Annotated in this window: 49 protein-coding genes (2 of these 49 cut by a window edge); 35 read left to right on the top strand and 14 right to left on the bottom strand. The window is 63.8% G+C overall.

Annotated elements, in window-relative coordinates; all coding sequences use genetic code 11:
- The 9 genes from WBR68_RS02720 to WBR68_RS02760 all read left to right on the top strand — a co-directional run.
- Positions 1-2,383: the 3' portion of a MexW/MexI family multidrug efflux RND transporter permease subunit gene (locus WBR68_RS02720; RefSeq protein ID WP_050448533.1), read on the top strand. Its footprint begins 719 nt before the window's first position; the window shows 2,383 of its 3,102 coding nt (coding positions 720-3,102); its start codon lies beyond the left edge, outside the window; the stop codon is at positions 2,381-2,383.
- Between the two features lie 10 nt (positions 2,384-2,393).
- Positions 2,394-3,845 carry an efflux transporter outer membrane subunit gene (locus WBR68_RS02725; RefSeq protein WP_230693466.1) on the top strand — a complete coding sequence of 484 codons (1,452 nt, stop codon included), beginning with the start codon at positions 2,394-2,396 and terminating at the stop codon, positions 3,843-3,845.
- A 29-nt stretch (positions 3,846-3,874) separates the two neighbouring features.
- Positions 3,875-4,531, top strand: a complete 657-nt coding sequence (locus WBR68_RS02730) for a helix-turn-helix transcriptional regulator (protein WP_230693467.1) — start codon at positions 3,875-3,877, stop codon at positions 4,529-4,531.
- A 198-nt stretch (positions 4,532-4,729) separates the two neighbouring features.
- The gene (locus WBR68_RS02735; RefSeq protein ID WP_050448534.1) at positions 4,730-5,626 is read left to right on the top strand and encodes a LysR family transcriptional regulator; all 897 of its coding nucleotides are present in this window, start codon (positions 4,730-4,732) and stop codon (positions 5,624-5,626) included.
- A 139-nt stretch (positions 5,627-5,765) separates the two neighbouring features.
- A complete protein-coding gene (locus tag WBR68_RS02740; RefSeq protein ID WP_230693468.1) occupies positions 5,766-7,268 on the top strand; it encodes an ABC transporter substrate-binding protein in 1,503 nt (500 codons plus the stop codon).
- An 84-nt stretch (positions 7,269-7,352) separates the two neighbouring features.
- Complete coding sequence (locus WBR68_RS02745) at positions 7,353-9,182, top strand: gamma-glutamyltransferase family protein (RefSeq protein WP_230693469.1); 1,830 nt, start codon at positions 7,353-7,355, stop codon at positions 9,180-9,182.
- A gap of 111 nt (positions 9,183-9,293) precedes the next feature.
- Positions 9,294-10,268: a diacylglycerol/lipid kinase family protein gene (locus WBR68_RS02750; protein WP_050448568.1), complete on the top strand. Its 975-nt coding sequence runs from the start codon at positions 9,294-9,296 to the stop codon at positions 10,266-10,268.
- Positions 10,265-11,059 carry a metallophosphoesterase family protein gene (locus WBR68_RS02755; protein WP_050448537.1) on the top strand — a complete coding sequence of 265 codons (795 nt, stop codon included), beginning with the start codon at positions 10,265-10,267 and terminating at the stop codon, positions 11,057-11,059. Before WBR68_RS02750 ends, WBR68_RS02755 begins: the two co-directional genes overlap by 4 nt.
- Complete coding sequence (locus tag WBR68_RS02760) at positions 11,056-11,820, top strand: phosphatase PAP2 family protein (protein WP_050448538.1); 765 nt, start codon at positions 11,056-11,058, stop codon at positions 11,818-11,820. Before WBR68_RS02755 ends, WBR68_RS02760 begins: the two co-directional genes overlap by 4 nt.
- Here the strand turns inward: WBR68_RS02760 and WBR68_RS02765 are convergent.
- From WBR68_RS02765 to WBR68_RS02775, 3 genes are read right to left on the bottom strand one after another with little or no spacing between them, the layout of a single operon-like run.
- Complete coding sequence (locus tag WBR68_RS02765; RefSeq protein ID WP_050448539.1) at positions 11,794-12,237, bottom strand: NAD(P)-binding domain-containing protein; 444 nt, start codon at positions 12,235-12,237, stop codon at positions 11,794-11,796. The two genes, WBR68_RS02760 and WBR68_RS02765, sit on opposite strands and share 27 nt — an antisense overlap.
- Positions 12,234-12,677, bottom strand: coding sequence for a PaaI family thioesterase (locus tag WBR68_RS02770; RefSeq protein ID WP_050448540.1), 444 nt, complete (start codon positions 12,675-12,677; stop codon positions 12,234-12,236). Before WBR68_RS02770 ends, WBR68_RS02765 begins: the two co-directional genes overlap by 4 nt.
- Entirely contained in the window at positions 12,674-13,291 is a 618-nt protein-coding gene (locus WBR68_RS02775; RefSeq protein WP_230693470.1) for a TetR/AcrR family transcriptional regulator, read from the bottom strand. The genes WBR68_RS02770 and WBR68_RS02775 overlap by 4 nt, the downstream gene beginning before the upstream one ends.
- Before the next feature lie 463 nt (positions 13,292-13,754).
- Between WBR68_RS02775 and WBR68_RS02780 the strand changes: the two genes are divergently transcribed.
- The 17 genes from WBR68_RS02780 (at position 13,755) to WBR68_RS02860 (ending at position 32,767) form a co-directional block, all read left to right on the top strand.
- Positions 13,755-14,864: a porin gene (locus WBR68_RS02780; protein ID WP_050448542.1), complete on the top strand. Its 1,110-nt coding sequence runs from the start codon at positions 13,755-13,757 to the stop codon at positions 14,862-14,864.
- A gap of 297 nt (positions 14,865-15,161) precedes the next feature.
- Positions 15,162-15,521 carry an NADH-quinone oxidoreductase subunit A gene (locus WBR68_RS02785; protein ID WP_006217959.1) on the top strand — a complete coding sequence of 120 codons (360 nt, stop codon included), beginning with the start codon at positions 15,162-15,164 and terminating at the stop codon, positions 15,519-15,521.
- Positions 15,522-15,563: 42 nt separating this feature from the next.
- Positions 15,564-16,040, top strand: coding sequence for a NuoB/complex I 20 kDa subunit family protein (locus WBR68_RS02790; protein ID WP_006217960.1), 477 nt, complete (start codon positions 15,564-15,566; stop codon positions 16,038-16,040).
- 75 nt (positions 16,041-16,115) lie between these two features.
- Positions 16,116-16,742 carry an NADH-quinone oxidoreductase subunit C gene (locus tag WBR68_RS02795; protein ID WP_050448543.1) on the top strand — a complete coding sequence of 209 codons (627 nt, stop codon included), beginning with the start codon at positions 16,116-16,118 and terminating at the stop codon, positions 16,740-16,742.
- Positions 16,743-16,745: 3 nt separating this feature from the next.
- Positions 16,746-18,002 carry an NADH-quinone oxidoreductase subunit D gene (locus WBR68_RS02800; protein WP_006217962.1) on the top strand — a complete coding sequence of 419 codons (1,257 nt, stop codon included), beginning with the start codon at positions 16,746-16,748 and terminating at the stop codon, positions 18,000-18,002.
- Positions 18,003-18,049: 47 nt separating this feature from the next.
- The gene (gene nuoE / locus WBR68_RS02805) at positions 18,050-18,544 is read left to right on the top strand and encodes an NADH-quinone oxidoreductase subunit NuoE (RefSeq protein ID WP_006217963.1); all 495 of its coding nucleotides are present in this window, start codon (positions 18,050-18,052) and stop codon (positions 18,542-18,544) included.
- A complete protein-coding gene (nuoF, locus tag WBR68_RS02810; RefSeq protein WP_050448544.1) occupies positions 18,541-19,908 on the top strand; it encodes an NADH-quinone oxidoreductase subunit NuoF in 1,368 nt (455 codons plus the stop codon). Before nuoE ends, nuoF begins: the two co-directional genes overlap by 4 nt.
- Before the next feature lie 15 nt (positions 19,909-19,923).
- The gene (gene nuoG / locus WBR68_RS02815; protein ID WP_230693471.1) at positions 19,924-22,251 is read left to right on the top strand and encodes an NADH-quinone oxidoreductase subunit NuoG; all 2,328 of its coding nucleotides are present in this window, start codon (positions 19,924-19,926) and stop codon (positions 22,249-22,251) included.
- Entirely contained in the window at positions 22,251-23,324 is a 1,074-nt protein-coding gene (gene nuoH, locus WBR68_RS02820) for an NADH-quinone oxidoreductase subunit NuoH (RefSeq protein ID WP_050448546.1), read from the top strand. The genes nuoG and nuoH overlap by 1 nt, the downstream gene beginning before the upstream one ends.
- 21 nt (positions 23,325-23,345) lie before the next feature.
- The gene (gene nuoI, locus WBR68_RS02825; RefSeq protein ID WP_006217967.1) at positions 23,346-23,834 is read left to right on the top strand and encodes an NADH-quinone oxidoreductase subunit NuoI; all 489 of its coding nucleotides are present in this window, start codon (positions 23,346-23,348) and stop codon (positions 23,832-23,834) included.
- A gap of 17 nt (positions 23,835-23,851) precedes the next feature.
- Positions 23,852-24,508, top strand: coding sequence for an NADH-quinone oxidoreductase subunit J (locus WBR68_RS02830; protein ID WP_050448547.1), 657 nt, complete (start codon positions 23,852-23,854; stop codon positions 24,506-24,508).
- Complete coding sequence (nuoK, locus tag WBR68_RS02835) at positions 24,505-24,813, top strand: NADH-quinone oxidoreductase subunit NuoK (protein ID WP_006217969.1); 309 nt, start codon at positions 24,505-24,507, stop codon at positions 24,811-24,813. Before WBR68_RS02830 ends, nuoK begins: the two co-directional genes overlap by 4 nt.
- A gap of 17 nt (positions 24,814-24,830) precedes the next feature.
- Positions 24,831-26,858: an NADH-quinone oxidoreductase subunit L gene (gene nuoL / locus WBR68_RS02840; RefSeq protein ID WP_050448549.1), complete on the top strand. Its 2,028-nt coding sequence runs from the start codon at positions 24,831-24,833 to the stop codon at positions 26,856-26,858.
- Positions 26,855-28,357 carry an NADH-quinone oxidoreductase subunit M gene (locus tag WBR68_RS02845; RefSeq protein WP_050448550.1) on the top strand — a complete coding sequence of 501 codons (1,503 nt, stop codon included), beginning with the start codon at positions 26,855-26,857 and terminating at the stop codon, positions 28,355-28,357. Before nuoL ends, WBR68_RS02845 begins: the two co-directional genes overlap by 4 nt.
- Positions 28,358-28,366: 9 nt before the next feature.
- Complete coding sequence (nuoN, locus tag WBR68_RS02850) at positions 28,367-29,851, top strand: NADH-quinone oxidoreductase subunit NuoN (protein ID WP_230693472.1); 1,485 nt, start codon at positions 28,367-28,369, stop codon at positions 29,849-29,851.
- A gap of 13 nt (positions 29,852-29,864) precedes the next feature.
- Positions 29,865-30,194, top strand: a complete 330-nt coding sequence (locus WBR68_RS02855; protein WP_050448552.1) for a DUF2818 family protein — start codon at positions 29,865-29,867, stop codon at positions 30,192-30,194.
- Between the two features lie 293 nt (positions 30,195-30,487).
- Positions 30,488-32,767 (top strand): TonB-dependent receptor, encoded by a 2,280-nt coding sequence (locus WBR68_RS02860; RefSeq protein WP_230693473.1) that lies wholly within the window; start codon positions 30,488-30,490, stop codon positions 32,765-32,767.
- A 71-nt stretch (positions 32,768-32,838) separates the two neighbouring features.
- Here the strand turns inward: WBR68_RS02860 and serB are convergent, their stop codons facing one another.
- Both serB and mfd read right to left on the bottom strand, forming a co-directional pair.
- Positions 32,839-33,696 carry a phosphoserine phosphatase SerB gene (gene serB / locus WBR68_RS02865; RefSeq protein ID WP_050448554.1) on the bottom strand — a complete coding sequence of 286 codons (858 nt, stop codon included), beginning with the start codon at positions 33,694-33,696 and terminating at the stop codon, positions 32,839-32,841.
- Positions 33,697-33,720: 24 nt separating this feature from the next.
- On the bottom strand, positions 33,721-37,185 hold the full coding sequence (gene mfd, locus WBR68_RS02870; RefSeq protein WP_230693496.1) for a transcription-repair coupling factor: 3,465 nt from the start codon (positions 37,183-37,185) through the stop codon (positions 33,721-33,723).
- A gap of 47 nt (positions 37,186-37,232) precedes the next feature.
- Here mfd and ispD point away from each other — a divergent pair, with 47 nt between their 5' ends.
- The 3 genes from ispD (at position 37,233) to WBR68_RS02885 (ending at position 40,634) form a co-directional block, all read left to right on the top strand.
- Positions 37,233-37,916, top strand: a complete 684-nt coding sequence (gene ispD / locus WBR68_RS02875) for a 2-C-methyl-D-erythritol 4-phosphate cytidylyltransferase (protein WP_127183720.1) — start codon at positions 37,233-37,235, stop codon at positions 37,914-37,916.
- Entirely contained in the window at positions 37,913-38,404 is a 492-nt protein-coding gene (gene ispF, locus WBR68_RS02880; RefSeq protein WP_050448556.1) for a 2-C-methyl-D-erythritol 2,4-cyclodiphosphate synthase, read from the top strand. The genes ispD and ispF overlap by 4 nt, the downstream gene beginning before the upstream one ends.
- Before the next feature lie 118 nt (positions 38,405-38,522).
- Positions 38,523-40,634: a DUF4344 domain-containing metallopeptidase gene (locus WBR68_RS02885; RefSeq protein WP_230693474.1), complete on the top strand. Its 2,112-nt coding sequence runs from the start codon at positions 38,523-38,525 to the stop codon at positions 40,632-40,634.
- 109 nt (positions 40,635-40,743) lie between these two features.
- Here the strand turns inward: WBR68_RS02885 and WBR68_RS02890 are convergent, their stop codons facing one another.
- From WBR68_RS02890 to risA, 4 genes are all read right to left on the bottom strand, one after another.
- Positions 40,744-41,211 carry a carboxymuconolactone decarboxylase family protein gene (locus tag WBR68_RS02890; RefSeq protein WP_230693497.1) on the bottom strand — a complete coding sequence of 156 codons (468 nt, stop codon included), beginning with the start codon at positions 41,209-41,211 and terminating at the stop codon, positions 40,744-40,746.
- Between the two features lie 125 nt (positions 41,212-41,336).
- Positions 41,337-41,885, bottom strand: coding sequence for a peroxiredoxin (locus WBR68_RS02895; RefSeq protein WP_006217982.1), 549 nt, complete (start codon positions 41,883-41,885; stop codon positions 41,337-41,339).
- 59 nt (positions 41,886-41,944) lie between these two features.
- Positions 41,945-43,339, bottom strand: coding sequence for a sensor histidine kinase RisS (gene risS, locus WBR68_RS02900; protein ID WP_050448558.1), 1,395 nt, complete (start codon positions 43,337-43,339; stop codon positions 41,945-41,947).
- A gap of 34 nt (positions 43,340-43,373) precedes the next feature.
- The gene (gene risA, locus WBR68_RS02905) at positions 43,374-44,108 is read right to left on the bottom strand and encodes a response regulator transcription factor RisA (protein ID WP_003813882.1); all 735 of its coding nucleotides are present in this window, start codon (positions 44,106-44,108) and stop codon (positions 43,374-43,376) included.
- 131 nt (positions 44,109-44,239) lie between these two features.
- On the opposite strand from risA, the gene tsaB reads away from it, so the two are divergent.
- Both tsaB and WBR68_RS02915 read left to right on the top strand, forming a co-directional pair.
- The gene (tsaB, locus tag WBR68_RS02910) at positions 44,240-45,547 is read left to right on the top strand and encodes a tRNA (adenosine(37)-N6)-threonylcarbamoyltransferase complex dimerization subunit type 1 TsaB (protein WP_230693475.1); all 1,308 of its coding nucleotides are present in this window, start codon (positions 44,240-44,242) and stop codon (positions 45,545-45,547) included.
- On the top strand, positions 45,544-46,551 hold the full coding sequence (locus WBR68_RS02915; RefSeq protein WP_127183723.1) for a uracil-DNA glycosylase: 1,008 nt from the start codon (positions 45,544-45,546) through the stop codon (positions 46,549-46,551). The genes tsaB and WBR68_RS02915 overlap by 4 nt, the downstream gene beginning before the upstream one ends.
- A 75-nt stretch (positions 46,552-46,626) precedes the next feature.
- On the opposite strand, the gene lplT is transcribed toward WBR68_RS02915, so the two are convergent.
- Positions 46,627-47,940: a lysophospholipid transporter LplT gene (gene lplT / locus WBR68_RS02920; protein WP_050448561.1), complete on the bottom strand. Its 1,314-nt coding sequence runs from the start codon at positions 47,938-47,940 to the stop codon at positions 46,627-46,629.
- A 263-nt stretch (positions 47,941-48,203) separates the two neighbouring features.
- On the opposite strand from lplT, the gene smc reads away from it, so the two are divergent.
- From smc to ligA, 3 genes are read left to right on the top strand one after another with little or no spacing between them, the layout of a single operon-like run.
- On the top strand, positions 48,204-51,737 hold the full coding sequence (smc, locus tag WBR68_RS02925; RefSeq protein WP_230693476.1) for a chromosome segregation protein SMC: 3,534 nt from the start codon (positions 48,204-48,206) through the stop codon (positions 51,735-51,737).
- A 45-nt stretch (positions 51,738-51,782) separates the two neighbouring features.
- On the top strand, positions 51,783-52,859 hold the full coding sequence (locus WBR68_RS02930; RefSeq protein ID WP_127183726.1) for a cell division protein ZipA C-terminal FtsZ-binding domain-containing protein: 1,077 nt from the start codon (positions 51,783-51,785) through the stop codon (positions 52,857-52,859).
- On the top strand, positions 52,860-54,962 hold the full coding sequence (ligA, locus tag WBR68_RS02935) for an NAD-dependent DNA ligase LigA (RefSeq protein WP_230693477.1): 2,103 nt from the start codon (positions 52,860-52,862) through the stop codon (positions 54,960-54,962). It begins immediately after the preceding gene.
- A gap of 161 nt (positions 54,963-55,123) precedes the next feature.
- Here ligA and WBR68_RS02940 read toward each other — a convergent pair whose 3' ends face one another.
- From WBR68_RS02940 to msrB, 4 genes are all read right to left on the bottom strand, one after another.
- Positions 55,124-55,900 carry a peptidylprolyl isomerase gene (locus WBR68_RS02940; RefSeq protein WP_050447596.1) on the bottom strand — a complete coding sequence of 259 codons (777 nt, stop codon included), beginning with the start codon at positions 55,898-55,900 and terminating at the stop codon, positions 55,124-55,126.
- Positions 55,901-55,917: 17 nt separating this feature from the next.
- Positions 55,918-56,187, bottom strand: a complete 270-nt coding sequence (locus tag WBR68_RS02945) for a BolA family protein (protein ID WP_083447412.1) — start codon at positions 56,185-56,187, stop codon at positions 55,918-55,920.
- A gap of 80 nt (positions 56,188-56,267) precedes the next feature.
- Positions 56,268-56,843 (bottom strand): septation protein A, encoded by a 576-nt coding sequence (locus tag WBR68_RS02950; RefSeq protein ID WP_050447598.1) that lies wholly within the window; start codon positions 56,841-56,843, stop codon positions 56,268-56,270.
- Positions 56,844-57,242 carry a peptide-methionine (R)-S-oxide reductase MsrB gene (gene msrB / locus WBR68_RS02955; RefSeq protein WP_050447599.1) on the bottom strand — a complete coding sequence of 133 codons (399 nt, stop codon included), beginning with the start codon at positions 57,240-57,242 and terminating at the stop codon, positions 56,844-56,846.
- A gap of 52 nt (positions 57,243-57,294) precedes the next feature.
- Here msrB and WBR68_RS02960 point away from each other — a divergent pair, with 52 nt between their 5' ends.
- Positions 57,295-57,671, top strand: partial view of an energy-coupling factor ABC transporter ATP-binding protein gene (locus tag WBR68_RS02960; RefSeq protein ID WP_127183728.1) — the 5' portion only. The gene runs 301 nt beyond the window's last position; only the first 377 of its 678 coding nucleotides appear in the window; the start codon lies at positions 57,295-57,297; its stop codon lies off the right edge, out of view.

Here is a 57,671-nt window from a genome sequence, read left to right on the forward strand (position 1 = left end):
CCGCGACCTGGTCGTCAAGCGCGACGGCGACGCATTGGTGCGGCTGGGCGATGTGGCCACGGTGGAACTGGGGGCGGCGTCCACCGATTCCAGCGGCCTGATGGACGGCGAACCGGCCGTCTACTTCGGCCTGAACGCCACGCCGGTCGGCAACCCGCTGGTTATCGTCAAGCGCTTGCAGGAGCTGCTGCCCAACATCAAACAGAACCTGCCGCCGGGCACCAGCGTGCAGGTGCCCTTCGAGCTGGCGCGCTTCATCAGCGCGTCCATCGACGGCGTGATGCAGACCCTGCTGGAAGCGATTGCCATCGTGGTGGTGGTGATCTTCCTGTGCCTGGGTTCGTTGCGCGCGGTGCTGATTCCTGTCGTCACCATTCCGCTGTCCATGTTGGGCGGGGCGGCCATCATGGCGCTGTTCGGTTTCAGCGTGAACCTGTTGACGTTGTTGGCGATGGTGCTGGCCATCGGCCTGGTGGTGGATGACGCCATCGTGGTCGTGGAGAACGTGCATCGGCATATCGAAGAGGGCAAATCGCCCGTGCGGGCGGCGTTGATCGGCGCGCGTGAAGTGGCGGGGCCCGTGATCGCCATGACCATCACGCTGGCCGCGGTGTATGCGCCCATCGGCCTGATGGGCGGGCTGACCGGGTCGCTCTTCAAGGAATTCGCCTTTACGCTAGCGGGCGCGGTGGTGGTGTCGGGCGTCATTGCGCTGACGCTGTCGCCCGTCATGAGTTCGTTTCTGCTGAACAGCCGTGTGTCCGATGGCTGGATGGCGCGCCGCGCCGAGCACTTCTTTGGCCGCCTGGGCAACGCCTATGGCAGTGTGCTGGACGTGTCGCTGCGGCACCGCTGGGTGACGGGGCTGATCGCGGTGGCGGTGCTGATCAGCCTGCCGTTCCTGTACAACGCCGCGCAGCGCGAGCTGGCGCCGGTGGAAGACCAGTCCACCGTGCTGACCGCGATCAAGTCGCCGCAGCAAGCCAATATCGATTACGTGGAGAAGTTCGGCAAGAAGTGGGACGACGTCATGAAGACCGTGCCCGAGCAGAAGGGGCGCTGGCTGATCAACGGATCGGATGGCGTGTCCAACAGCATCGGCGGGGTCGACTTCGTGGACTGGCAAGACCGCGAGCGCAGCGCCGACGAGATCCAGGCGCACATGCAGTCATTGGCCAATCAGGTGGAAGGCAGCAACATCTTTGCGTTCCAGTTGCCGTCGTTGCCGGGATCCACCGGCGGCCTGCCGGTGCAGATGGTGCTGATGAGCGCGGCCGACTACCCGGTGGTCTACGAGGCCATGGAAGGCTTGAAGAAAGCCGCGCGCGAAAGCGGCCTGTTCATGGTGGTGGATAGCGACCTGGACTACAACAACCCGGTGGTGCAGTTGAAGGTGGACCGCGCCAAGGCCAACAGCCTGGGCGTCACCATGAAAGCCATCGGCGACACGCTGGCGGTGCTGGTGGGCGAAAACTACGTCAACCGCTTCGGCATGGACGGGCGTTCGTATGACGTCATTCCGCAAAGCCAGCGCGAACACCGCGTGTCGCCTGAAGCCTTGGCGCAATTCCACGTCAAGAGCGCCAGCGGCGCGCAGGTGCCGCTGTCCAACCTGGTGTCGGTGTCCATGGGCGTGGAACCCAATTCGCTGACCCAGTTCAACCAGCTGAATGCCGCCACCTTCCAGGCCATACCGATGCCCGGCGTCACCATGGGCGACGCGGTGAAGTTCCTGTCGGCACAGGCGCAGCGCCTGCCCGCCGGCTTCAGTTATGACTGGCAGTCGGATGCGCGCCAGTTCAGCCAGGAAGGCTCGGCACTGATGATCACCTTCCTCTTCGCCATCATCGTCATCTATCTGGTGCTGGCCGCGCAGTACGAAAGCTTGCGCGACCCGTTCATCATTCTGGTCAGCGTGCCCATGTCGATTTGCGGTGCGTTGATTCCGCTGGCGCTGGGCATGGCCACCATCAACATCTATACGCAGATCGGCCTGGTGACGTTGATCGGCTTGATCAGCAAGCACGGCATCCTGATGGTGGAGTTCGCCAACGAGATGCAGCTCAGCCACGGGCTGGACCGGCGCGCGGCGATGGAGCAGGCCGCCCGCATCCGGCTGCGTCCCATCTTGATGACGACGGCCGCGATGGTGATGGGGCTGATCCCCCTGCTGTTCGCCACGGGGGCCGGCGCGCACAGCCGCTATAGCCTGGGCCTGGTGATCGTGGTGGGGCTGTTGGTGGGCACGCTGTTCACACTGTTTGTGCTGCCCACCGTATACACGGTGTTCGCGCGCGACCACCGGGCCGCCAACGACACGCCGCGCGCCCGCGAATTGTTGGCGGCGCAGGCGGAAGACGCCCGCCCGGCGACCACGCATTAAGGATGCAAGCATGACTCATATTCTTAGCCCCTATCGCCTGCGCCGCGTGGCGGCCGGTTTGCTGGCCACGTTGGCGCTGGCGGGCTGCGCTGTTGGCCCTGACTACCAGGCGCCACAAGCGGCGCCCGTGGTGCTGGCCAGCCCCGAACAAGCGCTGTTTTCGGCCGCGCAACTACAACGAGACTGGTGGAAGCAATTGCAAGACCCCCAGTTGGACCGGCTGGTGGATCTGGCGTTGAGCCGCAACCACGACATCCGCATCGCCCAGGCCCGTCTGGCGGAATCCCGCGCGGTGCTGGATGAAAAGGAACTGGACCGCTTGCCCGCCGTAACACTGAACGGTGGCTACGAACGCAGCCTGTCGCAAGCCAATGCCGGCACGGCCGGCCAGCGCAATCTGGCCCAAAGCTACCGGGCGGGCTTTGACGCCACCTGGGAGCTGGACCTGTTTGGCCGGCTGCAACACGCGGCGCAAGGCGCGGCGGCGCGCAGCGAAGGGCAAGCGGCGGACCTGGCCCAGACGCGCATCGTGGTGGCGGCGGAAGTCGCCCGCAATTATTTCGAACTGCGTGGCGCCGAGCAGCGCCTGGCCGTGGCGCAGGCAAATCTGGACAGCCAGCGCGACAGCCTCCGCGTGACGCAGGCTTTGGTTGCGGCGGGCCGTGGTGACGAAGGCGACCTGGCCAGCGCGCGCGCCGAACTGGAAACCGTGCAAGCCAGCGTACCGCTGCAGGTGACGGCCCAGCGGTTGGCGCGCTACCGGCTGGCGGTGCTGGCGGGGCTGCGGCCGGTGGAGCTGGCTGATCTGGACGCGGGCAAGCCGCTGGCGCCCTTGGCTACCCGCCTGCCGATTGGCGACGTGGCGGCATTGCTGTCGCGACGGCCAGACGTGGCCGCGGCCGAGCGCAACATGGCGGCCGCCAACGCGGACGTGGGCGTGGCCACCGCCGAGCTTTATCCGCGCATCGATCTGGGCGGCTTCCTGGGCTTTGTCGCGTTGCGCGGGGCCGACTTCGGGTCTGCCTCAAGCCGGGCGTTCAATGTGACGTCGGGTCTGAGCTGGCCTGCCCTGCATCTGCCTACCGCGCTGGCCCGCAAGCGCGCGGCGGTTGCGCGGTCGGAAGGCGTGGTGGCGCGCTACGAGCAGACGGTGCTGCGGGCGGTGGAAGAACTGGAGTCGGCACTGACTGAATTCGGCCAGACACAGCAGCGCCTGGGCAACCTGGCGCAGGCGGCGGCCTATAGCAGCCGCGCGGCCGAGCTTGCGCAACTGCGCTATCGCGAGGGCAGCGCGCCGTATTTGACGGTGCTGGACGCGCAGCGTACGCTTTTGCGCGCCCAGGACGCCGTGGCGGTGGCCGAAACCGAGTCCTATACCCGCCTGGTTGCGCTGTATAAGGCCGTGGGCGGAGGTTGGCAGGCGCCAGGCCAAGCGGAATCGGCTGAGATCATGGCACCATAGGAACCCTTGCCCGGAGTATCGATATCGTCATGTCTGACAGCCCGTCCCACCCCGTCACCTGGATGCCGCATCAGCCGGCGGATCGCGTGCTGATGATCTTGAAGACGCGCGGCCCGCAGTCCACCGCGGTCATCGCGAAGGCCATGGACGTGACCGGCGAGGCCGTGCGCCAGCAGATGACGCGCCTGCATGCCGACGGGTTGGTCGATTCCGAAAGCCACAGCGCCGGGCGCGGCCGGCCCACCCAGATCTGGTTTTTGACCGAGGCCGGTCATGGCCGCTTTCCCGACACGCATGCTGAAATGACCGTGCAGATGATCGGCGCGGTGCGTCAGGTGTTTGGCGACGAGGGGGTGGAAAAGCTGATCCAGGCGCGCGAGGGCGCCATGCTGGACGGCTATCGCAAGGCGATGGCGGGGGCAACGGATTTGCAGGCCCGCTTGGAACGCCTGGTGCAGGTGAGGTCAGCCGAAGGTTATATGGCGGAATTGCGTGCTGACGGTGACGGCTTTTTGTTTATCGAAAACCACTGTCCCATATGTTCGGCGGCCAAAGCCTGTATGGGGTTTTGCCGGAGCGAGCTGGAGCTGTTCCGCAAGGTGTTGGGGGCGGGGGTGAGGGTAGAGCGCGAAGAGCATATTCTTGGCGGGGCGCGGCGGTGTGCGTATCGGGTGGGGGCTGATTGATGGGTTGCGCGCGATGGGCAGTAGGGTATTTGTGTCGGGCGGGGCGCGCTTCACCCATCCTACGCGGGCTTAGGCGTTGCCCATGCCGCCGAACAAGCGTTACCCATGTGTCCGAACGGGCGTTACCCATGTCCCCGAACAGGTTTCGTGTCGGTTCCCGATCCATGCGGCGTCGTACATCCTATTTGACGTTTGCGTATGACTCTCAAGCAACTTGAAGCGTTTTACTGGGCGGCTACCTGTGCCAGCTTTGCTGTGGCGGCTGAGCGCCTGCACCTGTCGGTGTCGTCGCTGTCCAAGCGCATCACCGAACTTGAGGAGGCGCTGGGCCAGCCGCTGTTTGATCGCAGCGGGCACAAGGCCGTGCTGACCGACGCGGGGCAGCGACTGGTGCCGCAGGCGCGTGAGTTGTTGGCGGCGGCGGACCAGGTGCGCGCGTCCATGGCTGAAACGCCGGGCTTGCGTGGCCGCTGTCGCTTCGGCGTGGGCGAACTGACCGCGTTGACCTGGCTGCCACGGCTGATCGGTGTGGTGCGCGCGGCGTATCCCGACCTGGTTCTGGAGCCGTATGTGGACATCGGCCAGGTGCTGGAACAGCGGGTGGCCGACGGCGAACTGGATTTTGCTGTCATCGCGGGCAGATCCTCGCGTGCGAATATCTCTTCCACGCCGATTGGCGAGGCCCGCTTTGCGTGGGCCGCGGCGCCCGCCGTGCTGGACGGTGAAACCCGCATGACCCCGGCCTTGCTGGCCCGCTTGCCGTTGGTGATGCTGCCGGCGGGTGCGGGCACGACCCGCATCATTGACGATTGGCTGGCGGGGCGCGAGGCGGTGGGCGAACGCCTCTGCTGCAACAACTGGGGCGCCATCGTCGGCCTGCTGATCGAGGGCACGGGCGTTGGGTTGATACCGGAGCACTGGGCCCGCGCGCTGCAAGCCGAAGGCAGCCTGCGCCTGCTGCAAGGCGACCCCGAACCCGCCGCCTTGCCCTATGCGTTCCAGCAGCGTCGCGATGATGCCCGCCCACTGGTCGCCCGTCTGCGTGAATCGGTGGCGGCGGCCGTGGACTTTTCCGCGCCTTGCCGCTTGCCCTGACCCTGCCGCCCAGCTTGCGCGGCAGGCGTCCGCAAGGCGGCCGATCCCTGCCTGCGTGCCGGGGCCAGGCCCGCGCCCTCTATACAATCGCCGCGCGCCTGGCGCAGAATCCAACAAGATGCATCGACGGAGATCTTTCATGCGTAAACTTTGCCTCGCCATGGCCATGGCGGGAATGCTGGCTAGCGGCCTGGCGCAAGCCCAGTCCACCCTTCGTATCGGTTTGCAGGACGATCCGGACGTGCTGGACCCAGCGCGCGCGCGCACGTTCGTGGGCCGCATTGTGTTCGCCTCGCTGTGCGACAAGCTGGTTGATATCTCGCCCGATCTGAAGTTCGTGCCGCAGTTGGCGCAGTCCTGGACGATCGGCCCCGACAATAAAACCCTGACGTTCAAGCTGCGCACCGACGCGGTCTTCCATGACGGCACGCCGGTCAACGCCGCCGCCGTCAAGGCCAACCTGGATCGCGCCCGCACGCTGCCCGACAGCAACCGCAAGAGCGAGCTTGCCACCGTGGCCAGCGTCGATGCGCTCGACGAACACACCGTTGTGCTGAACCTGTCGCAACCCGACGCCTCGCTGCTGTCGCAGTTGTCCGACCGCGCCGGCATGATGATGTCGCCCGCCAGCTTCGACAAGGATCCCGGCGGCAAGCCGGTGTGCTCGGGCCCGTACCAATTCAAGGAGCGCGTGCAGAACGACCGCATCGTGCTCGAGAAATTTCCCAAGTATTGGGACGCCGCCAACTACCATTTCGATCGGCTTATCTTCACGCCGATTCCCGACACCACCGTGCGCCTGAACAACCTGCGCGCGGGTGATCTGGACATCATCGAGCGTGTGGCGCCCAGCGACGCCAAGGCGGTGAAGGATGACGGCAGCCTGCGCCTGGCGCCCGTGACCGGCCTGGGCTTCCAGTCGATCTCGATCAATCTGGGCAACGGCGCGCGCGCCGACAACCCGCTGGCCAAGGACAAGCGCGTGCGTCAGGCGCTGGACCTGGCGATTGACCGCGATGTGCTGAACCAGGTCATCGGTGAAGGCATGTTCCAGCCCGCCTACCAACCGTTCCCGCCCGCCAGCTTCGCTTACAACACCGCCTTCGAACACAAGGGCCGCGACCCGAAGAAGGCGCAGGCGTTGCTGAAGGAAGCCGGTTTTGACCGCGTGAAGTTCGAGATCACCTTCGGCAACAACACCACCATGCAGCAGGTGTTCGAGCTGGTGCAGGCGATGGGTTCCGAAGCCGGCTTTGACATCACGCTGCGTCCGGTGGAATTCGCATCGCTGCAATCGTCGCTGGCGCGCGGCGATTTCCAGGTGGGCCAGAGCGGCTGGTCGGGCCGGGTCGATCCCAGCGGCAATATCCATCAATACCTCAGTTGCAAGGGCAATTTGAACGACGGCAAGTTCTGCGACGCCGGCGTGGACAAGCTGCTGAACGACGCGCGCGCCGAAGCCGACACGGCCAAGCGCCGCGCGCTGTACGACCAGGTGCTGACCAGCATGCAGGACCAGCGCCCCATCATCTATTTGTTCTACCTGCCGTGGACCTTCGGCGTGCAGAAGAAGGTGGAGGGCTTCGTGCCTTACCCTGACGGCCTGATCCGCCTGAAGGGTGTGACCATCGCCAAGAAGTAAGTTGGGCGACCAACGACGGGATCCGGATTCGGATCCCGTTTTTCTTATTCGCGGACGGTAGAAGCCTCCGCTACAGGACGCATCATGTTTACGACTCGCCCGGAAATCCTAGGCACCTTCGGTGTGGTGACCTCTACCCATTGGCTGGCCAGCGCGGCAGGCATGTCGCTGCTGGAACGCGGCGGCAACGCCTTCGACGCCTGCGCGGCGTCGGCTTTCGTGTTGCAAGTGGTGGAGCCCCATCTGGTCGGCCCGGCCGGTGAAGTGCCGGCAATTTTTTATTCGGCGCGCACCGGCAGGCTGGAAGTGCTGTGCGGCCAGGGCACCACGCCCGCCGCCGCCACACTTGAACGCTACCGCGCCGAAGGGCTGAAGCTGATCCCCGGCAATGGCCTGTTGGCCACGGTGATACCCGGCGCCTTCGACGCCTGGATGCTGCTGCTGCGCGACCACGGCACGATGCGTGTGCGCGATGTGCTGGAACCCGCCATCTATTACGCCGAGCACGGCCATGCGCTGATGCCGCGCATTTCCAACACCATTGCGGGCCTGAAGGATTTCTTCCAGACCCACTGGCCCACCACCGCCCAGGTCTATGTGCCGGGCGGCAAGGTGCCCGAAGCGCGCAAGCTGTTCCGCAACCCGGCGCTGGCGCGCACCTGGACCCGCGTGCTGAAAGAGGCCGAGAGCGTGGGCGCGGACCGCGAACGCCAGATCGAGGCCGCCCGCGACGCCTTCTACCGTGGCTTCATTGCTGAAGAGATCGATCGGTTCGCCCGCAACACGGACGTGATGGACGAAAGCGGCGCGACGCACCGTGGCGTCATCACGGCCGATGACCTAGCCGGCTGGTCAGCCAGCTACGACACGCCGCTGACCTACGACTACCATGGCTACACCGTGGCCAAGGCCGGGGCCTGGAGCCAAGGCCCGGTGTTTCTGCAGACGCTGGCGCTGTTAAAGGACATGGACCTGGCGGGCGTGGGGCCGAACAGCGTGGAATTCATCCACCGCGTCACCGAGGCCATGAAGCTGGCGTTTGCCGACCGCGAAGCCTATTACGGCGACCCGGCTTTCATCGACGTGCCGCTGGCGCACCTGCTGTCGGACGCGTATAGCGCCGAGCGCCGCGCGCTGATCGGTGAAATGGCGTCGCACGATTTGCTGCCCGGCAGGGTGCCCGGGTTCGAGGCGCAGGTTGCCCGCGTGATGGACACGCTGGAACGCCTGTCTCCGGTGTCCGCGCCTGGCAGCGCCACCAACGAGCCCACGCTGGCCGATATGCGTGCTTCCGACACGCGTGCTTCCAACATGCATGCCTCGGCCAAGCGCGGCGACACCACGCATGTGGACGTGATCGACCGCTGGGGCAACATGATTTCGGCCACGCCCTCGGGCGGCTGGTTCCAGTCTTCCCCTGTGATTCCCGAACTGGGTTTTGGCCTGAATACGCGTGCTCAGATGTTCTGGCTGGAAGAAGGCTTGCCCGGCACGCTGGCGCCGGGCAAGCGTCCGCGCACCACGCTGACGCCGTCGCTGGCGCTGCGCAATGGCAAGCCCTATCTGGCTTTCGGCACGCCAGGCGGCGACCAACAGGAACAATGGCAGTTGCTGTTCTTCCTGCGTCATGTGCACCATGGCCTCAACCTGCAGGAAGCGATTGACCTGCCGATGTCGCACACCATGCATTTCCCCACGTCGTTTTACCCGCGCGACCGCAAGCCGGGCCACCTGGCGGTGGAAGCCAGCTTTGGCGCCGATGTGATCGATGGCCTGCGCCAGCGTGGGCATCAGATCGAAGAGGTGCCAGCGTGGTCGGTGGGGCGTTTGACGGCCGCTTCGCGGGATGAAGACGGCCTCTTGCATGCGGCGGCCACGCCGCGGCTGATGCAGGCCTACGCCATCGGCCGCTGACCGTTCTGGAATCGGGCGCCGCGCCTGTGGCGCCCGGGTTCTTCGGTCTGTCCGGGCTGCGGGAATCATGCCGCCTTGCGGCGTTTTGCCGGCATGGGCTATCTTTCTTCCATGACCTCATCCGACCAGCGCCCACGCACCGGAGCGCGCTCCCTGACGGGACAAGAGCCCCTATTCATCGTCCTCAACACCGGATCGGGGCGCGGCGACGCGCAGGTCCTGCAGGACACCATCCGCGGCATTCTCGACGAGGCGGGCAGGCGCTATACGCTGATGGCCGTAGACGACCCCAAACGCCTGACCGAGACGGCGCAGGCCGCCGTCAAGCGCGCCCAGGACGAGCAGGGCGTCGTCATCGCAGCGGGCGGCGACGGCACGCTCAACGCGGTCGCCGCCACCGTGCTGGGTAAGGGCGTGCCGTTCGGCATCCTGCCGCAGGGCACCTTCAATTATTTCGGACGCACCTACGGAATTTCACAAGACACGGATGTCGCGCTGCGTGGCTTTCTTCAGGGGCACATCGAACCCGTGCGTGTCGGTCAGTTGAACGGCCACCTGTTCCTGGTCAACGCCAGCCTGGGGCTTTACCCCACGTTGCTGGAAGACCGCGAGGCCTACAAGCAGCGCTTCGGCCGCAGCCGGATGGTGGCGCTGTGGTCGGGGCTGGTCACCTTGCTGCGCGCGCCGCGCCAACTGCGGCTGCAACTGGAAGAGGAGGGACAGCTGCGCGACCTGCGCACGCCGACGCTGGTAGTGGGCAACAACAAACTGCAACTGGAACATATCGGCATCGAGTCCAGTGAACTGGAACGCAACCGCCTCGTGGCGATGACGGTCAAGCCCGTCGGTACGCTTGCGCTGTATGGGCTGCTGGTGCGCGGCCTGTTCAGTCGCCTGGGCGAAGCTGAACACGTCATCAGCTTCGGCTTTGACCGCATGCGGGTGCGGATACGCGGGCGCAACCGCGTCAAGGTGGCGATGGATGGCGAGATTTCCTGGATGAGCACGCCGCTCGAATTCAAGGTGGCCGATGAGCAACTGCCGCTGGTGGTGCCCGCTGACTCGCAATACCTGGACCGCTCATGACGCGGATACTGCAATTGTCCGACACGCATTTCGGTACGGAACGCAAACCCGTGGTGGAGGCGGCGCTGGATCTGGCGCGCGCGTTGAAACCTGATCTGGTGGTGCTCAGTGGCGACATCACCCAGCGTGCCCGACGCGCGCAATTCGCCGCGGCACGCCGGTTCATCGAGCGCCTGTCGCTGCCCGTGCTGGCCGTGCCGGGCAACCACGACATTCCGCTGTTCAACCTTTTCGCCCGCGCGCTCAACCCTTACGGTAACTACCGCCGGGCACTGGGGGCGGTGCTGGAACCCGTCTTTGAAAGCCCCGGGCTGCTGGCCATCGGCGTGAATACCACGCGGCCGCGCCGCCATAAGGACGGCGAGATCTCCGACGCGCAGATTGCACGCGTCGCGCAACGCCTGCGCCAGGCTCGGCCAGGCCAATTGCGTATCGTCGTGGCGCATCACCCCGTCCGGGCCAAGGTGGAATCCGACCTGTCCAACCTGCTCAACGGGCGCGAACGGGCGCTGGCGGCGTGGGCGCAGGCGGGAATCGACCTGGTCTTGGGCGGACATATCCATCTGCCCTACGTGCTGCCGCTATCGGCGGCGGGGCAGCCGGCCGGCTGGATCGTGCAGGCCGGTACGGCATGCTCGCGCCGGGTTCGCGGCAGCGTGCCGAATTCGGTGAACGTGATTACCCATGAAGGCCAGGACGGCCAGCAGCTTTGCCATGTCGAACGCTGGGACTATGCCGAGGGTACGCACGTGTTCGCGCCCGTCGACAAGACGCTGGTGACCACCTTATGAGCGAGGTGTATGCGCAATGGGCCGCGTCCCACGCGATGGAATTGTTTATCGCGCTGCCGGTGTTGGCCGGCGCGGCGGCGTTGTTGGTCGTCCGGGCGTTTGTCGGAGGCTCCGCCTTGACGCGCCGCGCCATGGTCGGCGCGGGCGTGTCGGCCGGCGTGGCGATCTTCCTGGTGTTGGCGGCGGCGGTACATAGCCGGGGGCGCGTCGTGGCGTTCGACGGCGCCTTGGCTGACGCGTTGAGCATGTCGATGGATGCGTCCTTGCTGTGGCTGCTGTCCTGGGTCACGTATTTGGGCGATCGCAACTTCCTTACCGTGCTCAGCGTGGCGATGACGCTGTATCTGCTTTGGACGGGACGGTGGCGGCTTGCGGCGTTTTGCGCCATCACCACGGGTTTGGGCGGGCTGCTTAACCGGGTGCTCAAAGTGACGTTCGAGCGCGTTCGCCCTGAGCACGACCATGGGTTTGCCGCCGCCATGGGCTGGAGCTTTCCCAGCGGCCACGCCTCGGCGGCCATGGCCGTGTACGGCACGGCCTGCTATCTGCTGTGGCGTCTGGCGCCTGCGTCGTGGCGCTGGCCTGGCGTGGCGGCTGCCGCGGCGCTGATCATGGCAATCGGCCTCAGCCGCATCTTGCTGCAGGTGCATTTCGCCAGCGATGTGACGGCGGGGTTTGCCGTCACCCTGGCATGGCTGGCGGTCTGCGTGGTGGTGGCCGAACGCTATTGCGGTTCACGCCGGGCAGAACAACAGCCGTAACAGCCTTGAGAGCCGCTGCGGCATGCTGCTTGCCTCGGCGGTTGCTCCGCCAAGGTTCGTGTAGCGGCCGCCCGCGCCGGCAATGGCTCGCTCCAGCCGCTGGGCGCGTTCCGGCGGCGGCGGGGCCAAGTCCACGATCCGCTTGCCCTGGATCGACGCCGTCACCTCGCCATCGCTGAACCGTTCCAGCGTGCGATCAACCTCGCGTTCGTGCGGCAAGGCCAGCACGATAGTGTCCGATTCCATCAACGCTTCACGCGCCGAGGTCGCCAAGGTGGCCGATCCGCGAAATTGCTCGCAGCGTTCCGGGTCGATGTCATACAGGGTCAACGCGATGTCCGGTTCGGCTTCCAGCAAGCTCCGGGCAGCCTGCGTACCGGTGTCGCCCATGCCCACAATGCTGATGCGCGGGCTCATGGCTTGGGCACGGACCATGTGCTTACGATATGGGCAAGCGGCTCGTCCGAGCCTGCGCCGGTCAGGATGACTTCGCCTGCCGACAGCCGGCCCACTTTCAGCAACCGGGCGTCGGCATGGATGGCCCCCGCCGGGCTTTTCCGCAGGAAGTTGATGGTCAGGCTGGCCGTGACGGCGTGGCTTTGACCCGTGGCGCCGACGACGGCGGCGTACATGGCCAGGTCCGCCAGGCCCATCAACATGGGGCCGGCGACGATGCCGCCCAGTCGCTGGTGCGCGTCGCGGGCAGGTAGCACCGCGCGGGCAGTGCCGCGGCCGATATGCAGTACGTCGATGCCCAGCAAAAGAGAGAAGGGGTGCTGGTCGGCCAGCAGAATGTGGAAATCGGCCAGGCTGATCAGGGGCGCGTCGGGGGCGGCGGCCAGTGGGGTAGCGATCATCGTTGCTCCAGAGCGTGGCAATACTGGTCCAGCAGCGTGTCGGCCTGCTGACCCAGGGATTTCAGGCGATGGGTATGCAGCAACAGCAATAGCCCCATCAGGTAGGTGAACACATTCATCTGTTCGACCGCCACGGTGGTCGCGTCCCAGCCTTTGGTGCGCGCCAGTGCGCCACCCAGCAGGTCCACGCATTGCCGCAGGCGTGCGTTCAGCTTTTCGTCCATGTCCCGGCCCAGCCCTCGGGGTCCCAGCCCCTGGAACAGGTACATGCCCAAGGAAAAATCGGTCGGGCGCCGGGCGTAATAATCGAAGAAAGCCTGGATCGCCTTGCGCGCGGCGTCCATCGCCGGAGCCGTGCTTGCCGCCTCGTCCAGGTACTCGTGCAACCGCCCCAGCGATTCATCCAGCAATGCGCCGTAAAGCGTTTCCTTGCCCGCGAACCATGGGTAAATGGCGCCCGTGGTGCAGCCGGCTTCCTTGGCAATGGCCCGTATCGTCGTGTTCTCCAGCCCGTCGCGCTCGAAGACTCGCTGCGCGGCGTCCAGAATCATCTGGCGTCGCAGCGCGTTGAGCCTTTCGTTTCTTTCGGTGCGGGCGGTTGGGGTGGTGGGCATGGAAGTGGCCGGAAATAGGTCGACGATGTGCGCTGATAATATCCACGATTTTTCTAAATAACAATGTTATTGAGCGCGTTGAGGACAAGCCGGAAACGGCACGCGCCCCACAGGCATTCGCAGGGATACCGGGGGGTAAATCCGGCTGAGGTCGCGGTGAAAGGGGGGTGAAAGAACCCCGTGCAAATGGACCCGATAATTAGGGGCAGGGCTGAAAGTCGCATGGATACGGGCTTGCCTCTTCAAGTGCGGGTAAGCCCTAACACCTGTGGTGCGCCGATCGCGCGATGTTGCAAGATCCCAACAGGGGTGTCGCAAACGAGCACTTTTCTGATGCCGACCATAGCCAGTCCCCCCGATTTTTGATGCAATAGCGTCAACTTCCCTTCGCGGAGTTAGGGGGGCGGCAGGCTGGTTTGCTGGATTGCTGCTCTTGTCACTCAAATCAACGGAGATTTCTTAAATGAAAAAGACTCTGCTCGCTGCCGCCCTGCTCGCCGGTTTTGCCGGTGTCGCCCAGGCAGAAACGTCTGTCACCCTGTACGGCATCATCGACACGGGCCTCGGCTACAACAAGATCAGCGGTGCTGGCGATGCCAATGGCAGCCGTTTCGGCATGATCAACGGCGTCCAAAACGGTTCGCGCTGGGGTCTGCGTGGTTCGGAAGATCTGGGTGACGGCCTGCGCGCTGTTTTCCAACTGGAATCCGGCTTTGATTCGGGTAACGGCCGCTCGGCTCAAGGTGGCCGTCTGTTCGGTCGTCAAGCCACCGTCGGTCTGGCCAGCGACAGCTGGGGCCAACTGGACTTCGGTCGTCAAACCAACATCGCGTCGAAGTACTTCGGCTCGATCGATCCGTTCGGCGCCGGCTTCGGCCAAGCCAACATCGGCGTTGGCCTGAGCGCTGCCAACACGCAACGCTACGACAACATGGTCATGTATCAGACCCCGTCGTTCAGCGGCTTCCAGTTCGGCGTTGGCTACTCGTTCAATGCTGACGACACCGACACCGCCGAAACCGGCTGGCGCACTGCCGACAACACCCGCGCGATCACCACCGGTCTGCGCTATGTCAACGGCCCGCTGAACGTGGCCCTGACGTACGACCAGTTGAACGCTTCCAACAAGCTGCCGACCGCTCAAACCGACGCGACCCCGCGTATGTACGCCCTCGGCGCTTCGTACGACTTTGAAGTTGTGAAGCTCGCCCTGGCCTATGGCCGCACGACCGACGGCTGGTTCGCTGGTCAAGGCGTGAACAGCGACGCTGGCAACATCGGCTTCGGTGGCAACCTGTTCGCAGACGGCTTCAAGTCGAACTCGTACATGGTTGGCCTGTCGGCTCCGATCGGCGGCGCAAGCAAGCTGTTCGGTTCGTGGCAAATGGTTGACCCGTCGAACGACAAGTTGACGGGCGGCGACGAAACGATGAACGTGTTCTCGCTGGGTTACACCTACGACCTGTCCAAGCGCACCAACCTGTACGCTTACGGTTCGTACGCCAAAGACTACGCCTTCATCGATGGCGTCAAGTCGACCGCTGTCGGCGTCGGTGTCCGTCACCGCTTCTAATCCACTGCAGGGCGCAAGCCCTGTCTGGATTTGAAACGCAAGCGAACGAACGGGCTGCGGCTCGTTCGTATGAAGCCACCCTTCGGGGTGGCTTTTTTTTGTGTTTTGGTCTGATTTTTGATGACGCGCAGGAGCTTGTCAGTTGAGTCCTGTATGCTTGCGCTTCTGCCTTGAAAACTGCGATTGTTCCATTTGAGGAATGCAGTCTTTCACCTCTTGTTCAAGCTACAGAGTTCAGCCGGAAGTAACCACGCGAATGCTACAATCCTAAGGTTTGCGCATTTGACGGACGCCTGAATGAACCTGCAACAGTATTTTCCCGTCCTGCTGTTTATCGTAGTGGCCACCCTGATCGGGTTCGCGCTTCTAACGGCCGGCTCCCTCCTTGGCCCGCGGCGTCCCTACGCTGAGAAGCTGTCGCCCTATGAGTGCGGCTTCGAAGCGTTCGAAGACGCCCGCATGAAGTTTGACGTGCGCTACTACCTGGTGGCGATTTTGTTCATTCTTTTCGACCTGGAAATCGCGTTCCTGTTCCCGTGGGCCATCGCCCAAGGCACAGTTGGACTCGTCGGTTTCTGGACGGTCATGGTTTTCCTAGCCGTGTTGACCGTCGGCTTCATCTACGAATGGAAAAAGGGCGCGCTGGACTGGGAATAAACCCCCCGGGGTTTTCTTCACCGCACGCTATCAGAGACGAATATGGCTATAGACGGCATTCTCAAGCAAGGGTTCATCACAACCAGCGCCGACAAGTTCCTTAATTGGGCGAAGACCGGCTCCATGTGGCCCATGACCTTCGGTCTGGCCTGTTGCGCGGTTGAGATGATGCACGCGGGCGCGGCCCGCTACGACCTGGACCAGTTCGGCATCATCTTCCGACCCAGTCCGCGTCAGTCCGATCTGATGATCGTTGCTGGCACGCTGTGCAACAAGATGGCGCCGGCGCTGCGCAAGGTCTACGACCAGATGCCCGAGCCGCGTTGGGTCGTGTCCATGGGCTCCTGTGCCAATGGCGGCGGTTACTACCACTACTCGTATTCAGTGGTTCGTGGCTGCGACCGCATCGTACCGGTAGACGTCTACGTGCCAGGCTGCCCGCCCACGGCCGAGGCGCTGGTCTACGGCTTGCTGCAAATGCAGAACAAGATCCGCCTGACCAACACGATTGCGCGCTGATCCTTCGCCCCGTCGGCGGCAGCCCTTGCCGCCGACCTTGCGAAACCAGCGTATCGGTTCACCTAAGCGTACAAGATGATGACCAGGCTCGAAACCCTGAAAAACAATTTGCAGACCACCCTCGGCGCCGATATCGCGCTGACCGAGGCGTTGGGCGAGCTGACGCTCGAAGTGCCCGCGCAGCAGTGGTTCTCGGTCTGCAACAAGCTGCGCACCGAAGCCGGCCTGCGCTTTGAAACCTGTATCGACCTCTGTGGCGTCGACTACCTGACCTGGGGCAACGGCACGCGCCAACTGCCCGAGGAACCCACCGCCAAGGTGCACCGCGCGCGCTTCGCCGTGGTGATCCACCTGCTTTCCATCGAACACAACTGGCGCCTGCGTGTCCGCACCTGGGCCGCCGACGATGAATTCCCGATCGTGGCGTCGCTGATGGAATGCTGGCCAGCCGTGGGCTGGTTCGAGCGCGAAGCGTTCGACCTGTACGGCATCGTCTTCGAAGGCCACCCCGACTTGCGCCGCATCCTGACCGACTACGGCTTCATCGGTCACCCGTTCCGCAAGGACTTCCCGCTGTCGGGTACCGTCGAAATGCGTTACGACCCCGAACAGCGGCGCGTCATTTACCAGCCGGTCACGATCGATCCGCGCGAGATCACCCCGCGCGTGGTCCGCGAAGACTCCTACGGCTTGGGGCGTTAAATCATGGCAGAAATCAAGAACTACACGCTTAACTTCGGTCCTCAGCATCCGGCCGCGCACGGTGTGTTGCGTCTGGTGCTGGAACTGGACGGCGAAGTCATCCAGCGCGCCGACCCGCACATCGGCCTGCTGCATCGCGCCACTGAAAAGCTGGCCGAGCACAAGACCTACATCCAGGCGCTGCCCTACATGGACCGCCTGGACTACGTGTCCATGATGTGCAACGAGCACGCCTACGTCATGGCCATCGAAAAGCTGCTGGGCGTTGAAGCCCCGCTGCGCGCCCAGTACATCCGCGTGATGTTCGACGAGATCACGCGTCTGCTGAACCACCTGATGTCCCTGGGTTCGCACGCACTCGACGTGGGCGCCATGGCCGTGTTCCTGTACGCCTTCCGTGAACGCGAAGACCTGATGGACTGCTACGAAGCGGTCTCGGGCGCGCGCATGCACGCGGCTTACTATCGTCCGGGTGGCGTCTACCGTGATTTGCCGGACACGATGCCGCAGTACGGCGACACCAGCAAATACCGCGGCGACAAAGAAATGCGCATCATGAATGACGCGCGTTCGGGCTCGCTGCTGGACTTCATCGAAGACTTCACCAACCGCTTCCCGGCCTGCGTCGACGAGTACGAAACGCTGCTGACCGACAACCGCATCTGGAAGCAGCGTCTGGTGGGCATCGGCGTGGTTGACCCCGACCGCGCCAAGGCGCTGGGTTTCACCGGCCCGATGCTGCGCGGCTCCGGCGTCGCCTGGGACTTGCGCAAGACGCAGCCCTACGAAGTCTATGACCTGCTTGATTTCGACATCCCCGTGGGTGTCAACGGCGACTGCTACGACCGCTACCTGGTCCGCATCGCTGAAATGCGTGAAAGTAACCGCATCATCCGCCAGTGCGTGGAATGGCTGCGCAACAACCCGGGTCCGGTCATGATCGAGAATCACAAGATCGCCCCGCCCAAGCGCACCGCCATGAAGACCAACATGGAAGAGCTGATTCATCACTTCAAGCTCTTCACCGAAGGTTTCCACGTGCCCCCGGGCGAGGCTTATGCCTCGGTGGAGCACCCCAAGGGCGAGTTCGGCATCTATCTGGTGTCGGACGGCGCCAACAAGCCTTACCGCCTGAAGATTCGGGCCCCCGGCTTTGTCCACCTGCAATCGCTGGATGAAATGTCGCGCGGTCACATGATCGCCGACGCCGTCACCATCATTGGTACGCAGGACATCGTTTTCGGCGAGATCGATCGCTGATCCGCCCAGACAGTCACGAGCACGCCCGCATAACCCGGATTCAAACTATGCTGCTTTCCGAACAGGCCTACCAGAAAATCGACCGAGAACTCGCGAAGTTCCCGGCCGACCAGCGGCAGTCCGCCATCATGGCCTCGCTTGCCATCGCGCAAGAAGAGAAGGGCTGGTTGGCTACCGAAACCATTGAAGATGTGGCCAATTACATTGGCGTCCCGCCCATTGCGGTGCAGGAAGTCGCCACGTTCTACAACATGTTCGACGTCAAGCCCGTCGGCAAGAACAAGATCGCCGTCTGCACGAACCTGCCCTGTGCCTTGCGCGATGGCGACCGTGCCGGCGAATACCTCAAGCGCAAGCTGGGTGTCGACTACCGCCAAACCACCGCCGACGGCCAGTTCACGCTGGTTGAAGGCGAATGCATGGGCGCTTGCGGCGATTCCCCCGTGCTGATCGTGAACAACAAGCATATGTGCGTGCGCATGACCGACGAGAAGCTGGACGCGCTGGTCGCGGCCCTCAAGGTGCAAGGAGAGTCGGCATGAACGCGCCCGACCTGTACAAGCAGTTCGCGCAGGGGCTGGACCCCAACCCGCTGAACGACGTGTCCAATTCGATGTGCTTGCACGGCCGCCACATCAAGCCGCAGATCATGGCTGATGTCGACGGCGCCAACTGGCGCCTCGAAGACTACGTCAAGCGCGGTGGCTACGAAGCCCTGAAGAAGATCCTGACCACCGGCATGAAGCCGGAAGACGTGATCGCCGAAGTCAAGGCGTCGGGTCTGCGCGGTCGTGGCGGCGCGGGCTTCCCGACCGGCCTGAAGTGGAGCTTCATGCCGCGCGCGTTCCCGGGCCAGAAGTACCTCGTCTGCAACTCGGACGAAGGCGAGCCGGGCACGTTCAAGGATCGCGACATCCTGCGCTTCAATCCGCACATCGTGATTGAAGGCATGGCGATCGCGGCCTACGCCATGGGCATCAGCGTCGGCTACAACTACATCCACGGCGAAATCTTCGAAGTGTATGAACGCTTCGAAGAAGCGTTGGAAGAAGCGCGCGCCGCCGGCTTCCTGGGCGACAAGATCCTGGGCTCGGACTACAGCTTCCAGCTGCATGCATTCCACGGCTACGGCGCCTACATCTGCGGCGAAGAAACCGCGCTGCTGGAATCGCTGGAAGGCAAGAAGGGCCAACCGCGCTTCAAGCCGCCGTTCCCGGCCAGCTTCGGCCTGTACGGCAAGCCCACCACGATCAACAACACCGAAACGTTCGCGGCCGTGCCGTGGATCATCCGCAACAGCGGCCAGGCCTACCTGGAAGTTGGCAAGCCGAACAACGGCGGCACCAAGCTGTTCTCGATCACCGGCGACGTCGAACGCCCCGGCAACTACGAGATTCCGCTGGGCACCCCGTTCTCGACGCTGCTGGAATTGGCGGGCGGCATGCGCGGCGGCAAGAAACTGAAGGCGGTGATCCCTGGCGGATCCAGCGCCCCGGTGCTGCCGGCCGACATCATCATGGAATGCACGATGGACTATGACTCCATCGCCAAGGCCGGCTCGATGCTCGGTTCTGGCGCGGTGATCGTCATGGACGAAACGCGCTGCATGGTGAAGTCGCTCTTGCGCCTGTCGTACTTCTATTTCGAGGAAAGCTGCGGCCAGTGCACGCCGTGCCGCGAAGGCACCGGCTGGCTCTACCGCATGGTGCATCGCATCGAAAACGGTCACGGCCGTCCGGAAGATCTGGACTTGCTGGACAACGTGGCAGGCAACATCATGGGCCGCACCATCTGCGCCCTGGGTGACGCCGCCGCCATGCCCGTCCGTGGCTTCCTCAAGCATTTTCGCGACGAATTCGCGCACCACATCGAGCATAAGTCTTGTGTGGTCCCGCAATATCTGTAGGTCTCAGGAACAGCAATGGTTGAACTAACCGTCGACGGCAATCAGGTCGAAGTGCCCGAAGGCAGCATGGTCATGCATGCCGCTCAGAAAGTCGGGCTTTACGTGCCGCATTTCTGCTACCACAAGAAACTGTCCATCGCGGCCAACTGCCGGATGTGCCTGGTTGAAGTGGAAAAAGCGCCCAAGGCGCTGCCCGCCTGCGCCACGCCCGTGACCAACGGCATGGTCGTCCACACCTGCTCTGAAAAGGCTCGCGCCGCTCAGAAGTCGGTGATGGAATTCTTGCTCATCAATCACCCCCTCGACTGCCCGATCTGCGATCAGGGCGGCGAATGCCAGTTGCAGGATCTGGCCGTGGGTTACGGTGGCTCTTCCTCGCGTTACCAAGAGGAAAAGCGCGTCGTCTTCCACAAGGACCTGGGTCCGCTGGTTTCCGCCGAGGAAATGAGCCGCTGCATCCACTGCACCCGCTGCGTGCGCTTCGGCCAGGAAATCGCAGGCGTCATGGAACTGGGCATGTTGGGCCGTGGCGAACACTCCGAGATCACGACGTTTGTCGGCCGCTCGATCGAGTCCGAGCTGTCGGGCAACATGATCGACATCTGTCCGGTGGGCGCGCTGACCTCCAAGCCTTTCCGCTACAGCGCCCGCACCTGGGAACTGGCTCGCCGCCGTTCGGTCAGCCCGCACGACAGCCTGGGCGCCAACCTGGTGGTTCAGGTCAAGGGCGACCGCGTCATGCGCGTGGTCCCGTTCGAAGACGAAGCCGTCAACGAATGCTGGATCAGCGACCGCGATCGCTTCTCGTACGAAGGCCTGAACAGCGACGACCGCCTGACTGCCCCGATGATCAAGGGCACCGACGGCAAGTGGCAGGAAGCATCTTGGGCTGACGCGCTGCAAGCCGTGGCCCAAGGCCTGTCGCGCGTTCGCGACAGCTTCGGCGCCGGCCAGATCGGCGCGTTGGCGTCGGAATACGCCACCACCGAAGAATATGCCTTGCTGGGCCGCCTGGTCCGCGCGCTGGGTTCCGAGAACATCGACTTCCGCCTGCGCCAGACCGACCCGGCCTTCGACGCCGCGTTGACCGGTGCTCCGTGGCTGGGCATGCCCATCGCTGAACTCGACAACCTGGACCGCGTCCTGGTCGTCGGCTCGTTCCTGCGCAAGGATCACCCGTTGATGGCGCAACGCCTGCGTCAAGCCGCCAAGCGCGGCACGCAGATCCTGATGGTCGACAGCGCCGCTGACGATCCTCTGATGCCCATCGCCGCCCGCATCACCGTGGCTCCGTCCGAGCTGCCGCGCGCGCTGGCCGAAGTGGCCGTCGCTCTGGCGCAAGCCAAGGAACAGGCCGTGCCGGCCGAATTCGCCTCGGTCACCCCGGGCGAAAACGCCAAGATCATCGCCACCAGCCTGGCTTCCGGCGCCAACACCGCCGTGCTGCTGGGCAACCTGGCCGTGGCCAGCGCCCAAGCCTCGACGCTGGCCGCCAACGGCCGCGCCGTGGCGAACCTGGCCGGTGGCAAGTTCGGCTTCCTGACTTCCGGCGGCAACACCGTCGGCGGTTACCTGGCCGGCGCCGTGCCGGGCAAGGGTGGCAAGAACGCCGCCGCCATGCTGGCCGAGCCGCTCAAGGCCTACATCGTGCTGCACGCCGAGCCGCTGCTGGATGCCGACAACGGCCAGCAAGCCATCGCCGCGCTGCGTGGCGCGCAGTTCGCCGTGGCTCTGACGCCTTACCGTTCGGCCGCGGCCGAATGGGCCGACGTCATGCTGCCGGTGTCGCCGTTCACCGAAACCTCGGGCACCTTCGTCAACGCGCAAGGCCTGGCCCAGAGCTTCAAGGGCACGGTTACGCCGTTGGGCCAGACGCGTCCGGGCTGGAAGGTCCTGCGCGTGCTGGGCAACGTGCTGCATCTGGCCGGCTTTGACGATGAAACGTCGGAATCGGTGCGCGACGCCGCGCTGGCCGGTGGCATCGAAGGCCGCCTGTCCAACGACGTCAAGGCGCCGCTGGGCCTGGGTCAGGCGCTGACCGGCCTGGAACGCGTGGCCGATGTGCCGATCTACCGCACCGACGCCATGGTTCGCCGTTCGGAGCCGCTGCAAGCGTCCCCGGCCTCCAAGAAGCCGGCCGCCGCCATGAACGGCCGCACGCTTACCAGCCTGGGCCTGACGGCCGGGGTCAAGGTGCGCGTGGCGGGTGCGCAAGGCGCCGTCGAACTTGAAACCGTGCAGGATGATGCCGTGGCCGACCGCGCCGTGCGCATTTCCGCAGCCTTTGAAAACACCGCGGCCCTGGGTGGCGCATTCGGTCAACTCAGCGTGGAGCGTGCCTGATGGAATGGCTTAATGTTCTTGAGAGCCACGGGCAGGAGTTGCTGGGCCCGACGGTCTGGATGGTCCTCTGGACCCTCATCAAGATTGTGATCATCGCCGTGCCGATCATTCTGTGCGTTGCGTACCTGACGTACTGGGAACGCAAGATGATCGGCGCCATGCACGTGCGCATGGGTCCGAACCGCGTGGGTTTCAAGGGGCTGTTGCAGCCGTTTGCCGACGTGTTCAAGCTGCTGACCAAGGAAGTCGTGGTCCCCAGCCAGGCCAACAAGGTGCTGTTCATCGTGGCCCCCGTGGTCACGCTGATGCCTGCGCTGGCCGCCTGGGCGGTGGTGCCCTTCGGTCCCGACATCGTGCTGGCCAACGTCAACGCCGGCCTGCTGTACATCATGGCCATCACGTCCATCGGCGTGTATGGCGTGATCGTGGCGGGTTGGGCGTCGAACTCCAAGTACGCGTTCCTGGGCGCGCTGCGCGCTTCGGCACAGATGCTGTCCTACGAACTGGCCATCGGCTTCGTGCTCGTCACGGTGCTGCTGGTCTCGGGCAGCCTGAACATGTCCGAAATCGTCAACGTCCAGAACCGCGGCTGGTTTGCGGAGAAGGGCTTGACGTTCATGTCCTGGAACTGGCTGCCGCTGTTGCCGCTGTTCGTGATCTACGTGATTTCGGCCGTGGCCGAAACCAACCGTCACCCGTTCGACGTGGTCGAAGGCGAATCGGAAATCGTGGCCGGCCACATGGTCGAGTACTCGGGTATGGCCTTCGCCCTGTTCTTCCTGGGTGAATACGCCAACATGATCCTGCTGTCCTGCATGGCGTCGATCATGTTCCTGGGCGGCTGGGCGTCCCCGATCGACATCGCGCCGTTGACCTGGATTCCGGGTTGGATCTGGCTGGGTCTGAAGACGTTCTTCGTGGTCTCGTTGTTTGTGTGGTTCCGCGCATCGTTCCCGCGCTACCGCTATGACCAGATCATGCGTTTGGGTTGGAAAATCTTCATCCCGCTGACCGGCGTTTGGCTGGTCGTGGTGGCGATCTGGATGCAGACGCCCTGGAACATTTGGCGCTAAGCCGCCAGGCAGAGGCAGGATATGGAAGCGATCAAAGATTTCTTCGGCAGCCTGATGCTGACCGAGTTGCTCAAGGGCATGCGCCTGACGGGCAAGTACTTTTTCAAGCGCAAGGTCACCTTGCGTTATCCGCAGGAAAAGACGCCCACGTCGGCGCGATTCCGCGGCCTGCACGCATTGCGCCGCTACCCCAACGGGGAAGAGCGTTGCATTGCGTGCAAGCTGTGCGAAGCCGTGTGCCCGGCCTTGGCGATCACCATCGAATCGGACCAGCGCGAGGACGGCACCCGCCGCACCACGCGTTACGACATCGATCTGACCAAGTGCATTTTCTGCGGCTTCTGTGAGGAAAGCTGCCCCGTGGACTCGATCGTGGAAACCCATATCCACGAATACCACGGTGAAAAGCGCGGCGACCTGTATTTCACCAAAGACATGCTGCTCGCCGTGGGCGACCGCTACGAAGCCGACATCGCCCGCCGCCGGGCCGACGACGCTCCTTACCGTTGAAGCCCAGGGTCTGATCCATGACTTTTACCACTGTCCTTTTCTACATACTGGCCGCCGTGCTGGTGATCGCGGCGTTCCGCGTGATCACCGCGCGCAGTCCGGTCACCGCGGTCTTGCACCTGATCCTGGCATTCTCCAACGCAGCCATGCTGTGGATGCTGCTGGGCGCTGAATTCCTGGCCTTGCTGCTGGTGCTGGTGTACGTGGGCGCCGTGATGGTGCTCTTCCTTTTCGTCGTGATGATGCTGGACATCCGCATGGACGCCATGCGCCAGGGTCTGAAGACCTACCTGCCGCTGGGCCTGGTGATCGGTCTGGTGCTGGTGCTGGAAATGTCGTTCGTGCTGGGTTCCACCTGGTATGGCGCGGGCCCGCAAGCCCCGGTCGCCGGCGACTACAACAACGCCCGCGCGCTCGGCGAAGCCATGTACACGCAGTACATCTACGCCGTCGAAGTTGGCGCCGCGCTGCTGCTGGTGGGCATGGTCGCCGCGATTGCGCTCACGCTGCGCCGCCGCCGCGACGTGAAGTACAACGACCCGGTAGCCGCCGTGCGCGTCCGCTCGAAGGACCGCTTCCGCATGGTCAACATGCCCGCCCAGAGCGAGCGTGCCCAAGCCAAGCGTGATGCCTCGTCCGGCGCCGCCGCCGCGCCCCAAGGAGAAAAACAATGACGCTGACGCTGGCCCACTATCTGATCCTTGGGGCGATCCTGTTCGCCATCGGGATCTTCGGCATCTTCCTGAACCGCCGCAACCTGATCATTCTCTTGATGTCCATCGAGCTCGTGCTCCTGGCCGTCAACATGAACTTCGTGGCGTTCTCCAGCTGGTTCGGCGACACCGCCGGCCAGGTGTTCGTGTTCTTCATCCTGACCGTGGCCGCCGCTGAAGCGGCGATCGGCCTGGCCATCCTGGTGCTGCTGTTCCGCAACCTGAACACGATCAACGTTGACGAACTCGATCGCCTGAAGGGCTGACGGGGTATTGGAAGAAAATGTCTAGCTCACCCAATCTCTACTTGCTCATCGCGCTGGCACCGCTGGCCGGAGCAATTCTCGCGGGCCTTTTCGGCACCGGCTTCCTGGGCCGTCCCATCGGCCGCCGCGCGTCCCACGTCATCACCATTCTTGGCGTACTCATCTCGGCCATCGGTTCGGTGGTGGTGCTGGGCGACGTGCTCAACGGCCTGCGCTTTGACGGCGCGGTCTACACCTGGAGCCTGATCGGCCAGACCAAGCTGGAAATCGGCTTCCTGATCGATCCGCTGTCGGCCATGATGATGGTCGTGGTCACGTCGGTGTCGCTGATGGTGCACATCTACACCATCGGCTACATGGCTGACGACCCCGGCTATCAGCGCTTCTTCTCGTACATCTCGCTGTTCACGTTCTCCATGCTGATGCTGGTGATGTCGAACAACATGGTGCAGCTGTTCTTCGGCTGGGAAGCGGTGGGCCTGGTGTCGTACCTGCTGATCGGCTTCTGGTACACCCGCCCGACGGCCATCTTCGCCAACATGAAGGCATTCCTGATCAACCGCGTTGGTGACTTCGGCTTCGTGCTGGGTATCGGCCTGTTGTTCGCGTACGCCGGCACGATGCACTACGGCGAAGTCTTCGCCCAAGCCGACAAGCTGGCCGCGATGACCCTGCCGGGTTCTGACTGGATGCTGCTGACGGTGGCGTGTATCTGCCTGTTCATCGGCGCCATGGGCAAATCGGCCCAGGTTCCGCTGCACGCCTGGCTGCCTGACTCAATGGAAGGCCCGACCCCGATCTCCGCGCTGATCCACGCCGCCACCATGGTGACGGCCGGTATCTTCATGGTTGCGCGCTTCTCGCCGCTGTTCGAACTGTCGGACGTGGCGCTGTCGTTCATCATCGTGATCGGCGCCATCGGCGCGCTGTTCCTGGGCATCCTGGGCATCATCCAGACCGACATCAAGCGCGTTGTTGCGTACTCCACGCTGTCGCAGCTGGGCTACATGACGGTGGCGCTGGGCGCCTCGGCCTACTCGGTGGCCATTTTCCACCTGATGACCCACGCGTTCTTCAAGGCGCTGCTGTTCCTGGGCGCGGGCTCGGTCATCATCGGCATGCACCACGACCAGGACATCCGCAACATGGGTGGCCTGCGCAAGTACATGCCCATCACCTGGATCACGTTCCTGCTGGGCACGCTGGCACTGGTTGGCACGCCGTTCTTCTCGGGTTTCTACTCGAAGGAAAACATCATCGAAGCGGCCGGCCACGCCAACGTCTGGGGCGCAAGCTTCGCGTACTACGCCGTGCTGATCGGTGTGTTCGTGACCTCGCTGTACTCGTTCCGCGTGTATTTCCTGGTCTTCCACGGCAAGGAACGCTTCGACACCAGTGACCACGGTCATGGCCATGGCCACGACGATCACGGTCATGACGACCACGGCCACGGCCATCATGGCGGCAAGCCGCATGAGTCGCCCTGGGTGGTCACGCTGCCGCTGATCCTGCTGGCGATTCCGTCGGTGCTGGTTGGCGCCTGGGCGGTTGACCCGATGCTGTTCGGCAAGTTCTTCAACGGCGTGATCACGGTGCTGCCGCAGCATCCGGCCATGCACGAACTGCAAGAAGAGTGGCACGGCTGGGTCGCCTACGGCCTGCATGCCTTCCAGACCCTGCCGTTCTGGCTGGTCGTGGCTGGTTTCGTCATTGCCTGGTACTGCTACCTGATCAATCCCAAGGTTCCGGCCGCCATCAAGGCCAACCTGTCCGGCGTCAACAAGGTGCTTGAAAACAAGTACTACGTGGACTGGGTCAACGAGCAGATCATTGCTCGCGGCATGCGCGCCCTGGGCCGTGGCCTGTGGCAGACCGGCGACCGCGGCATCATCGATGGCCTGCTGGTCAACGGTAGCGCCCGCGTCGTGGGCTGGGTGGCAGCGGTCAGCCGCCACCTGCAATCCGGCTTCATCTATCACTACGCGTTCGCGATGATCATCGGCATCATGGCGCTGGTGACTTTCTTTGTGCTGATTCCCCAATGATGGCAAGCGAGATGGCATCCAACACTTTCCCCTGGCTCACGCTTGCGATCTTTGTCCCGATCGTATTCGGCCTGCTGGTGCTGGCGGTGGGCCGTGACGACCGTCCCGGTCTGACGCGCGGCCTGTCGCTGGCCGGCGCCGTTGCCGGTTTCCTCGTCACGATTCCGCTCTACACCGGTTTTGACAACACCACGGCCGCCATGCAGTTCGTGGAAAAGGCCTCGTGGATCGAAGCCTTCAACGTCAATTACCACTTGGGCATCGACGGCATTTCGCTGTGGTTCGTCCTCCTGACCGCGTTCATCACCGTCATCGTGGTGCTGGCCGGCTGGGAAGTCATCACCAGCCGCGTGGCGCAGTACATGGCCGCCTTCCTGATCCTGTCGGGTCTGATGGTGGGCGTGTTCGCCGCGCTGGACGGCATGCTGTTCTACGTGTTCTTCGAAGCTACGCTGATCCCGATGTACATCATCATCGGGGCGTGGGGCGGCGATAACCGTATCTACGCGGCATTCAAGTTCTTCCTCTACACGCTGATGGGTTCCCTGCTGACCCTGATCGCCTTCATCTACCTGTGGCATGCATCGGGTGGTTCGTTCGACATCCTGACCTGGCACCAGGTCAAGCTGGGCCAGACCGAACAGATCCTGATCTTCGTGGCGCTGCTGGCGGCCTTCGCGGTGAAGGTGCCGATGTGGCCGGTTCACACCTGGTTGCCGGACGTGCACGTTGAAGCGCCCACGGGCGGCTCCATCGTGCTGGCCGCGATCATGCTGAAGCTGGGCGCCTATGGCTTCCTGCGCTTCTCGCTGCCGATCACGCCCGACGCCTCGCACAGCCTGGCCGGCCTGATGATCACGTTGTCGCTGATTGCGGTGATCTACATCGGCCTGGTGGCGATCATCCAGGAAGACATGAAGAAGCTGGTGGCGTATTCGTCGGTTGCCCACATGGGTTTCGTGACGCTGGGCTTCTTCATCTTCAACACGGCCGGCGTCGAAGGCGCCATCGTGCAGATGATTTCCCACGGCTTCGTGTCGGGCGCCATGTTCATGTGTATCGGCGTGCTGTATGACCGCATGCACTCGCGCCAGATCGCCGATTACGGTGGTGTGGTCAACGTGATGCCGCGCTTCGCCACGTTCTTCATCCTGTTCTCGATGGCCAACAGCGGCCTGCCGGCCACCAGCGGTTTCGTCGGCGAGTTCATGGTGATCATGGGCGCGGTCGAGCACAACTTCTGGATCGGCCTGTTGGCGGCTACCGCCCTGATCATGGGGGCTGCGTATTCGCTGTGGATGGTCAAGCGCGTGGTCCTGGGCGACATCGCCAATGACCACGTCCGCGAGCTGACCGATATCAACCGCCGCGAATTTGTGATTCTTGGCGTGATGGCGATCGCCGTGTTGTACATGGGGATCTATCCCAAGCCCTTTACCGACGTCATGCACGTATCGGTCGAGGCCCTGCTGCAACACGTTGCCGTCTCGAAACTGTAAGACAAGACAATGATGCAATCCCAAATCGATTTCGCCCTGGCGGCGCCGGAAATCCTTCTGCTGGTTTCCGGCCTGGCTATCCTGCTCGTCGACGCGGTCAGCAATCACCCCGAGCGCAAGCCGACGTTTCTGCTGACCCTGCTGGTGTTGGGCGCGCTGACCGTCGTGTCGGCCGTGCAATGGATGAACGGCGTTAAGGGCGCGACCTTCCACGGTCTGTACGTCACCGACGAACTGTCGCACCTGCTGAAGATCGCGTCCTACATTGCCGTGGGAGCCACGCTGGTCTATGGCCGTGTCTACGCGCAAGTGCGTGACATGCTCAAGGGCGGCGAGCTTTACGTCCTGACGCTGTTCGCGCTGCTGGGCCAGATGGTCATGATTTCCTCCGGGAACCTGATCTCCATCTACCTGGGCCTGGAACTGATGTCGTTGGCGCTGTACGCGCTGATCGCGCTGCGCCGCGATGACGTCGTCGCCACCGAAGCCGCCATGAAGTACTTCGTGCTGGGCGCGTTGGCCTCGGGCTTCCTGCTGTACGGCATGTCGATGGTCTACGGCGCCACGGGTCACCTGGACCTGGCCGAAGTGTCCAAGGTCATCGCCGCCGGTAAGGCCGAGAAAATGGCGCTGGTGTTCGGCATTGTGTTCCTGGTGTCGGGCCTGGCGTTCAAGCTGGGCGCCGTGCCGTTCCACATGTGGGTGCCGGACGTCTACCAAGGCTCGCCGACCGCCGTCACGCTGATCCTGGGCGGCGCGCCCAAGCTGGCGGCCTTCGCTATCACCCTGCGTCTGCTGGTGGACGGCCTGCATGGCCTGGCCGCCGACTGGCAGCCGATGCTGATGATTCTGGCCGTGCTGTCGCTGGCGATCGGTAACCTGACCGCCATCGCGCAGACCAACTTCAAGCGCATGCTGGCTTATTCGACCATCTCGCACATGGGCTTCGTGCTCTTGGGCCTGATGTCGGGCGCGGTCGAAGGCAAGCCGGAACTGTCGTCGGCCGCCTATGGCGCGTCGCTGTTCTACATGCTGACCTACGTGCTGACCACGCTGGCCAGCTTCGGCATCGTGCTGCTGCTGTCGCGCCAGGGTTTCGAGTGCGAGCACATCGACGACCTGAAGGGCCTGAACCGCCGTAGCCCGTGGCATGCGTTCATCGTGCTGCTGCTGATGTTCTCGCTGGCCGGCATTCCGCCGCTGGTGGGCTTCTACGCCAAGCTGGCCGTGCTGCAAGCGCTGGTCAGCGCGGGCCACGTGACGCTGGCGGTGGTGGCGGTGCTGTTCTCGCTGATCGGCGCGTTCTACTACCTGCGTGTCGTCAAGGTCGTTTACTTCGATGAGCCGGTGGCTGATGCGGCCCCGATCGTCGCGACCTGCGGCCAACGCGGCCTGCTGTCGATCAACGGCGCCATGATGCTGCTGTTGGGCCTGTTGCCCGGTGGCCTGATGGCGCTGTGCGTGCAGGCGATTCGTTCGTCGCTGAGCCTGTAAGCGGAACCCGGCCATGAACCAGACGCTGGCGGTATGGCTGTTGATCGCGCTGGCGCTGGTCAGCGCCAACCTGCCGTTCCTGACCGAACGCGTCTTCGCCGTCTTGCCCTGGAAGCAGGGTGGGGCGGTGGCGGTCAAGCCGTTCTGGATGCGTCTGGTTGAAGTGCTGGTGTTTTACGGCATCGTCGGCGCGCTGGGTTTTGCTTTCGAATCCACGCTGGGCAATCGCTTTGCCCAGACGTGGGAGTTCTACGCCATTACCCTCAGCCTGTACCTGGTGCTGGCCTATCCGGGCTTCGTGTACCGCTATCTGTTCAAGCGGCACCCTCGCTTACGGGTTTGAATGCCCCGCCAACGCCACAAAACGCCCTACGGGGCGTTTTTCTTTTGGGGATGTGAAATGCGCCACGCTTGAACCCGCCCGCTGTAGCGGGGCCGTGGCGGGCCGCAGCAAAGGTGGTTTGGGCAAGAGCAGCGGCGCCGTCCGCGTCCCCCGTTATCTATTTACGGGTGTTGTTTTTTCATCTTTTACCGACCGGCAATGCCGTCATTCAGGTGTCGTTCAGCGCTCAAGATCAAAATCGCAACCGGTAAAAAAACAAGAATCGTTGCTATTCACATTCTGGAGAAGCTGGTTTGAAGTCCCAAGATTCGTATTCGCTGAATACGCTCGCTACCTCGCTTGCCGCGGCCATTGCGGCGCCCGCCCTGTTCATCAGCCCCTACGCCGCCGCGCAGTCCACGGATTCGGGTGTCACGCAGCTTGCGCCGGTTCGGGTGGAGGGCGAGGGCTCTTCCTACCAAACGAACACCGTACCGTCGCCCAAGATGACGGCGCCGCTGCTCGACACGCCGCGCACTGTGCAGGTGGTGCCCAAGCAGGTGATCCAGGATCAGGCCGCGTCGACCTTGCAGGACGTGCTGCGCAACTCGCCCGGCATTACGTTTGGCGCCGGTGAAGGCGGCCGTCCGGGTGGCGATCTTCCCATTATTCGCGGGCAGAATGCCGCCAGCAGCCTGTTCCTGGACGGTATCCGCGATTCCAGCACGCAGGTGCGCGACACCTTCAACCTGGAACAGGTGGAAGTGATCAAGGGTCCGGACTCGGTGTATTCCGGCCGGGGCGGGGCGGGCGGCAGCATCAACATGGTCAGCAAGGCGCCCAAGGCCACTGACTTCACTGAAGCCACCGCGCAGATCGGCACCGACAACAATTACCGCGCCACCATCGACAGCAACTGGCGCCTGGCCGACAAGGCCACTTTCCGCCTGAACGTGATGGGCAACAAGGGCGATGTGGCCGGCCGCGACAACGCCGTGGACTTCGAACGTTGGGGCGTGGCGCCGTCGCTCACGTTGGGGGTGGGAACGCCGACGCGCATCACGCTCAGCTACTACCACTATCAAGACGACAGCATGCCGGACTACTCCATTCCGTATGACCCGAAGACGGGGCAGCCGGTCACGGAGACGATGGGCGTGAGCCGCAAGTCGTTCTATGGCCTGACGGGCCGCGACTTCATGAAGACCCGCGACGACGTTGCCACGGTGGACTTCCAGCATGATTTCTCGGACAAGCTGCAGCTGCGCAACGTGACCCGCTATGGCCGGGGCACCACGGACTTTGCCGCCACGAACCCGGACGACAGCAAGGGCAATGTGGCCAACGGCCTGGTGTACCGCGCGCTGAAGTCGGGCTACTACGTCACCAAGACCTTCGCCAACCAGACCGACCTGACCGGCGAATTCGACACGGGCAGCCTGAAGCACACCTTCGACCTGGGCTTTGAATACAGCAACATCAAGCAGAACAAGGACGGCTACAAGGAATCGGGCGTGCCCACGGGCGGCAGCAACTGCGTGACCGCGACAAGCGCATCCGGCGTCAACACCTACGCCAACCCGGCACTGTGCGCGTCCTTGTGGGACCCGGACCCCGGCACCGACTACCCCGGCACGCTGACCCGCAACAACAACCCCGCGCGCTACAACACGGATACCCTGGCGCTCTACGGGTTTGACACCATCAAGTTCAACGAGCAGTGGCAAGCCAGCCTGGGCGCGCGCTGGGACAACTACCGCACCAGCGGCAGCAACATCGCCGCCGGCCGTAACGACCCGGCGGGCACGCCGTCGTTCTACAGCACCAGCCGCAACGACAACCTGTTCAACTACCAGATCGGCCTGGCGTACAAGCCTTTGCCCAACGGCACCATCTACGCCACGTACGGCACCTCGTCCACGCCTTCGGCCATTGCGGCCAGCGCCACCAGCGACGCTACGTCGCTGAGCAATTCGTCGCTGGAACCCGAAAAAAGCCGCACCGTGGAAGTGGGCACCAAGTGGCAGGTCTTTGACGACCGCCTGACGCTGTCGGCGGCGGCGTTCCACGATATCCGCAAGAACACCAGCGTGGCCGTTTCCGCCACCGAAGTGGCGCAGGTGGGCGAGGCCAAGGTGCGCGGCATTGAACTGGGCTTCTCGGGCAACATCACGCCCAAGTGGAACGTGTTCGGCGGCTACACCTTCATGGATAGCGAAATGACCAAGGGCGCCTACAACAGCGGCGCCGTGGGCCAGGACCTGCCCAATACCCCGCGCAACGCCTTCAGCCTGTGGACCACCTACAAGGTGCTGCCCAAGCTGACGGTGGGCGGCGGCGCCTACTACGTGGACAAGGTCTACGGCAATTCAGACGCCACCCGTAACGCCAACGGCACGCCCAAGGCGCGCTGGGTGCCGTCGTACTGGCGCTTCGACGCCATGGCGGCCTACGAATTCAACGAGCACTACTCGGCGCAACTGAACGTGCTGAACCTGTTCGACGAAACGTACTACACCAAGGCTTACGCGGCCCACTACGCGGCGCTGGGCACCGGACGCGCGGCGTTGCTGACGCTGAAGATGCGCTACTGATCGGGCGCGGGAATGAAAATAGCCACCTTGATCGGTGGCTATTTTTTTGGAGTGTTGAAGCCCGGGCGAAATCAGCTTTCAAACCAGTTCAGCACACCGTCCAGCCCGGTGACGTTCAAGGCGAAGCGCGTTTGCTCGCGCACCACCGGCTTGGCGTGATAGGCCACGGGGAAGCCCGCGGCGCCCAGCATCAGCAAGTCGTTGGCGCCGTCGCCCATGGCGATGATCTGGTCTTTGGTGGCGCCGTGGGTGCGCGCGAATTCGCGCAGGTAGACGGCCTTGGCCTGCGCGTCCAGGATGTCGCCCAGCACGTGGCCGGTCAGCAGGCCGTTGTCGATTTCCAGCGTGTTGGCGTGGGCGCTGTCCAGCTTCAGGCGTTCGCGCAGGCGGTCGGTAAAGAAGGTGAAGCCGCCCGACACCAGCAGTACCTTGATGCCAGCTGCCTGCGCCGTGGAGATCAGCCGTTCGGCGCCGGGATTCAGGCGCAGCTTTTCCACATAGACCTGTTCCAGCGCTTCGGCGGGCACACCTTTGAGCAGCGCGACGCGGCGGCGCAGGCTTTCGGCAAAGTCCTTGATTTCGCCGCGCATGGCGGCTTCGGTGATCTCGGACACCTTGTCCTTCACACCCACCACGCCCGCGATCTCGTCGATGCATTCGATGTTGATCAGCGTGGAATCCATGTCCATCGCCAACACCTTGCAGCCAGACAGCTTCAGCCCGGCGGGCACGAACGCCACATCAACGCCCTGGCGTTCAGCCCAGGCCACGACTTCGGCACGGGTCAGGGCGTCGTGCTGAACGTCCAGCAAGCGGGCGGCGGTATTGCTGATGCGCGCCACGCCCTGGGCTTGGGCCATGGCGGCCAGTTGCTCGGCGTGTTCGATGCGTAGGCCGGGAGATTGGACGACAAGGTGATGGGTGGTCATAAGAAAATTGGGAAGGTCGTGGATTTACTTCAAGGCACGCAGCACGGCGCGGACGGCGTCAGAGCGGGCGGCGATTTGCGCTGCCTTGATCTCAACCCGCAATTTATCCTGTCCGGCCAGTTTGATGTTGCGTTGGCGCTGGACCAGTTCGATGATGCGCGCGGGGTCGACGCTGGTCTTGGGGCCGAACTGGATCAGCGCCTGGGTTTCGCTGGCGTCGATCTTGACGATGCCCAGCGGCTGCGCAGCCAGGCGCAGACGGTGCGTGGTCAAAAGCGTTTGCGCGGCTTCGGGCAGCTTGCCGAAGCGGTCGATCAGTTCTTCCTGGATGCGGATCAGGTCGTCTTCGTCGGCGGCGTGCGCCAGGCGCTTGTAGATGCCCAGGCGCGCGTGCACGTCGGCGCAGTAGTCGGACGGCAGCAGGGCCGGCGCATGCAGATTGACTTCGCAGGCCAGGTTGAAGGGCGCGTCCAGATCGGGCTCTTCGCCCGCGCGCAGCGCGCGCACGGCTTCGTTGAGCATCTCGTTGTACATCGAGAAGCCCACTTCCTGGATGTTGCCCGACTGCGAGTCGCCCAGCACTTCGCCCGTGCCGCGGATTTCCAGGTCGTGCATGGCCAGATAGAAGCCGGACCCCAGTTCCTCCATAGCCTGGATCGCTTCCAGGCGCTTTTTGGCATTGGTGGTGATGGCGTCTTCGCCAGGCGTCAGCAGATAGGCGTAGGCCTGGTGGTGCGAACGGCCCACGCGGCCGCGCAACTGGTGCAACTGCGCCAGCCCGAAGCGGTCGGCGCGGTGGATCACGATGGTGTTGGCGCTGGGCACGTCGATGCCGGTTTCGATGATGGTGGTACACAGCAGCACGTTGTAGCGCTGCTGGTAGAAGCCCTTCATCACCTGTTCCAGTTCGCGCTCGGGCATCTGACCGTGCGCCACCGCAATGCGCGCTTCCGGCACCAGTTCTTCCAGACGGGCGCGGCGGTTGTGGATGGTTTCCACCTCGTTGTGTAGGAAGTAGCACTGGCCGCCGCGCTTGAGTTCGCGCAATAGCGCTTCGCGCAGCGTGCTGCCGTCTTCGCGCCGCACGAAGGTCTTGATGGCCAGGCGCTTTTGCGGCGCGGTGGCGATGACGGAGAAATCCCGGATGCCTTCCAGCGACATGCCCAGCGTGCGCGGAATGGGGGTGGCCGTCAGTGTCAGCACGTCGACCTCGGCGCGCAGCGCTTTCAGCGCTTCTTTCTGGCGCACGCCAAAGCGGTGTTCTTCGTCGATGATGACCAGTCCCAGGCGTTTGAATTTCACGTCCTTGGACAGAATCTTGTGCGTGCCGATCACGATGTCGACCCGGCCGTCGTTGATGCCCTCGACGGCGGCGGCCACTTCCTTGGCGGAACGGAAACGCGACAGTTCCACCACGCGTACCGGCCAATCGGCGAAACGGTCGGAGAACGTCTGGGCATGCTGTTCGGCCAGCAGCGTGGTGGGGCACAGCAGGGCGACCTGCTTGCCGTTGGCCACGGCCAGGAAGGCGGCGCGCAAGGCCACTTCGGTCTTGCCAAAGCCCACGTCGCCGCAGACCAGCCGGTCCATCGGGCGGCCGGAGGTCATGTCGGCGATCACGGCTTCGATGGCGGCCGCCTGGTCCACGGTTTCCTCAAAGCCGAAGCCCTCGGCGAACGCCTGGTAATCGTTCAGTGGCAGGTTGAAGGCGAAACCCTCGCGCGCCGCGCGCTGCGCATACAGCGCCAGCAGCTCGGCGGCGGTGTCGCGCACTTGCTTGGCGGCCTTGCGGCGGGCCTTGTCCCACTGGCCGGAACCCAGTTGGTGCAGCGGCGCCGCGTCTGGGTCGGCGCCGCTGTAGCGGGCGATCACATGCAGTTGCGACACCGGCACGTAGAGCGTGCTGCCGTTGGCGTATTCAAGATGGAGGAATTCCATCTCGCCTTCGCCCATGTCCATGTTGACCAGGCCGTGGTAGCGGCCGATGCCGTGCTGCGCGTGAACGACGGGGTCGCCGGCGCGCAGTTCGGACAGGTCGCGCACCATGGCTTCGACGTTGCTGGCGCGTTCCTGGTCGCGCTTGCCACGGCGGCCCGTGTTGGCGTGGCCCGGGTACAGGTCGTTTTCGGTCAGGAAGGCCAGGTTGGCCTGGGGCAGGCCGAAGCCCGTGGCCAGCGGCGCGGCGACGATGCCGAAGTTGGCGTCCGACGCCAGGAAGGCTTCGATCGTGTCGGGCTGCGCGTCTGGCGTGACGCCGAATTCGTTCAGCATCTGCACCAGGGTCTCGCGCCGGCCGGCGGAGTCGGCGCACAGCAGCACGCGGGTCTGGCTCGTTTGGACCAAGGCGCGCAGCTTGGCGATGGGGTCGTCGGAACGGCGCGCCACGCTGACGTCGGGCACGGCGCGGAAATCGGGATGCGGGTCGCCGGCCGTCAAGGACAGGCGGCGGAATTCCTTAAGCCGCGTGTACAGCGTTTCGTTATCCAGGAACAACGCCGAGGGCGGCAGCACGGGGCGCTCGCGGTCGCTCTTGAGGAAGTTGTAGCGGCTGGAGGTGTCTTGATTGAAGCGCTGGATGGCGTCGTCGATATCGCCGATGGTGACGGTGACCGTGCCCGTGGTCAGGTAATCGAACAGCGTGGCGGTTTCTTCGAAGAACAGCGGCAGGTAGTACTCGACGCCCGCGAACGGGATGCCGTTGCCGATATCTTTATAGGGTAGGGCGCGGGATGGATCGCCCTCGAATATTTCGCGAAAGCGCGCGCGGAAACGGGTGCGCGAGTCTTCGTCCATGGGGAACTCGCGGCCGGGCAGCAACTGCACTTCGCGCACGGGGTACAGGCTGCGCTGGGTGTCTACGTCGAAGCTGCGGATGGTCTCGATTTCGTCGTCGAACAGGTCCAGCCGGTAGGGCACGACCGAGCCCATGGGGAACAGGTCGATCAGGCCGCCCCGCAGGCAGAATTCGCCCGGCGCGGTGACCTGGGTCACGTGGTTGTAGTTGGCCAGCGTCAACTGCGCGCGCAGGGCCGCTTCGTTCAGCTTGTCTTTCTGCTTGAACGAAAACGTGTAGGCGGCCAGAAACGAAGGCGGCGCCAGGCGGTACAAGGCGGTGGTGATGGGCACCGTCAGCACGTCCACCGTCTTCATCATCAGCGAATGCAGCGTGTGCAGGCGCTGGGAAATCAGATCCTGGTGCGGAGAAAAGGCGTCGTAGGGCAGCGTTTCCCAGTCGGGCAGCTGGCTGACCCGCATGTCCGGCGCGAATAGCTGGATTTCTTCGGCCAGCCGCTGGGCTTCTACCGGTTCGGCGGTCAGGATGACCACGGGCACGGACGCCTGACGCGCCAGGTCCGCCAGCAGCCAGGCGTCTCCCGAGCCGGGCGGCCGGGGCTGCGCATAGCGCGCGCCGATTTTCAGCGCGGACAAAGTGGAGGCGGTCGCGGGGACGGGCGGCGCGGCGGTGGCGGGGGATGTGGGGGTGGGCATCAGGGTGGAAGCAGGCATCAAGCGGAAGATTATAAAATCACCGCACCATGTCTGACTCAATCATTGCAATCGTTCCCGCCGCGGGCGTTGGCGCCCGCGCCAGCCAGCCCGGCGCAGAACCCGTGCCCAAGCAATATCGTCCATTGGCCGGACAGCCCATGCTGCGCCATGCGGTGCTTGCCTTGCTGGCCGATGATCGTGTGTCCCAGGTGCGGGTGGCGGTGACGCCGGGCGATGGCTGGGTTGACGCCGCGCTGGCGGGTTTGCCGCGCACCGTGTGGCGCGCATGCGGTGGCGCGACGCGGGCCGATACCGTGGCTGGCGCGCTGGCCGATAGCGGCGTGGCTGACGATACCTGGGTGCTGGTGCACGATGCCGCTCGGCCCGGATTGCCAGAAGGCGCGCTGCGCCGCTTGATCGACGCCTGCCTGGCGGACCCCGTGGGCGGCCTGCTGGCGTTGCCCGTGGCCGACACCGTCAAGGGCGGGCACGATCGCGTCGAGCGCACGTTGGATCGTAATGGCCTGTGGCTGGCGCAGACGCCGCAAATGTTTCGGGCCGGCGTGCTGCGCGATGCGCTGACGGCGGCCTCCGTGAATGGCGTGACCGTTACCGACGAAGCCTCCGCGCTAGAGGCGGCCGGCTACGCGCCATTGCTGGTCCCCGGCGCCTTGCGCAACTTCAAGGTGACGTGGCCGGATGATTTCGAACTGATGGAAAAATGGCTATGAGCATTCCTTTTCGCGTTGGGCAGGGCTTTGACGTGCATGCCTTGGTTGAAGGCCGGCCGCTGATCATCGGCGGCGTCACGATCCCGCACACGCATGGCTTGCTGGGCCATTCCGATGCCGACGTGTTGCTGCACGCCATTACTGATGCGCTGCTGGGCGCGGCGGGCCTGGGCGACATCGGGCGGCATTTTCCGGATACCGATCCTGCTTTCAAGGGCGCGGACAGCCGCGTGCTGTTGCGCGAAGCCATGGCGCGCGTGCGCGCCGCGGGCTGGACGCCGGTCAACATCGACGCGACGCTGCATGCGCAGGCCCCCAAGATCGGCCCGCACGCGCCCGCCATGGTCAAGAATATTGCGGCCGACACCGGGCTGGCCGAAGCCGATGTGAACATCAAGGCCAAGACGAACGAAGGCCTGGGTTACCTGGGTCGCAAGGAGGGCATCGCCGCCACCGTTGTCACGCTGCTGGCCCGGACGGACGCGTAATCGACGCGTGATCGTGCCTGCCATTTACGTTGGCATACATCTTTAACAAATAAATAAGCGGGTCCGTATGATTCGGAATATTCTGCGCGCTACCTAAATCTGATCATGAGAAATTCGGATGCATTTACGTGGCGCAGCCCTGCTTTTCGTCCTTGGTGCAGCGTGTGCCCCGGCGCACGCCGAATTTGAACAGCAGCTTGGGCCTCTTGCGGGCACGGTCAGGCAGCAGTTGTTGCAGGGGTGGACGGCAGGTGTGCAGGATGGCTGGTTCACCTTGCAGAACAAGGCCACGCCCGGTAGCGAGCAAACGCTGTATGTGAATGCCGGCCCCGCGCCGGATGCCGGCCGCATCACTGACGTCAATGTGGTCGTCAGTTCGCAAAACCCCAAGGCTTCCATCGGCGTTGTCTTGAACAACCGCCCGCGCAAAAGCCTGTGCCTGCTTGAGATTTCGGCAGACAAGAATACGCAGCTCTTCTGTCTGGAAGGCCAGAACCGCCGCGATTTCGGCTCGGTGCCCAACGTGGCCAAGCTGGACGGCTCGGACCGCATCAAAGTGGTTGAAGTGCCCGGCGCCGCGCGCTTCATCGTGAATGGCCAGAAGATCGGCGACGTTGCCGATGTGCCCGCGCTGGGTGGCGACATCGGCATCATGGCGTATGACGTTGGCACGTTCGGTGTTGCGGACTTTGCCATCACCACCAATAAGGGCACCCCGCAAGCCGCGGCAAATCCGCCTGCCGGACTGCCGCCACGGACCGGACTGCCTCCTCGTGGTGGCGGCACGGGCGCCAGTCCGCAGAACACGGCACCGCCCGCCGCGCCGCCGCAGTCGGCACCGGCGCAAGGCAGCAATAATTCCGGCTTGCAGGGTGCGGGTCCGTACCCCCGTTTCGGCGGCGACACCGAGCGTATCGTCGCGGTGTACATCGGCCTGATGAAGAGCATTTTCATGCACGAATTCGGCCATGCCCTGATCGGTGAATTGGAATTGCCGTCGACGGGCGCGGAAGAAGACGCGGTGGATATTTACGCGGCCCTGCAGATCGTGGAACCCACCATGTACCCGTCGGGCAGCAAGGACGTGGACCGCATGGCCCGCGAAGCCGCCACCTATGCCGCCTTGCAGTGGTACTACAGCGGCAAGCTTTCCGAGGGCAAGGGCCAGGCTCCCTCGGCATGGCAGGACGAGCACACCGGCGACCTGAAGCGCTTTCGCAACATGCTGTGCATCATGTATGGCGGCAACCCCGAAGTGTTTGAATCCGTGGTGCGCCAGACCGGCTTTGAAGACCGCACCAAGGCGCGTTGCACCGACGAATTCAACAAGCAGAATCGCGCCTGGCGCAAGATTCTGGCGCCTCATACCCGTGTGGGAACCTGGACGCCCGATGGTTTGCAGCCCGCCAACGCGCCTGGCGCGCCGGTGAACGTGGTATTTGAACCGTCCACGCGCAAGATCGGCAACCTGTTCGCCAAGCACCTGTCGGACGCCATCAGCGAAAACATCAAGCTCTTGGGCAAGACGTATGTGCTGCCGCGCCCCGTGAATGTGGTCTTTAAGGACTGCGGCAAGCTGAACGCCTGGTACAGCCCGCGCGAAGGCTCGATCACCATGTGCTATGAGCTGATCGAGAACATCGCGGTGATGATTTCGGACATTGAAATGGGCACCGTGGGCGGCGAAGTGGTCGCCAAGGATGGTTCGGCGCCGCCGCCCCGCCAGCAATCGCCCGCGGGACAAGGGCAGGGCGCTACCGCGCCGACCGGCGCCTTTGATGAACTGAAAGACAGCGGTGTGCCGGCCACCACCTTGCTGTTCACGGCGCCCTACAAAGGACCGACGCCTATTCAGCACTACCGCGCCAAGGTCATCACCACCAAGGACCTGGTGCCGCTGATCACGAACAACAAGAATATTGTCATCGTCGATACCAGCGGGCTGCGCGATACGCTGCCCATCGCCTATCCGCTGGCCGACGCGGGCTCGGACGGCAGCGTCAAGGACCACCTGCAAAGCGCGCTGGATGACTGGCTGTTGAAGAAGGCGGGCGGTAATCGCGGCGTACCCATTGTGCTGATGGGCGCCAGCATGAATGATCGATCGTCGTATAACGCAGCCTTGCGCGTGGGTACGCTGGGCTGGGATGCCTACTGGTACCGGGGCGGCATGGAGGCCTGGGTGGCCAATGGCTTGCCGACGGCACCGGTGAAGCCCGCGCAGAACTAAGCCTCGCGGTCCAGCGGATAGCGGCAAGCGATAAAAAGCCCGCCTGTTTCTATGCAGGCGGGCTTCTTCGTTTTCAGGCCGAGTGTTCAGCCCCAGCCTTCGGACCGGCTTACTTGCCTTGGGCGGCCAGCGCCAGGGCGGCGGCGTTGACGACCGCGGCAATCCGACCGGCGTCGCGCAGTTGTTCCGTCGACAGGCCGTCATTCTTCAGGTTTTCGTAGTGCGAGGCCACGCAGAAATGGCACTTGCCAATGATCGAAGCGACCAGCGCAAACAGTTCGAAGCGCTTTTTCTCGACGCCGCCATGGGTGGCGTAGGCGTTCATGCGCAACTGGGCGGGCAGGCTCTTCAGGTTGGCGTCACCGGTCATTTCCACATAGGGATACCAGGTGTTGTTCATGCCCATCAGCGCGGACGCGGTCAGTGCGGCGTTGGCATCGCCTTCCGACAAGCCGCTTTTGAAGGCCTCGACCAGCACCGGGCTGCGAGCGGCATAAGCGGCCGACAGGGCGGCGCCCACGGCGTCTTCCGGCGCCAGGGTCGAACGGGCAATCACGGCGTCCAGATTCAGGCGGATATCCTTGGCCTAATCCGGGAGCTGTTCCTTAATGGTAGTAAGAAATTCCATAGTTTTTACCTATAATCTAGAGCAATGAAAGCCCAGCGAGGAGCCTGCAAGCAGGCCCCGGGCCGGGCTGGAAATTACAGCGTGGCGCCGCCAACCGTACGGTTGCACGGGCACAGTTCGTCGGTTTGCAGACCGTCGAGCAGACGCAGAACTTCTTCCGGGTTACGGCCGACGTTCAGGTTGTTCACCGAAACGTGCTGGATCGTGTTGTCCGGATCAACGATGAACGTGGCGCGCAGGGCAACGCCAGCACCCTTTTCGCGGACGCCCAGTTGGTCGATCAGGGCACCGGTGGTGTCACCGAATTGGTAGTGGCCCAGCTTGTTCAGGTCCGGATGCTCACGGCGCCATGCCAGCTTGACGAATTCGTTGTCGGTGGAGCCGCCCAGCAGGACGGCGTCGCGGTCTTCGAAATCCTTGGCCAGCTTGTTGAAGCCGACGATTTCGGTCGGGCACACAAACGTGAAGTCTTTCGGGTAGAAGTAGATCACCTTCCACTTGCCGGGGAACGAGCTTTCGGTGATGTCTTCAAACGCCGACACGCCATTTTCTTCGTGCTGGTTGAAGCCGGGCTTGACGCCGGTGACCTTGAAGGGCTCGAGTTTGTCGCCAACAGTTTTCATGTTTACTCCCAGTAGTTGTTGGTGGAGATAAGGCAGTGCCTCAAACCATAAATTCTACGCTATGGATTATCGTTGTCTAATTGATAATTCCTAAACTTGGCTTTGGGCAACTCTATCCGCGCGGTCAGTCCGCCGCCCTCGCGCGGCAGCATCCGCAGCGACCCGCCGACGTGCTTGAGCAAGCGTTCAACAATGGCCAGACCCAGCCCCGCGCCGCTGACACCGGTGCGCGCGGCCTCGCCGCGCGAGAAGGGCCGCAGCAAGCGGTCGACATCTTCGGGCGCAATGCCCGGGCCACGGTCGCAGACTTCGATCACGATCATGCCGCCTTCGGCTTGCAGCGTCATGACAAGATGGGCCATGCCGTCGGTGGACCGGCCATAACGGCGCGCGTTCTCGATCAAATTGCTGACCACGCGCTTCAGGTCCAGCGCCGTGATCCGGGCGCGCAACCCGGGTTCCAAGGATGCCTCGAGTTCGCCGCCCAGCGACGCGGTGTGGCTGCGTTCTCGTTCGTACAGTTCGGCCAGCACTGCCGAGATGTCCGTCGCCAGTTGCGGCAGCGAACCGGCCGGCCGCGCGTATTCCATCAGTTGCCCGATGCTGTGATCGATCTGGCCCAGGTCTTCGTCAATAGCCTGGCGCGCGTCTTCCGACACACCGCTAAGTTCGATCTCCAGCCGCATGCGCGCAAGCGGGGTGCGCAGGTCGTGGGAGATCCCCGCCAGCATCAGCTCGCGATCGGCCTCGGCTTGCCGCAAGTCCTTGGCCATCCGGTTGAACGAGGCGTTCAGGTCGCGGATTTCCAGCGGGCCTTGTTCCGGCAAGGCCGCGGGAGTCTCGCCACGAGACAACACCTGGGCCGCGCGTGCGAGCCGCGACAGGGGCCGGTTCACGAACCCCACGCTGACCGCCGCGCCGACAAGGGAAAGCAGCAACGCCGTGGCGCCCCATCCCAGCCATTCGATCCCGCCTGTCAGCCCGATCTGCTCTCGCTCGAACACCAGCCAGTACAGGTCTTTTTCAATCTGGAAGCTGACCCAGAAGCCGGGTACCTGGTTCACCCCCCAGGCGATCTGAGTTTCCGGACCGAAGCGCGTGCGGATATGCTGGGCCACCCGTTGCCAGTAATCGTCGTCGGGCAGGGCCTCGGCAAAGTCAGTGACTTCGCGCGGATAGACCTGAATGCCCTCGTTCGTGGCCAGGTCAAGCAGGAGCTTGCTGCGTTCGCCGTTCTGGGAATAGATGAGCGCCGTGCGCGTGATATTGACGGCCGTGATCACCCGCTGCGCCATTTGATTGGCGCGCGGTCCCAGCTCCATGCTGAAAAATACTTGTAGCCACGCGCCCAGGCTGACCAGCATCAGTGCGGCAAGCAGCAGGAACGTGCGGCCGAACAAGCCGAGCCGCAAACGTGAAGTCAGGTTCCTGAAGGTTCTGCGCAAGCGGGGCACGAGGCTGCGCTCCTGCCCAGGGCGGGCGACCCGGTCAGCTACCACCGTCCGGCACAAACACGTATCCAAGACCCCAAACGGTCTGGATGAACACGGGCTTGGACGGATTGGGTTCGATCAGCTTGCGCAGGCGCGAGATCTGAACGTCAAGGCTGCGATCGAAAGCTTCGTATTCGCGGCCGCGCGCCAGTTCCATGAGCTTGTCGCGGGACAGGGGAATCTTCGGATGGCGCGCAAACACCTTGAGCACCGAGAATTCACCCGTGGTGATGGGCACTTGTTCGCCGTTGCGCGTGAGCGTACGGGTGGACAAGTTCAGCACGTAGGGGCCGAAGGCGATGGATTCGTTCTCCTGGCTGGGGGCGCCGGGATGTTCCTCGGTGCCGCGGCGGCGCAGGATCGCGTTGATCCGTGCCAGCAGTTCCCGGGGGTTGAACGGTTTGGACAGGTAATCGTCCGCGCCCATCTCCAGGCCCACGATGCGGTCGATTTCTTCCGCCTTGGCCGTGAGCATGATGATGGGGGTATTGTCGTGGCCACCGCGCAGCCGGCGACAGATGGACAGGCCATCTTCGCCGGGCAGCATCAGATCCAGCACGAGCAAGTCAAAGTGCTCGCGTTGCCAGAGTTTGCCCATCTCTTTGGCGTCTTCGGCGACGAAAACGTTGAATCCCTGCTCGGACAAATACCGGCGCAGCAAATCGCGCAAGCGCGGATCATCGTCGACGACGAGGATTTTTCGGGTGGGGGTGGTGTTTTGCGTATTCATGGCCGGAAATGTAACAGTGACAAGAACCAGCGGCTAGTGGGCGTTCACAAGATATTACACATTGCGAACCATGGTTGAAATCCCCCTTACAACCGGGGGCGGAGCCGCCGTATTTCGTACAATCTGCATCTATGGAACTAAACCTGCTGGCTTTGGAAACGTCTTCGTCCCGTTGTGGGGTGGCCCTTTTGCGCGTGCTCAATGGCCGCCTGGAGGTCTCGACCCGCGAACACGAGGGTTCTCAAGAGCACGCGGAACGGCTTTTGCCGATGGCCGGCGAGCTTTTGGCGGAGTCCGGCCTGACGCCGGACGCGCTGCACGCCGTGGCGTTCGGGCAGGGGCCGGGCGGTTTTACCGGCTTGCGCGTGGCTTGTGGCGTGGCGCAAGGCATGGGCTTGGGGCTGGGTATTCCCGTGGTGCCCGTGGTGTCGCACCAGGCGGTCGCCGCTCAGGTGGCCGATGCCACGCCGGCAGACGCCATCATTGTCGCGCTGGATGCCCGCATGAGCGAGGTTTATCTTGCGGTCTACCGCCGCCAGCAGGCCGCCACGGTCGCCGATGCCGGCTGGGACGTCCTGCAAGCGCCATTGCTGATTGCGGCGGCCGAAGTGGTGCCCTGGGCCACGCATTATCTGAACCAATGGTCGGCCAAGGCCGGCCAGACGCTGCAGCCACTGCTGGCGGGCGATGCCTGGGATGCCTACGCGTCCGACATGACCCCACCCACAGCGTGGCGCCGCGCCTCGGATGCGTTGCGCCCCGAAGCAGCCAGCGTGGCCCGCCTGGCGCGCCAGGCTTGGTTGCGCGGCGAAGCGCTGCCGCCCGAGGAAGCTGCGCCGCTGTACGTGCGCGACAAGGTTGCTTTCACCACCGCCGAGCGCATGCGCGGCGAGGGCGGCAACCCCAAGGCACAGGCTGCGCTGGCGTCGCAGGCCCCCCAACCCCCCGAAAACCCCGCCATCCCCGAAACTCCCGCAGCCCCGCTGCCGCTGACGCAAGCCGACCTGGACGAAGTGGTGGCGCTGGAAGCGCAAGTACAGGCGTTTCCCTGGACGCGCGGCAATTTTGCGGACGCGCTGGCGTCGGGCTACGGTGCCTGGGTGTTGCGGCGCGAGGGCAAGGTAGCGGCTTTTTGCATTTTGATGTTCGCGCCTGACGTGGCGCATCTGCTGGTGATCGCCGTGTCCAAACATTTGCATCGTCAAGGCCTGGGCGGCATCTTGCTGGACTGGTGTGAGCAGCAAGCGCGTGAGCGCGGGCTGGAAGGCGTGTTGCTGGAGGTGCGCCCGTCCAATACCTCGGCGGTCAGTTTCTACCAGCACCATGGTTATTTGCAGATCGGCGTGCGACGGGGGTATTACCCCGCTGAAAAGGGCGCACGCGAAGATGCGCTGGTGATGCAGAAGCGCTTTAACGCCGTGGCTGAGGTGGCGGCATGAGCCTGCCAACCCCCGCGACCGCGCCGCGCGTCAATCCGCTACAGCGGATCTGGCTGCGCGAAATCGGCATGGAGCGCCTGTGGTTAAGGCCGGCGCCCGTCGTCACTCCCCCGGCTGCCACGGTTCCGGTTGCGGGCCCTTCGGCTGACATGGCTTCCGCCGTCACGTCGCAAGCCCCTGTTTCAAAAGCAGTTTCTCCCGTTCCGCCTGCTGCGCCGACGATTGCCGCGAACGCGGTGGCACCTGCCGCCGCCGTGACGCAAGACGCTGGCGCCGCGGTCGAACAGCCTGCGCAGGTCGTCGTTCCCACGGGGCGGGCCACGGGGCGTCCGACCATCCCGGCATCCATCCTGAACCGTAGCGGGCCGCCACCGCGCCCGGTCCCCAAGACCGTGGAGGACGAAGCCGTCGAAGCACCGCGTGTTCCGGTGGCCGAGGCCGTCAAGAACGCCACCCTGGACGAATTGCGCGAGCAGGTCGTGGCATGCACGGCTTGTGGCCTGTGCCAGGGACGCCGCCACGCGGTATTTGGTCAGGGGGCGACGCCTACTCGTTGGCTGGTCGTCGGCGAAGCGCCTGGCGAGCAAGAGGACCGGCAGGGCCACCCTTTCGTGGGGCGTTCCGGGCAGTTGCTGGACGCGATGCTGGCCGCCGTGGGCATGAGCCGCGACACCGATGTCTTCATCACCAACGTGATCAAGTGCCGTCCGCCGGGCAACCGCAATCCCAAGCCCGAGGAAATCGCGTCGTGCAGCCCCTATCTGATGCGGCAAATTGCCTTGCTCAAACCCGAGCGCATCCTGGTGCTGGGCCGCTTCGCGGCGCAGACGCTGCTGGGCACGGACGCCACGATCGGTAGCCTGCGCGGCCGTGTGCATCAGTTGAAAACGGACGACGGCGAGATTCCGCTTATCGTCAGCTATCACCCGGCCTATCTACTGCGCAGCCCGTCTGAAAAGGCGCGTGCCTGGCAAGACCTGAAGCTGGCGTCCCAAATGGTTTGATACCGGCTCGGTGCCAGAACGAAAAAAAACGGGGGATGGTTAACATCCCCCGTTTTTGTCTTTCAGATCAATCGCTTAGTGCGTGGAGTCCAGCGCGCGCCCGTGGCCTTCCTGGCCAATTTGCTCGTGCAGGTTGGGGTCGGCCTGCATGTTGCGCTTGCTCCAGCGCATGAACACCACCATCAGCACCGCAACAACGGTGCCGAAGATGACGATGATGATGTTGATGGGCAGTTGCAGCCACAGCAGCAACGTGTACATCGCAACCATCAACAGAATGTTGAGCTGCTCGTTGAAATTCTGTACGGCGATGGAATGGCCCGCCGACAGCAGCACGTGGCCGCGATGTTGCAGCAGGGCGTTCATCGGCACCACGAAGAAGCCGGCCAGGCCGCCCGTGATAAGCAGCAGCAGATAGACGCTCCAGGGCGAATAGACCAGCGGCATCAGCAATACCACCAGCCCCATGGCGGCGCCCACCGGCAACACGCTCAGCGCGCGGCGCAGCGGAATGCGGCCGGCCAGGATGGAACCCACCACCGTACCCAGAGCAGCCACGCCCATCAGCATCGAGGCTTTGTCCAATTGATAGCCCAGGTGGCTGCGGCCCCATTCGATGACGATGAGTTGCAGCGTGGCGCCCGCGCCCCAGAACAGCGTGGTGACGGCCAGCGAAATCTGCCCGAGCTTGTCTTTCCAGAGCACGCAGACGTAGCCCCAGAAGGTGCGCATCAGCCGAACCGGGTTTTTCTGCTGCGGCGGATAACGCACATGGGTGCGCGGAATCAACAGATTGCAAAGCGCTGCCAGCAGATACACGAAGGCGATCACCAGGATGGCGGCTTCGGCCGGCGTGTGCACCAGGCTGCCGATGACGGAATGGCTGAGCAGCGCGGTGGATACCGACGACGAGATCAGCAGGCCACCCAGCACCGTGCCCAGGATGATGGAGAAGACCGTCAGGCCCTCGATCCAGCTATTGCCCTTGACCAGCATGTGCGGGGGCAGCATTTCGGTGACGATGCCGTACTTGGCGGGGGAGTACGCGGCGGCGCCGATGCCCACGACGGCATAGGCCGCGCACACCAGATAGGTTTGGTATTCAGGGGCGACGCCGATGCTGGCGTACGAGAACATCAGCAGGCAGCCCGCCACCTTCAGGGCGTTGGTGGAGAACATGACGCGGCCCTTGGGAAACGAGTCCGCCAGGGCGCCGACAAAGGCCGCCAGCACCACATAAGCCAGCGCGAACGACCATTTCATCATGGGCGCCAACCAGTCGGGGCCGTGCAGCTCCTGTATCAAGGCGATGGCTGCGATGAACAGCGCATTGTCCGCCAATGACGAGAAGGCCTGCGCGGCCATGACCAGATAAAAACCACGTTTCAAGAATGTCCCCGTTCTTTGGCCAGCGCCCGGCCTGTCAGCGTGAAAATTATGTGTCGTGCCAAAAAGTGTCAGGGAGTATAGCCGGTGCCTTGCCGCGCGCTATTGCGCGTTTGCCCGCGAGTTGACCGTTGCTGACGTTTGGCCAGGGACTGCCTGCGGTATCATACGACCCATATGTGAGCCGGCCCTTCTTGGGCCGGTTTGCAATCTGTGCGGCAGGTCCGTTAACGCCTTTCGTCAACCCACCCCGTCGTCATCGTACTGTGCGTCTTACTCAGCTAAAACTCGCCGGCTTCAAGTCCTTCGTCGATCCCACCGTGATTCCCGTGCCCAGCCAATTGGTCGGCGTGGTGGGTCCGAACGGCTGCGGAAAGTCGAACATCATCGACGCCGTCCGCTGGGTGCTGGGCGAGGCCAAGGCCTCGGAACTGCGCGGCGAGTCCATGCAGGACGTCATTTTCAACGGCTCGGGTAACCGTAAGCCCGCCGCCCGGGCCTCGGTGGAAATGGTGTTTGACAACAGCGAAGGGCGCGCCGCCGGCCAGTGGAGCACCTACGCCGAAATCGCCGTGCGCCGGGTCCTGACCCGGGACGGCACCAGCAGCTATTTCGTCAATAACCAGCAGGTTCGGCGCCGCGACATTCACGACATCTTCCTGGGCACCGGCCTGGGCGCGCGCGGCTACGCCATCATCGGGCAGGGCATGATCAACCGCCTGATCGAGGCGCGCCCTGAAGAACTGCGGGTGTTCCTGGAAGAAGCGGCCGGCGTGTCGCGCTACAAGGAACGCCGCCGCGAGACCGAAAACCGCTTGTCCGACACGCGTGAAAACCTGACCCGCGTCGAAGACATCCTGCGTGAACTCAATAGCCAGCTTGAAAAGCTGGAGGCCCAGGCCGAAGTTGCCACGCGCTACCGCGAGCTTCAGGCCGACGGCGAAAAGAAGCAGCATTCCCTGTGGTTCCTGAAGGAAACCGGGGCGCGCGAAGAGCGCGCCAAGAAGGCCCAGGAAATGGCGCAGGCCCAGAACGAACTGGAAGCCGCCATTGCCGGTCTGCGGGCGGGCGAGGCTGCGCTGGAATCCCGCCGTCAGGCCCATTACGCGGCCAGCGACGCGGTGCATACCGCGCAGGGCGCGCTATACGAAGCCAACGCCCAGGTCAGCCGCCTGGAAGCCGAAATTCGCCATGTGGTGGATTCCCGCAACCGCCTGCAGTCGCGTCGCGACCAGCTTCAGCAGCAGATCGCGGAATGGACCAGCCAGCGCGAGCATTGCACTGAACAAATCGCTCAGGCCGAAGACGACCTGGCCGCCGCCGCTGCCCGCACCGAAGAGGCGCGCGCCGCCGCGGAAGACGCCCAGGCCGGCCTGCCCTCGGTTGAACAACGCGTGCGCGAAGCCGCGTCCGGCCGCGACGAGATGCGCGCCGCCCTGGCCCGCGTCGAACAGAACCTGGCGCTGGTCGCCCAGACCCAGCGCGACGCCGATCGCCAGATGCAGGTGCTGGAGCAGCGTCGTGAGCGCTTGCAGCAGGAACTGCGTGAGCTGCACGCCCCGGATCCCATCCGCCTGGAACAATTGGCGGGCGACCGCCTGGCCGGCGAAGACCAACTGCAAGAAGCCCAGGAAGAACTGGCCACGCTGGAAGGCCGCGTACCGGAAGCGGATGCCGAGCGCAGCCGCGCCCAGGCCGCCGCGCAGACCGACGCCCAGAACCTGGCTCGCCTTGAGGCCCGCCTGTCGGCCTTGGTGAAGTTGCAGGAAGACGTGCAGAAGCAGGGCGCCCTGGAACCCTGGCTGGCCAAGCACGAGCTTGCCGGGCTTTCGCGCCTGTGGCAGAAACTGCATGTGGAGCCGGGTTGGGAAACTGCCCTGGAATCCGCGCTGCGCGAACGCATGGCCTCGATGGAGGTGCGCAACCTGGATTGGGCCCGCGCCTTCGCCGAAGACGCGCCGCCCGCCCGCTTGGCGTTTTACCAATTGCCTGTGGCGGCCCCCGTGCCGCCCGCGCCCGCCGGCCTGACTTCGTTGGCCAGCCTGCTGCGCATCACGGATCCCGACCTGCGCACGCTGTTGAATGAATGGCTGGCCGGTATCTACACCGCCACCGACGTCACCCAGGCCCTGGCCATGCGGGCAACCTTGCCAGCGGGCAGCGCCTGCGTGGTCAAGGCGGGTCACCTGATTGACGCGCACAGCGTCCGCTTTTATGCGCCCGACTCCGAACAGGCCGGCCTCTTGGCCCGCCAGCAGGAAATCGAAAACCTGCAACGCGAGATCAAGGCGCAACAACTGATCGCGGATCAGGCCCGCGCCGCCGTTGCCCGTGCTGAAGCGGCCTGGCAGCAGGTCACGCAGGCCATCGCCCCGGCGCGTACGCGCGTGGCCGAGGTCACGCGCCGGGTGCATGACATCCAGTTGGAGCACTCGCGGCTGCAGCAGCAGGCAGAACAATCCGGTGAACGCGCCTCGCGTCTGCGCCAGGACCTGGAAGAAATCAAGGTCCAGGAAGAAGACTTGCGGGCCACCCGCGAAGAAGCCGAAGCGCGTTTTGAGACGCTGGACGAAGAACTGGCCGAGCATCAGTCGCGCTTTGCCGATGCCGAAATCGATGGCGAAACCCTGGCTGCCCAGGCTGAAGCCGCCCGCACGCGCCTGCGCGAGCTGGAGCGCGCCGCCCAGGAGGCCGAATTCGCCGAGCGCGGCATCCAGGTCCGCATCACCGACCTGCAACGCAATCAGCAATTGGCCGCCGACCAAAGCCAGCGTGGCGCGGTTGAGCTGGAACAACTGATGGGCGATCTGGTCGAGTTGGACGCCTCGGCGTCGCAAGCCGGTTTGCAGGATGCCCTGGAAGCCCGCGCCGAGCGCGAAGAAGCGCTGTCGCGTGCCCGCCAGGAACTGGAAAACCTGGCCGCCTTGCTGCGCGGGGCCGACGAAGACCGCCAGCAGCAAGAGCAAACGCTGGAACCGCGCCGTGCGCGCATCATGGAACTGCAATTGCAGGAACAGGCCGCCCGCCTGGCCGAAGAGCAGTTCACCGAGCAATTGAACGCGCGCGAAGTCGACCGCGAGGCGCTCGCCCAAGACCTGGCCAATCAGCCGGACGAATGGCGCCGCGCCAGTTGGCTGCAACAGGAAGTGGGGCGGATCTCGCGCCAGATCGAATCGTTGGGCTCGGTCAACCTGGCGGCTTTGGACGAACTGAATACGTCGCGCGAACGCAAGGGCTTCCTGGATTCGCAACACCAGGACTTGATGACCGCCATCGAGACCCTGGAAGACGCCATCCGCAAGATCGACCGCGAAACGCGCGAGCTGCTGCAAGAGACGTTCAACATCGTGAACGGCCACTTCGGCGAACTCTTCCCCAAGCTCTTTGGCGGGGGCGAGGCCAAGCTCAGCATGACCGGCGAAGAAATCCTGGACGCGGGCGTGCAGGTGATGGCGCAGCCCCCCGGCAAGCGCAACAGCACGATCCACCTGCTTTCCGGTGGCGAAAAAGCGCTGACCGCAACCGCGCTGGTGTTTGCGCTGTTCAAGCTGAACCCGGCGCCGTTCTGCCTGCTCGATGAGGTGGACGCGCCGTTGGACGACGCCAATACGGAACGCTATGCGAACCTGGTCGCCAACATGAGCGAACAAACCCAATTCCTTTTCATTTCGCACAACAAGATCGCCATGCAGATGGCCAAGCAACTGATCGGCGTAACCATGCAAGAGCAAGGGGTTTCGCGTATCGTTGCGGTAGACATAGATTCGGCCGTGCAAATGATGGCCTCCGAAGCGGCATAAACCCTCTATTTAGAATGGCGCCGCCCCCCGGCGCGGGATGTACACATGAGTGATTTGCAGATCGGGCTGATAGCCCTGGGCGTCTTGCTGATACTGCTGGTGTTGGGATTCAACTGGTGGCAGGACCGGCGCGTCCGGCGCAAGATGCAAAGCCATTTCCCCACCTCTGAACAGGACCCGCTGCTGGGCGCGGGCGCCGCTGCCGGCGCCGCGTCGGCAACGGCCGGTGCAAGTCGGCGCGAACCCGGCATGGGCGCGGACGCGCCGCGCGCGCAGCCGGGCCAGCCGGCGCCGGTGGATCCGGGCAGCGATGCGGACGACGCCGAAGAGCCTGATCCCGCCTGCGAAGTGGTCATTGAAATCAACTTCGCCGAGCCCGTGCGTGGCGCCGACCTGCTGCCCTATATGCAAAGCCTGCGTCACGTGGGCCGCAAGCCCATGCGCGTGTTCGCCGAAACCGACCAGCGCCGCCACCGTGCGCGCGTGCATGCCGGCGAGTCCTATGCATCGATGCAATTGGCCGTCTTGCTGGCCAACCGCAGCGGCCCGCTGACCGCCATCGAATGGTCGCAGGCCTGGGCGCGTGCGCAAGACATGGCCGAACGATTCGACGCCACCATTGAAGGACCGGACCAGCAAGCCGTGCTGGAGCAGGGCGCCAGGCTGGACGACACCTGCGCCGCGCTGGACACCCAAGTGGGCTTGACCTTGTTGCTGGGTGCGGCCCAGCCGGCGGCGGAAGTGCTTGCCGTGGCCCGCGATACCGGTTTCCTGGCCGACGGCAATCGTTTGGCCTGGCCCGCTGAAAACGGCGTCACCCGCTTCACCCTGTCGCGCGCCGACGGCGCCGCCTTCGACGCGGGCATGGGTGGCGTGGAACGCCTCTACCTGCTGTTGGACGTGCCCTGCGCGCCGGCCGACAAGCGCGCCTTTGGCCGCATGGTGGACGTGGGCCGCGACCTGGCCGCGCGCCTGCGCGCGGAACTGGTCGATGATCAGGGCAAGCCGCTGGCGGAAGGCTCGGAGACCGTTATCGACGAACGCCTGCAAGTGCTGTTCGAACAGCTTGAACAAGCGGGCCTGCCCGCCGGAAGCGAGCGTGCTCAGCGGGTGTTTGCGTAAATGAGCGGCGCGTCTGGTGAAGTCAACCCCGCGGAAACCGCGGCTCGGCTGCGTGCCGAGATCGAGCAGCACAACGTTCGCTACTACGTCTACGACGAGCCTTCGATTTCGGATGCCGAATACGACGGCTTGATGCGGCAGCTTGAAGCCCTTGAGGCCGAGCATCCTGAGCTGGTCACGCCCGAATCCCCCACGCAGCGCGTGGGCGCGGCCCCGGTGTCGGCGTTCGGCAGCGTGCGCCATGCGGTGCCGATGCTGTCGTTGAACAACGCGTTCGACGAAGAAGAGGTCGTGGCGTTCGACCGCCGCGTAACAGACACCTTGCGCGGTGCAGGTCTTCTGGGACCGGCGCAGCAGGCCGATTATTTCTGTGAACTGAAGCTGGACGGGCTCGCGATCAGCTTGCGCTACGAAGACGGCCGGCTGGTTCAGGCCGCCACGCGCGGCGACGGCCAGACAGGTGAGGACGTCACCTCCAACATCCGCACAATCAAGGCGATACCGCTGCAGCTACAGGGCGCCGCGCCCAAGGTGCTGGAAGTGCGTGGCGAGGTGCTGATGAATCGCGCCGACTTCGAAAAATTGAACGTGGCGCAGGCCAAGCGTGACGAAAAAGTCTTCGTCAATCCGCGCAATGCCGCGGCCGGCAGCCTGCGCCAACTGGACCCTCGCATCACCGCCAAACGGCCGTTGCGTTTCTTCGCCTACGGTTGGGGCGAGGTGCAGGGCTTGCCCGGCAAGCAAGGCGGTCTGTTTGACGAGGCAACGGCTGGCGCCGGCCAGGCGTCGCAGTTGCCCGAAGCTTCGCACGGCGCCATGCTGGCCTGGCTGCACGCCCTGGGCCTGCCCGTGAACCTTAAGCACAACCACCGTGCCAAGGGCGCCGAAGGCTTGATGGCGTTCTACGCCCAGGTGGGCGCAATGCGTGCCAGCTTGCCCTACGACATCGACGGCGTTGTCTATAAGGTGGATTCGTTGCCGGCGCAGAAGGTGCTGGGTTTTGTGGCGCGCGCGCCGCGCTTCGCCCTGGCCCATAAGTTCGCCGCCGAGGAAGCCACCACCACGCTGCTGGACATCGAAGTCCAGGTCGGCCGCACCGGTGCCATCACCCCGGTGGCGCGCCTGAAGCCGGTGTTCGTGGGGGGCGTGACGGTCACTAACGCCACGCTGCATAACGAAGACGAAATCCGCCGCAAGGACGTGCGCAAAGGCGACACGGTCATCGTGCGCCGAGCCGGCGACGTCATCCCCGAAGTGCTGGGCCCCGTGCTTGAAAAGCGGCCCGACGACGCACAGGAATTCGTCATGCCCACGGCCTGCCCGGTCTGCGGCTCGGCCATCGAACGGCTTGAAGACGAAACCATTGCGCGCTGCACGGGCGGCTTGTTCTGCGGCGCCCAGCGCAAGCAGACCCTGTGGCACGCGGCCAGCCGCAAGGCGCTGGATATCGAAGGCCTGGGTGAAAAGTTGGTGGATCAGTTGGTGGACAGCGGCCGGGTCAAGACCCTGGCTGACTTGTACAGCCTGCGTCCGCTGGAACTGGTGGGCCTGGACCGCATGGGCCAGAAGTCCGCCGACAATTTGGTAGCGGCCATCGACAAGGCGCGTGCTCCCGGCTTGAACCGCCTGTTGTTCGCGTTGGGCATCCGTCATGTTGGAGAAACCACCGCGCGTGACGTTGCCCGGCATTTCGGCAGTATTGACGCCATCATGGACGCCGATGAAGATGCTCTGTCGTCCGTGCCGGACGTGGGCCCGGTGGTCGCGGCATCCATCCGCCGCTTTTTCGCCGAGCAGCACAACCGCGACGTGATCGAGCAATTGAAGGCGCAGGGGGTCAACCCCGTGGCCGAAGCCGTGCCGCAAAGCACGACGCTGGCGGGCAAGACCTTTGTGCTGACCGGCACCTTGCCCAACTGGACGCGCGAAGAAGCGTCGATGCACATCCAGGCGGCGGGTGGCAAGGTCAGCGGGTCGGTGTCCAAGAAAACCGCGTATCTGGTGGCTGGCGTCGAGGCGGGCAGCAAGCTCACCAAGGCGCAAGAACTGGGCGTGACCGTGCTGGACGAAGATGCATTGAAAGAACTGCTGGGCCTGTCGTAGCCGGACGTGATCAAAAGACGGTAGATCAAGGGCAGTAGACCAACGCGCAAATCAAAAAGCTGCACGCTCCTGGGCGCGCAGCTTTTTTTGCTTTAACGCACGATCCGCACGGGCAAAAAAAACTGCCCGCATCGGCGGGCAGTTTCGGGTCTACGGCAGGCTTACTGGATCTTGGCCTTGTCGCGCAGTTGCTTCTGGTAGTCGGCCAGGGTTTGCTGGCGCAGCATTTCTTCCAGTTGCGGACGCACTTGGTCCAGCGGCGGGAATTCCACCGGGCGGGTGTCGTCCACCTTGATGATGTGCCAGCCGAACTTGGTTTGCACCGGCTTGTCGACCAGTTCACCCTTCTTCAATTGGGTCACGGCTTGAGCGAACGGCTGGACGTAGTTGGTCGGGGGAGCCCAACCCAGATCGCCACCCTTTTCGGCGCTGCCAGGGTCCTTCGAGTTTTTCTTGGCCAGGTCGTCGAACTTGTTCTTGTTGCTCTTGATCTGGGCCAGCAGGTCATTGGCCGTCTTCTCGTCTTCAACGAGGATGTGACGGACCTTGTATTCCATCTTGCCGGCTTGTTCCTGCTTGATCTTCTCGTATTCAGCAGTGACCTTGGCGTCCGACACCGGGTGCTTGGCCAGGTAGTCGGCCATCAGGGCGCGAACCAGGATGCCTTGGCGGGCCAATTCGATTTCCGTCTGAACGTCGGCTTGCTTGGCGATGCCGCTGGATTCGGCGGCTTGCACGAAGATCTGGCGGTTGATCATTTCTTGCTTGACCTGTTCGCGCAGTTGCGGCGAATCGGTGGCGCCCTGGCTAACCAGCAGCTTGACGAATTGATCCAAATTCTTTTGCGGAATGGCCTTGCCGTTAACGGTGGCCACGTTCTGCGCGAAAGCAGGCACGGCGATGACGCAGGCCGCAGCCAGCATGACGATGCGTTTCATGAATATCCTTTTACTTTCTATTTGGGAGCCTGGGCATCTAGCGCAAGCGCATGAATCGGATAGGGGATCAAATCTTGCAAATGATGATACACCAGCCTATGTCGCGCTACGGCGGAGAGCCCCGTGAAGCAAGGCGCTACGATGTGCACGCGATAGTGGCCGGCGCCGTTTTTACTGCCTTCGTGGCCGGCATGCAAATGCGAGTCGTCCAGGATGTCCAGCGTGACGGGGTCCAGGGCGGCCAGGCGCTCCCGGATCAGGGCAATGCGGTCGGTGGTGTCTGACATGGCGGCAATATGAAAGTTCCGGCGCGCACGCTTGGCGATGCGCGCCGATTATTGGACCGGCTGATGCCGTCTATGGCGGATCAGGGCTTGCTAGGCGGGGTGTCCGAGCTGGCGTTTTCGTCGGTTTGGATATGTTTGCCCAGCCAGACCGATTGCCCGATTACGAAGACGATCATCAGGCCCATCAGGCCAAAGGCCTTGAAGCTGACCCATTGCGACTCGGTGAAATGGCCCGAGAACGCCACATACAGGTTCAGCGCGCCAGCCACCAGGAAGAAGGCTGCCCAGACCAGGTTGAGCTTGTCCCATGCCGCATCGGGCAGTTGAATCTGCTTTTCCATCAGGCGACGGATCAGGTTGCGGCCGAAAAACAGGCGGGCGATCACCAGCGCGCCGCCGAACAGCCAGTACAGCACCGTGGGCTTCCACTTGATGAACACATCGCTGTGCAGCCAGATGGTGGCGCCGCCGAAGACCAGGATGACGGTCAGGTTCACCCAGTGCATGGCTTCGGTGGGGCGGCCCGTTACCTTTAACCAGACAATCTGCAACACGGCGGCCGCCATGGCGACGGCCGTGGCGGTGAAGATGTCCGTGTACCGATAGGCGATGAAGAACAGGAACAGCGGGAACAGGTCGAACAGAAACTTCTTCATTCAGTTTTCTATGGGTTCAAACGTCATCGACAGGGAATTGATGCAATAGCGCAGCCCGGTGGGCGGCGGGCCGTCGGGAAAGACGTGGCCCAGATGCGAATCGCAGACGTTGCACAGCACTTCCGTGCGGACCATGCCGTGGGTGGTGTCGCGTTCTTCGCGCACCAGTTCAGGGTCCAGCGCCTGGAAGTAGCTGGGCCAGCCACAGCCGGCGTCGAATTTGGTGTCGGATGCGAACAGGGCCGTGCCACAGCCCACGCAGCGGTAAATACCCGGCGTGGTCGTATCCCAGTAACGCCCGGTGAATGCGCGTTCGGTACCTTTTTGACGGGTGACCACGTATTCTTCGGGGGAAAGTTGTGCGCGCCATTCGGCGTCGGATTTGCGTACTTTTTCCATATCAGCTCTTGGAGTCCCGATGCCCGAAATGGTTCGGGCATAATCCCGCCCCATGTTAATCGAGTTTGACCAGGCGGTAGTGACGACGCCCCAGGCGGAAGTGTTGCGCGGGGTGAGCGTGACGCTGGCCGAACGCCGCATCGGTATTGTCGGCCCCAATGGTGCGGGCAAGAGCACGCTGGCGCGCCTGGTCAACGGCCTGGTGACGCCATCTGCGGGCAGCGTGCGTGTCGACGGCCTGGATACTCGCCACGACTTGAAGGCCGTGCGCCGCCGCGTGGGCTTCGTATTTCAGAACCCGGAAAACCAGATCGTGTTTCCGATCGTGCGCGAAGACCTGGCGTTTGGCCTGAAGCGCCTGGAACCCGACAAGGCGCGGCGCGAATCACGCATCGACAGCCAATTGAACGCGCTGGGCGTGGGCCACCT

The sequence above is a fragment of the Achromobacter sp. JD-1 genome, from assembly GCF_038594925.1.
Classification (GTDB): Bacteria; Pseudomonadota; Gammaproteobacteria; order Burkholderiales; family Burkholderiaceae_B; genus Achromobacter; species Achromobacter spanius_C.

Excerpts from the sequence above, each read along its gene's own strand:
- WBR68_RS02725 (WP_230693466.1), top strand. The coding sequence starts at position 2,394 with ATGACTCATATTCTTAGCCCCTATCGCCTGCGCCGCGTGGCGGCCGGT.
- WBR68_RS02730 (WP_230693467.1), top strand. The coding sequence starts at position 3,875 with ATGTCTGACAGCCCGTCCCACCCCGTCACCTGGATGCCGCATCAGCCG.
- WBR68_RS02735 (WP_050448534.1), top strand. The coding sequence starts at position 4,730 with ATGACTCTCAAGCAACTTGAAGCGTTTTACTGGGCGGCTACCTGTGCC.
- WBR68_RS02740 (WP_230693468.1), top strand. The coding sequence starts at position 5,766 with ATGCGTAAACTTTGCCTCGCCATGGCCATGGCGGGAATGCTGGCTAGC.
- WBR68_RS02745 (WP_230693469.1), top strand. The coding sequence starts at position 7,353 with ATGTTTACGACTCGCCCGGAAATCCTAGGCACCTTCGGTGTGGTGACC.
- WBR68_RS02750 (WP_050448568.1), top strand. The coding sequence starts at position 9,294 with ATGACCTCATCCGACCAGCGCCCACGCACCGGAGCGCGCTCCCTGACG.
- WBR68_RS02755 (WP_050448537.1), top strand. The coding sequence starts at position 10,265 with ATGACGCGGATACTGCAATTGTCCGACACGCATTTCGGTACGGAACGC.
- WBR68_RS02760 (WP_050448538.1), top strand. The coding sequence starts at position 11,056 with ATGAGCGAGGTGTATGCGCAATGGGCCGCGTCCCACGCGATGGAATTG.
- WBR68_RS02765 (WP_050448539.1), bottom strand. The coding sequence starts at position 12,237 with ATGAGCCCGCGCATCAGCATTGTGGGCATGGGCGACACCGGTACGCAG.
- WBR68_RS02770 (WP_050448540.1), bottom strand. The coding sequence starts at position 12,677 with ATGATCGCTACCCCACTGGCCGCCGCCCCCGACGCGCCCCTGATCAGC.
- WBR68_RS02775 (WP_230693470.1), bottom strand. The coding sequence starts at position 13,291 with ATGCCCACCACCCCAACCGCCCGCACCGAAAGAAACGAAAGGCTCAAC.
- WBR68_RS02780 (WP_050448542.1), top strand. The coding sequence starts at position 13,755 with ATGAAAAAGACTCTGCTCGCTGCCGCCCTGCTCGCCGGTTTTGCCGGT.
- WBR68_RS02785 (WP_006217959.1), top strand. The coding sequence starts at position 15,162 with ATGAACCTGCAACAGTATTTTCCCGTCCTGCTGTTTATCGTAGTGGCC.
- WBR68_RS02790 (WP_006217960.1), top strand. The coding sequence starts at position 15,564 with ATGGCTATAGACGGCATTCTCAAGCAAGGGTTCATCACAACCAGCGCC.
- WBR68_RS02795 (WP_050448543.1), top strand. The coding sequence starts at position 16,116 with ATGATGACCAGGCTCGAAACCCTGAAAAACAATTTGCAGACCACCCTC.
- WBR68_RS02800 (WP_006217962.1), top strand. The coding sequence starts at position 16,746 with ATGGCAGAAATCAAGAACTACACGCTTAACTTCGGTCCTCAGCATCCG.
- nuoE (WP_006217963.1), top strand. The coding sequence starts at position 18,050 with ATGCTGCTTTCCGAACAGGCCTACCAGAAAATCGACCGAGAACTCGCG.
- nuoF (WP_050448544.1), top strand. The coding sequence starts at position 18,541 with ATGAACGCGCCCGACCTGTACAAGCAGTTCGCGCAGGGGCTGGACCCC.
- nuoG (WP_230693471.1), top strand. The coding sequence starts at position 19,924 with ATGGTTGAACTAACCGTCGACGGCAATCAGGTCGAAGTGCCCGAAGGC.
- nuoH (WP_050448546.1), top strand. The coding sequence starts at position 22,251 with ATGGAATGGCTTAATGTTCTTGAGAGCCACGGGCAGGAGTTGCTGGGC.
- nuoI (WP_006217967.1), top strand. The coding sequence starts at position 23,346 with ATGGAAGCGATCAAAGATTTCTTCGGCAGCCTGATGCTGACCGAGTTG.
- WBR68_RS02830 (WP_050448547.1), top strand. The coding sequence starts at position 23,852 with ATGACTTTTACCACTGTCCTTTTCTACATACTGGCCGCCGTGCTGGTG.
- nuoK (WP_006217969.1), top strand. The coding sequence starts at position 24,505 with ATGACGCTGACGCTGGCCCACTATCTGATCCTTGGGGCGATCCTGTTC.
- nuoL (WP_050448549.1), top strand. The coding sequence starts at position 24,831 with ATGTCTAGCTCACCCAATCTCTACTTGCTCATCGCGCTGGCACCGCTG.
- WBR68_RS02845 (WP_050448550.1), top strand. The coding sequence starts at position 26,855 with ATGATGGCAAGCGAGATGGCATCCAACACTTTCCCCTGGCTCACGCTT.
- nuoN (WP_230693472.1), top strand. The coding sequence starts at position 28,367 with ATGATGCAATCCCAAATCGATTTCGCCCTGGCGGCGCCGGAAATCCTT.
- WBR68_RS02855 (WP_050448552.1), top strand. The coding sequence starts at position 29,865 with ATGAACCAGACGCTGGCGGTATGGCTGTTGATCGCGCTGGCGCTGGTC.
- serB (WP_050448554.1), bottom strand. The coding sequence starts at position 33,696 with ATGACCACCCATCACCTTGTCGTCCAATCTCCCGGCCTACGCATCGAA.
- mfd (WP_230693496.1), bottom strand. The coding sequence starts at position 37,185 with ATGCCCACCCCCACATCCCCCGCCACCGCCGCGCCGCCCGTCCCCGCG.
- ispD (WP_127183720.1), top strand. The coding sequence starts at position 37,233 with ATGTCTGACTCAATCATTGCAATCGTTCCCGCCGCGGGCGTTGGCGCC.
- ispF (WP_050448556.1), top strand. The coding sequence starts at position 37,913 with ATGAGCATTCCTTTTCGCGTTGGGCAGGGCTTTGACGTGCATGCCTTG.
- WBR68_RS02885 (WP_230693474.1), top strand. The coding sequence starts at position 38,523 with ATGCATTTACGTGGCGCAGCCCTGCTTTTCGTCCTTGGTGCAGCGTGT.
- WBR68_RS02895 (WP_006217982.1), bottom strand. The coding sequence starts at position 41,885 with ATGAAAACTGTTGGCGACAAACTCGAGCCCTTCAAGGTCACCGGCGTC.
- risA (WP_003813882.1), bottom strand. The coding sequence starts at position 44,108 with ATGAATACGCAAAACACCACCCCCACCCGAAAAATCCTCGTCGTCGAC.
- tsaB (WP_230693475.1), top strand. The coding sequence starts at position 44,240 with ATGGAACTAAACCTGCTGGCTTTGGAAACGTCTTCGTCCCGTTGTGGG.
- WBR68_RS02915 (WP_127183723.1), top strand. The coding sequence starts at position 45,544 with ATGAGCCTGCCAACCCCCGCGACCGCGCCGCGCGTCAATCCGCTACAG.
- WBR68_RS02930 (WP_127183726.1), top strand. The coding sequence starts at position 51,783 with ATGAGTGATTTGCAGATCGGGCTGATAGCCCTGGGCGTCTTGCTGATA.
- ligA (WP_230693477.1), top strand. The coding sequence starts at position 52,860 with ATGAGCGGCGCGTCTGGTGAAGTCAACCCCGCGGAAACCGCGGCTCGG.
- WBR68_RS02940 (WP_050447596.1), bottom strand. The coding sequence starts at position 55,900 with ATGAAACGCATCGTCATGCTGGCTGCGGCCTGCGTCATCGCCGTGCCT.
- WBR68_RS02945 (WP_083447412.1), bottom strand. The coding sequence starts at position 56,187 with ATGTCAGACACCACCGACCGCATTGCCCTGATCCGGGAGCGCCTGGCC.
- WBR68_RS02950 (WP_050447598.1), bottom strand. The coding sequence starts at position 56,843 with ATGAAGAAGTTTCTGTTCGACCTGTTCCCGCTGTTCCTGTTCTTCATC.
- msrB (WP_050447599.1), bottom strand. The coding sequence starts at position 57,242 with ATGGAAAAAGTACGCAAATCCGACGCCGAATGGCGCGCACAACTTTCC.